The sequence below is a fragment of the Sphingomonas sorbitolis genome, from assembly GCF_036663875.1.
Lineage (GTDB): Bacteria > Pseudomonadota > Alphaproteobacteria > Sphingomonadales > Sphingomonadaceae > Sphingomonas.
The window spans coordinates 453,450-509,057 of the sequence record NZ_JAXOJS010000005.1; the positions used below are offsets into that span (position 1 = coordinate 453,450).

Sequence of the window (55,608 nt, forward strand, 5' to 3'; positions counted from 1 at the left end):
CGTGGTCATCTGGCGGCGCTGCACCTCGGAGATTCGGCCGACCGGGTGAAGCATGAAGATGTCGATCCCCTCGCGCCCCGCGACCGCGTCGATCGCCGCCGAGCCGGTGTCGCCGCTGGTCGCGCCGACGATCGTCAGGCGCTTGTCCGTGCCGGCGAGGAAGCGTTCGAAGAACAGGCCGAGCAGCTGGAGCGCGACGTCCTTGAACGCGAGCGTCGGGCCGTGGAACAGTTCCAGCAGCCACTGGTCGTGGTCGAGCTGTACGAGTGGTGTCACGGCTGCGTGCGAGAAGCGGCCATAGGCCTGTTCGCAGAGTGCCTTCAGTTCCTCGCGCGTCATCGCGCCGCCGACGAACGGAGCCATCACGGCGACCGCGGTGTCGACATAGGACAGCCCGGCGAGCGCGGCGATCTCGTCGCGGGTCATCGTCGGCCACGCCTCGGGGAGGTAGAGGCCGCCATCGGAGGCGAGGCCGGCGAGCGTCGCCGCTTCGAAATCGAGGATCGGCGCCGAGCCGCGGGTGCTTATGTAACGCATGGTCAAGCCGGTTAGCGGTTGGGGGGAGAGGGGACAAGCTTTCGGGCGAGTACGGTGGGCGATCCCGTCAGTTCCCGGTTCCCGGTCCCCAGTCCCCGGTTCCTAGTCGCCAATCCCAGTCCCGTACCTCAGCCGGCAGTCCGTTGCCCCTAGCCCCACTCCGTCACCCCAGCGAAAGCTGGGGTATCCCACGAGGCAGATGACGCGTGCCACACGGGGATATCCCAGCTTTCGCTGGGATGACGGTGTTTGGTTTATCGTGCGTCTGAGACCGGTCGTGGCCGGCGGCGGAGCGCGAGGGTGTAGATGATCGCGGCGATGGCGGCGAAGAAGAACCACTGGCCTGCATAGGCGAGGTGGTTGTTCGGGACCGACGCGATGTCGGGCTTGCCGTTGGGGTTGAGCCCCGCCTGCGGCGTGTCAGAGACCAGCATCAGGCGTTGCGGCGTGTGATCGAACAGTGATCCGATCAGCGAACGGCCGTCGGGTGCGTGGCTGATAAAGCCGGAGACTTCGCCGCCAGCCCAGTTCACCTTGGCCATCGGATTGCGGGTGGTGCCGAGTTGGACGATCATGCCGGGGCCCTCCGCGCCGGTCCGGCACTCGGCGATCGCGCGGAAGCCCGACTTGCCGGCGCCGGCGAGTTTGATCTCGGTCGGCTGGAGGCAGAGGCCGGAGGCGCGGCGGAAGAGGAGCGTCTCGTCGGGGAAGCGCGGGAAGGCCATGGGCGGCTTGGCAGGGTTGGCGGCGAGCTGGGCGAGGAACGCTTCCTTTTTCGGGAGGCGGTCGAGGAGTTGCCACAGACCGAGGCCGATCATCGCCGCAATTGCGAGCGTGACGAGGATGGTGGGGATGATCGGGATGCGTCTCGTCACGGGTCGATTCGGCCTTCGCGGGCTGCGTTGCGGTATTCGGCGGACATGAGGGCGCCCTTTGCCGCTCTTAGGGACAACACGACTCCGCCGGCGGTAAAGGGGATCCAGATCAGCATGTGCAGCCAGAGCGGAGGGTGGACCTTGAGTTCGAGCGTGATTGCGAGGGCCACGACGACGGCGCCGAGAATCAGCGTCAGGAACGCGGCGGGGCCGTCGCCGACGTTGAACTTGCTGAAGTCGAGCCCGCAATTCGGGCAGCGGTCGGCGAAGTTGGACCATTTCGCGAAGAGCGTGGGCTTGCCGCAGCGAGGGCACAAGCCTTTGAGCGCGACCTGGGCGATCGTGGGGGCGTTGGCGAGCGGGTATGGATCGTCGGTCATGCGGTCAGCGCTCCCCATCCTTGTTTCGCCACGAAGGCAGGGATCCAGACTGGGCTCCCGCCTTCGCGGGAGAACAAGGGGAGGGAGTAGGCCTGGATCAGTGCCGTGCCATTCGCCACCACCCCGGCGGAGGCCGGGGCCCAATTGGGGGACGTTGCCAACGGAGGACCGCGCTTCGTTACCGCAACCTCACCAATTGGGCCCCGGCCTTCGCCGGGGTGGTAATTAGTAACCCTCAACCCCCGTGGACGGGTGCGCCCCAGCCGCCCCAGACGTAGACGGTGACGAACAGAAACAACCACACGACGTCGACGAAGTGCCAGTACCAGGCCGCCGCTTCGAAGCCGAAGTGCTGGCGCGGGGTGAAGTCGCCCTTGTACGCGCGGACGAGGCAGACGATCAGGAAGATCGTGCCGATCAGGACGTGGAAGCCGTGGAAGCCGGTCGCCATGAAGAACGACGCGCCGTAGTTGATGCCCTTGAACGGGAACGGCGCGTGGGCATATTCGTACGCCTGGATCGAGCTGAACAGTACGCCGAGGATCACGGTCAGCCACAGGCCCTTGAGCACGCCGTCGCGGTTGCCGACGCCGATTAGGCCCCATGCACCGGTCTTCTCGCCGCCGCGCTGGTTGTGGATCAGCGCGTGGTGCGCCCAGGTCACCGTCGTGCCCGAGGTCAGCAGGATCAGCGTGTTGAGCAGCGGCAGTTCGAACGGGTTGATGACCGTCAGGCCCTTTGGCGGCCACTGTGCGACGATCGCCGCGCCGCCTTCGACCGCCCGCGTGACGGTGCCGTCGGCAAACGTCATCGCGGTCGGGAACAGCGAGAAGTCGAAGAACGCCCAGAACCAGCCGACGAAGAACATCACTTCGGAGGCGATGAACAGGATCATCCCGTAGCGGAAATGAAGCTGCACGACGGGGGTATGGTCGCCCGCGTGCGCTTCCTTGATGACCTGCGCCCACCAGCTGTAGAAGGTGAAAAGCAGCCCGGTCAGGCCGATGAAGAAGATCCAGCCGCCGCCATTGGGCTTGTCGATATGGCCGCCGTGCATCCACATGATGCCGCCGACCGCCATGATCAGCGCCGAAAACGATCCGACCAGCGGCCAGATGCTCGGCGGCAGGATGTGGTAATCATGGTTCTTGGCGCCGGCCATCGGTACTCCCCTATTTTCTTTGGCGTCGTTCTAGCTGGCTGTTTTCGCAGAATCCACCGGGTAAAACGTATAGCTGAGCGTGATCGTCTGGATATCGGCCGCGTCGGGGTCCGTCAGGATCTTCGGATCGACGAAGAAGATCACCGGCATCCGCGCGGTCTCGCCGGGTTTCAGCGTCTGCTGCGTGAAGCAGAAGCACTGGATCTTGGTGAAATACTTGCCGGCCTGCGCGGGCTGGACGTTGAACGTCGCGGTGCCGGTGAGCGGCTTGTTCGACGTGTTGGTCGCGGTGAAGAACGCCATGTCGCGCGCGCCGACGTCGATCGTGTCCGAACGATTCTCGGGCACGAACTTCCACGGGAGTTTCGGGCTGACGTTGGTGTCGAAGTCGACCGTGATCTTGTGATCGACCGCGCCGGGGGCGACGAGCCCGCGCTGGGTCGTCCCGTTGAGCCCGGTGACCGAGCAGAACAGCCGATAGAGCGGGACGCTGGCCCAGGCGAGGCCGGTCATGAAACAGATGAAGAGCACCGCGAGCGCCGCAGTACGGTTGGTGCGCGACATAGCCTTCCAGCCGGCCATCAGTGCGGCATGCCGGCGCGGATCTTGGCGATCGAGATCGCGAAGACGAGGATTACGAATGCGCCCAGCAGGATAGCCATTACGCGCGCGCGACCGCGTTGACGGCTGCGGATCAGGTCGGGATCGGGCAGGCTCATGCGAACCACCGGTCGACGACCAGCGCGCCGAACATCACGAACAGGTACAGGATCGAGTATTTGAACAAGGCCTTCTCCGGTTTCATCGCATCGTCGGCATGCGTGGTGCGCTTGGCGACGCGGACGGCTAGCAACGCGAACCAGCCGGTGAGCAGGACCGCCGCAATGCCGTAGATCGCACCCGTTAGGCCGAGCGGCCAAGGCAGGATCGCAACCGCCGCCATCGGGATCGTGTAGAGCCCGATCTGCGTCCGCGTGGTGCGCTCGCCCGAGACGACGGGGAGCATCGGCACGCCCGCGGCGGCGTAATCGCTCTTCATGAACAGCGCGAGCGCCCAGAAATGCGGCGGCGTCCAGAGGAATACGAACAGGAACAGCAGGACGGGGAGCAACGCGACATCACCGCTCGCCGCGGCCCAGCCGATCAGCGGCGGGAACGCGCCCGCGGCACCACCGATCACGATGTTCTGCGGCGTGCGGCGCTTCAGCCAGACGGTGTAGACCAGCACGTAGAACAGGATCGAAACCGTGAGGATCGCGGCCGCGACGAGGTTGACCGCGATGCCCATGAACAGGACTGAGAACGCGCCGAGCCCGACGCCGAAATGGAGTGCCGCCTGACGGTCCATCCGGCCATCGGGCAGCGGGCGCTTCTGCGTGCGGCGCATGACCGCGTCGATGTCCGACTCGTACCATTGGTTCAGTGCTCCCGCAGCGCCCGCGCCGAGCGCGATGCAGAGGATCGCGGTGAAGCCGATCACAGGGTGCACGCCGACGGGGGCTGCGAGCATGCCGCAGAGCCCGGTGAAGACGACGAGCGTCATCACGCGCGGCTTGGTCAGCGCCAGGAAATCGCGCCAATGCGCCGGTGGCAGGAGGGGAGTTGCGGGAGTCATGGTTCGGGTACGCTATACGCGTTGAAAGGCTTGGGGGAAAGCGGCGTGGCTTGGTGGCGCGAGGAGCGGCCGCTTTCTACGACCGTCACCCCAGCGAAAGCTGGGGTCTCCCGCGTTGTGCGTGACGGGAATCTCAAGATGAGACCCCAGCTTTCGCTCGGGTGACGGGATCAAGGCAGGGGTGCTGGCTTTTTCGCGCGCTAGCTCATGAGCTCGCTCGCTGCTTTTTAACCCGATAGCCCACTAGCACGACCCTGCCAGATCGGCGAGCGGTCGACCCATTCCCACCGTCATCCTGACGAAAGTCAGGACCCAGAGCCATGGAGGGAGACGCTTTTGACCCTGGGTCCTGACTTTCGTCAGAATGACGTGGCGCGGCGGGGGAGCGTTCGAGTGTCGACGCCAGCGGGTACTGCCTTATCCAACGAGAAACGCCCCGGGTTTCCCCGAGGCGTTCTCTTGCTTGGCTGGCCCGACACGGGAGTTAATCCCGTGTCGTCGGACGCGGCATTGCCGCGCCGGCCGGTCGGATGCGTGCGGCTGGGCCGCACCGGCGCGTAGCTGTCGCTACGCTGCCTCGCATCCTAATCGATCCGCGGCAGCGTCTCGAACTGATGGTACGGCGGCGGCGAGGAGATCGTCCACTCCAGCGTCGTCGCGCCGTCGCCCCAGGGGTTGTCGCCCGCCTTCTTGCCGGCCGCCAGCGACCAGATCAGGTTGACGAAGAACACCACCATGCCCGCGGCCATGATCATGTAGCCGACCGACGCCACCGTGTTCCAATGCTCGTACTCCGGCGTGTAGTCCGGGATGCGGCGCGGCATGCCCTGGAGACCCAGGAAGTGCATCGGGAAGAACATCACGTTCACGCCGACAAAGAACACCCAGAAGTGCAGCTGGCCGAGGAACTCGTTGTACATCTTGCCGGTCATCTTCGGGAACCAGTAATAGAACCCGGCGAACAGCGAGAAGACCGCACCCAGCGACAGCACGTAGTGGAAATGCGCCACCACATAGTAGGTGTCCTGCATATAGTCGTCGATGCCGCCGTTCGCGAGCACGACGCCGGTCACGCCGCCGACGGTGAACATGAAGATGAAGCCGATCGACCACACCATCGGCGTCTTGAAGGTGAGCGAGCCGCCCCACATCGTCGCGATCCACGAGAATATCTTGATGCCGGTCGGGACCGCGATGACCATCGTCGCCGCGGTGAAGTACATCTTGGTGTTCACGCTGAGGCCGGTGGTGAACATGTGGTGCGCCCACACGACGAACCCGACCACGCCGATCGCGACCATCGCATACGCCATGCCGAGATAGCCGAAGACCGGCTTGCGGCTGAACGTCGAGATGATCTGGCTGACGATGCCGAAGCCCGGCAGGATCATGATGTAGACTTCGGGATGGCCGAAGAACCAGAACAGATGCTGATACAGGACGGGATCACCGCCGCCGGCCGGATCGAAGAAGGTCGTGCCGAAGTTGCGATCGGTCAGCAGCATCGTGATCGCAGCGGCGAGCACCGGCAGCGCCAGCAGCAGCAGGAACGCGGTGACGAGCATCGACCACACAAACAGCGGCATCTTGTGCAGCGTCATGCCCGGCGCGCGCATGTTGAAGATCGTCGTGATGAAGTTGATCGCGCCGAGGATCGACGACGCACCCGCGAGATGGAGCGCGAGGATCGCCATGTCGGTCGACGGCCCGGGCTCGCCGTAGGTCGAGAGCGGCGCGTAGAGCGTCCAGCCGTTACCCGCACCACCGAAGAACGGCGAGGCCAGCAACAGCGTGAAGGCGGGGATCAGCAGCCAGAACGACACGTTGTTCATGCGTGGGAACGCCATATCGGGCGCACCGATCATGATCGGCACGAACCAGTTGCCGAAGCCGCCGACCATCGCCGGCATGACCATGAAGAACACCATGATCAGGCCGTGCGCGGTGATCAGCACGTTCCAGAGATGGAGCGATTCGTCGAGGCTGGCGGGGCCGCCATGGAGCATGCTCGCCCAGCCCTGGAGATACTGGATGCCGGGATGCGCGAGTTCGGCGCGCATGAGCCCCGATACCGAGCCGCCGATGATCCCCGCGACGATCGCGAAGATCAGGTACAGCGTGCCGATGTCCTTGTGGTTGGTCGACATGAACCAACGCGCGAAGAAGCCCGGCTTGTGATCGGTATCGTGATGATGGTCGTGCGCTTCGTGGGACACGAAGGCCGACGGGGTGAGAGCGGTGTCGGTCATCTTACTGTCCCGCGTTGCCGGCGCCGGCCGGGTTTGAGGTGGCGCCCTGCGTCGTCGCAGGGGCTGCGGTGGTCACATTTTCCACGGGGCCGGTGGCGTTCGCCGTCTCGGCGGCTTCCTCGACCTTCGCCGCGGAGCCGTCGGCGCCGGGCTGCGGGATGACCTTGTCGGACGCCTTGCCGGGGGTCGGCATCGTGCCGCCCTTGGCCTTGACCCACGCTGCGTATTCGGCGGGCGGAACGGCCTCGACCGCGATCGGCATATAGCCGTGGCGTGCGCCGCACAGTTCGGAGCACTGGCCGAAATAGAGGCCGGGCTTGTCGATCGTGAAGCTGGTCTCGTTCAGGCGGCCGGGGATCGCATCGAGCTTGATCCAGAACGCCGGGACGGCCCAGCTGTGGATCACGTCGTTCGAGGTGGTGATCAGGCGGATCGGCACGCCAACGGGGAGGACGATGCGGTTGTCGGTGGCGAGCAGCTTGGGACCGTCGGCATCGGTGCGCGGGCGCTCGCCGGCGGCGACGTCAGCCTTTTCCTTGAGCATGTTGGCGGTGATCTCGAAGCCGCCATTGTCCGGATACTGGTAGGTCCAATACCATTGGTTGCCGATCGCCTTCAGCGTCACCGCACCGGAGGGTGCCGGCTTGAACTGGGCTTGCAGCAGACCGATCGATGGGACCGCGATCAGGACGAGGATCACGACTGGTGCGAGTGTCCAGATGATCTCGATGAAAGTGTTGTGGCTGGTCTTCGACGCGACCGGGTTGCGCGCCTTGCGATAGCGGAACGAGACCCAGAAGAGCAGCGCGAGAACGAACAGCGAGATGATCGTGATCGTCGGCACCAGGATCGAATTGTGCATCCAGTGCGCGAACTGGCCGTTCTTGGTCACCTGCGGCTGGAGCCCGAACAGGCCATCGGTCGGCTGGCCGATCATCGGCTTGACCGTCATCGCGGGCGCACCGTCCATCGCGAGCTCGGGGCTGGATGGGTTGGCGGTGGGCATCGCTGCGGCGGTCGTCGGCGCAGTGTTCGACACGCCTCCGGGTGCGGCAGCGGCTTGCGGTGCGGGTGCTGCTGACGTCGGCGTGGCAGCCGGCTGGGCCGCGTGCCCGGCACCACCGAGACTCGCCAGTGCGAGCCCCACTGCCATCGCAAATCCTCTCATCCCCATCTTGCGCATCGTTTTTATTGACCCCGGTTTATAGCGAACCCGATTCCGGACGCGCGGATGTCTGCTTATGATTTGGGAAGAGCTATACCCAGCGGGGGGGCTTGCCTCAAGCCTTGTCTGGCGTTGGCCCTTCAGGCGCCCGCACTAACCCTCCGTCATCCTGACGAAAGTCAGGACCTAGGATCACGAACGCCTTCCCTTGTGGCTCTGGATCCTGACTTTCGTCAGGATGACGAAGGAGAGGCGGGGCGCAATGAAACGCAGGATGGCGGTGAGCCGCCGGTTCTCGTTGCACGTGGTTTCCCGCGCTCGTATCAGCGCGGGCAGACCATTTGGAGCGATGACCCGCGATGACCGAAGACGACGTGCTCGCCGAATTCCGCGCTGCCGAAGCGTTGCTCGAAGGGCATTTCATCCTGTCCTCGGGCTTGCGCAGTTCGCGCTACCTGCAATGCGCGCGGGTTTTGATGGATCCGGCGCGAGGCGCTCGGTTGTCGGAGGCGCTCGTCGCGTCGATCCCCGAAGAACTGCGGGCGCAGATCGATATCGTGGTCTCGCCAGCGATGGGCGGCGTCATCGCCGGCCACGAAATGGGCCGCGCGCTTGGCGTCGAGGCGGTATTCCTCGAGCGGCCCGACGGCGTGTTCGAACTGCGTCGCGGGTTCCGGCTCGCGCCCGGCCAGCGCGTGCTGATGATGGAGGATGTCGTCACCACCGGGCTGTCGTCGCGCGAGGCGATCGCGGCGATCGGGCGGGCTGGCGGCGTGACGGTCGCGGCGGCGGCGTTGGTCGATCGCTCGAACGGGACGGCGGATCTGGGCGTGCCGTTCTTCCCGCTGATCCGGCTCGACGTGCCGACTTATCCGGCGGATGCCTTGCCGCGCGAACTGGCCGCGATCCCTGCGATCAAGCCCGGGAGCCGGGCGGCGGCATGATCCTCGCGCTGGCTCTTGCTGCTGCGAGCGTGTCGGCCAGGGTCGATGCGGTGGCCGCGCAGGCGAAGCTGGCGGGCGTCGTGCTGGTCGGGAAGGGTGACCGGGTGCTGGTGGAGCGGGGCTATGGTACGGTCGATCCGGCGGGCGGGAAGCGGCATGACCCGCGTGCGCGGTGGCGGCTCGCGTCGATCACCAAGCAGGTGGCGGCGGCGATGGTCGTGCGACGGCATCCTGGCGATCTCGACCGGCCACTTGGGACTCAAGGCTTTGCCCCGCTGGGCGGCTTGACGCTGCGCCAGTTGCTGACGCACCACACCGGACTGGCCAATCCCGACGACACTCCCCTGCGTGATGGCGTGCCATCCTTCTATCGTGCGCCTGCGCCGGATAGGTCCTATTGCCTCACCACTCCTCCAAAACCCGGCGCGCCGTTCGCCTATAATAATTGCGACTATCTGATGGCCGTCGTCGGCATGTACGGGTCGGGCGCGCTGGCTTGGCCTGCCGGGATGGCGATGGCGAGAACCGGCGAGATGGGTGTTCCCGGTTTTGTCGCGGGCAAGGCCGAACCGCGGTACGAACTGGCGAGTTTCGGCGCGGCCGGCGGGTTGATCGGGACGGCGCGCGCCGTGTTCCGGTTCGATCGATCGCTGATGACCGGCAAGCTGATGACTCCCGCCGCGCGCGCCGAACTGTGGAAGCCCGAGGGCGGACGCAGCTATCAGGCGCTGGGCCAGTGGGTGTTCCCCGGCCAGCTGAAAGGGTGCGCAGCGCCGAAGCGGATCGTTCAGCGCGACGGCGAGATCGGCGGCGTCCAGACCCGCAACTATATCCTGCCCGACGACGACATCGCGGTCGTGGTCTTCACCAACCGGAGTTCGGACGATTTTGCGTTCGGCGAGATCTGGCAGAAATCCGGTTTCGCCTATGACCTCCTCTCGACGGTAGCATGCCCATGACACTCCGGACCGATTCGAACTCCGCCTTGCGCCTTGGCGTCAACATCGATCACGTCGCGACGGTGCGGAATGCGCGCGGGGCGGGGTATCCCGATCCGGTGCGCGCGGCTTTGGTCGCAGCGGCGGCGGGGGCGGACGGGATCACCGCGCATCTGCGCGAGGATCGCCGGCACATCACCGACGACGACATCGCGCGTCTGTCGGCCGAGCTGACGATCCCGCTCAACCTGGAGATGGCGGCGACCGACGAGATGCTCGGCATCGCGCTGCGTCACAAGCCGCACGCGGCGTGCATCGTGCCGGAGAAGCGCGAGGAGCTGACGACCGAGGGCGGGCTCGACGTCGCCGGGCATTACGACCGGATGGCGAAGCTGGTCGATGCGCTGGCGGGGGCGGGGATCCGCGTGTCGCTGTTCATCGAACCGGATGCGCGCCAGATCGAGGCGGCGGTGCGGCTCAAAGTGCCGGTGATCGAACTGCACACCGGGTTGTATGCGGAACTGTCGGGCGAGGCGCGGGTGGTGGAGCTGCGGCGTCTGAACGATGCGGCGGCGCTGGCGGCGAAGAACGGCATCGAGGTGCATGCGGGGCACGGGCTGACCTACGACAACGTCGCACCGATCGCGGCTATCCGGCAGGTTCGGGAGCTGAACATCGGGCATTTCCTGGTGGGCGAGGCGCTGTTCGTCGGGCTTGGCGAAGCGGTTCGGCTGATGCGCGAGGCTATGGATGCGGCGCGCTAGCTTTCAGAATTTGTTCACGCGAAGGCGCAAAGGCGCGAAGAGAAAGGAGAGAGCCCATAGCTCGCTTTCCTTCTTGTTCTCTTCGCGCCTTAGCGCCTTCGCGAGAACCAAATCTGTCTTCCGCCTTCAGGCAGTGTCGTGATCATCGGGCTCGGATCCGACCTGTGTAACATCGAGCGGATCGCGGCGTCGGTCGAGCGGTTCGGGGAGCGGTTCGAGCAGCGGGTGTTTACCGATGTCGAGCGGGCGAAGGCGGCGCGGCGGCCTTTCACGAAAGCCGGGACGCTGGCGAAGCGGTTCGCGGCCAAGGAGGCGTTTTCGAAGGCGGTCGGGACCGGGTTTCGCGCGGGCGTGTTCATGCGCGATATCGGCGTCGTGAACGCTCCGAGTGGCGCGCCGACACTGGCGTTGACCGGGGGCGCCAAAGCGAGGCTTGACGCGTTGACCCCCGAAGGCCACGCCACGCGCGTGCATTTGACGATGACCGATGATCATCCGTGGGCGCAGGCCTTTGTGATCATCGAAGCTATACCTCTGATATCCCCGGACATGCGCCAGGATACGAATCGATGAAGGACGCGGCGTTGGACGGCAACGAGTTCCAGGAAAAGCCCCTCGCGCAGACCTCGGCGGTCGATCCCGCGCCCTCGGTCACCACGACCCCCGAAACGACCCGCCGCCGCGGCACCGATTGGTGGGGCGAGGTGAAGGGCATATTCTGGCTGATCCTGGTCGTGCTCGGCTTCCACAGCTTCATCGCCAAGCCCTTCTATATCCCCAGCGAATCGATGCTGCCGGGCCTCCGCATCGGCGACCGGCTAGTGGTGACCAAGTTCGCCTATGGCTGGTCGTTCGTGTCGCCGACGATTCCCGACCCGATCGCGATCTTCAAGGGCGTCGTGCTGCGTCAGCAGGAAGAGAGTTGGAGCGTGTCGCTGCCGTTCATGCATGGTCGGTTGTTCGGATCGCTGCCGACGCGCGGCGACGTGGTGATCGTGACGCCGCCGGGTACGCACAACGACTATATCAAGCGCGTCATCGGCCTGCCTGGCGACAAGCTGGCCGTGCGCGGCGGGATCGTGTTCCTCAACGGCGTCGCGGTGAAGCGGGGCCCCTTGCACGACACGCTGATCCCGGTCGACACCAACAGCCCGTGCAGCGAGATCGACTATCCCGGCGCGCGCGAGACGTTGCCCGACGGTCGCGAGATGTGCCGCCTGCCGACCTATACCGAAACGCTGCCCAACGGGCGCCGTTACGAGACGATCGATCTCGAATCGGACAGCCAGGGCGACAATTTCGCGGAGATCACGATTCCCGCGAACCACGTCTTCCTGATGGGCGACAACCGCGATCGCTCCGCCGACAGCCGCTTCGCGCTGAGCCAGCTCGGGCTCGGCGGACCGGTGCCGTACGAGAATCTCGGTGGCCGGGCGGAGTTCATCACCTTCAGCCTCGACGGCGATGCGACGTTCAATCCGCTGAGCTGGTGGAGTTCGCTGCGCCCGGATCGCGCGGGCACCTCGCTGCATCCCGCCAAGGTGAACTGAGATGGCCGATACTAAGACCGTCGACGAGCTCAGCCCGGTCGAGATGCGCGATCCGTTCCTGCGCAAGGAACTGAAGCGTGCGATGATCTGGCTCGGGCTCGCTTGCGTGATCGCGCTGCTGATCGTGCTGGTCCAGCCGTTGCTGATCATCTTTGCCGGCGTCGTGTTCGCAGCCTTGCTCGATGGTGGCGTGCGGTTGCTCGGGCGGGTGCTGCCGATCGGGCGCGGCTGGCGGTTGCTGATCGTCGTGCTGCTGACGTTCGCGTTCCTGGTCGGGACGTTCATCCTTACGGGCGTGCAGGTGACCGAGCAGGTTATGCAGCTCCGCTCGACGCTCGAATCGCAGGCCAATCGCTTCACCAGCTATCTGACGTCGCAGGGGTTGATGCCGGGGGCGTCTGACGTCAACGGAATCGTCAAGCAGGCGCTGGGCTCGGTCGGGCGGGTGACGTCGTGGGTCGGCAGCGCGATCGGTGCGATCACGAGCATGTTCATGATCCTGATCCTCGGGCTGTTTATCGCGATGGACCCGGGAACGTATTCGCGCGGGCTCCAGTGGATGGTGCCGGTTGACCTGCGTCCAGAGTTCGCCAGGACCTTGCTCAAGATGGGGGCGACGTTGCGGCGGCTGCTCGCGGGGCGTCTGCTCGGGATGGCGGTCGAGGGGGTCGCGAGCGGCATTGCGCTGGCGATCGGCGGCGTGCCGATGGCGATGCTGCTCGGCATCATCGCGGGTATCCTCGCGTTCATCCCGAACGTCGGCGCGATCGTGACCGGCGTGCTGATGGTCGCGGTCGGGTTCAGCGCGGGCGTGGACACGGGGTATTGGGCGATCGGGACGTATTTGATCGTGCAGACGATCGACGGCTATGTGATCGTGCCGATGGTCGCCAAGCGCACGGTGGACCTGCCGCCGGCGCTGACTTTGGGCGCGCAGATCATGGCGAGCGCGCTGTTCGGGATTCTTGGGTTGGCGCTGGCCGATCCGATGACCGCGATGATCAAGACCGCGCTCGAGCGGCGGTCGGAGCGGGAAGAGGAGAAGGCTGAGGCGGGTGAGGGTGAGGCTACGGCCTGATCCAGTTTAGCGCCGCCTCCTACGTAATGCGGGTCCAAGCTCACCCCCCGTCATCCCCGCGGACGCGGGGACCCATACTGGCAAACCTCGGAGGATATGGGTCCCCGCTTCCGCGGGGATGACGGTAGGTGGGGGCGGAGACCTATAATGGGGCGGGGGCAAGAAAGGCTAGGACGCTAGCGCCTCACCAATCGATCGAAGAGCGCGAGGTAGCGATCGGCCGAGTCCGCACCGGGCTGCGGGACCGCCTCCGGCCGCTGCGCAGATGGCGCTAGCCATGCATCCAACGCTGCGATCAGCCCGGCCGCATCGTCCCGCGCAACGATCGTACCGCGATCCGCGCGGTCGATGATCTCCGCCACCGCAGCGCTCGAATCAGTCGAAACCACCGGCGTTCCAACCGACAGCGCCTCGCGCAACACGCCGGGCACACCTTCATAATCCGAGGTCAGCACGACCACCTGCGCGCGCGCCATCACCGGCAGCGGATCGGTGCTGTGCCCGAGCAAGCGAACACGGTCCCCCAAACCAAGCGCGCGAATCTGCGTTTCGATCGCCCCCCGCTCGTCGCCTTCGCCGAGGATCACCAGCGGAATGGTCCGGTCCACCAGCAGCGGAAGCGCGGCGATCAGGCGGTCCCAGCGTTTCTGCGGTTCGAGCCGCCCCACGCCGAGGATGTAGCGCGCGGGCAAATCCGGCGTCTCCCCCGGGATCGGCACCGCCGGCGGGTTCGGGATGATGCTCGTGCGGCCGACCATGCGCGTCGCCCGCGCCGCCTCGTCCGCCGTTGCCGGAGTCATCGCGACGAGGTGATCGAGGAAGCTGCCATGGCGCGCGAGCCAGAGCTGGTGCGCCGCGTGCATCAGCCGGCCGTGATCGGCGCGCGCGGGGGCATTGGACATCTTGGCGACGATCGGCGGGCACGCCTTGCCGAGCCGAAGCCGGGTCCACGCCGCGATGCCGGTATAGAAATTGCCCGGACAGAAGATCACGTCCGGGACGAGCTGTCGCACGACCTTCGGGAACGCAAGCAGCCGCGAGGGTGAAACGATCTCAAGCCCCTCCGGCAGTTCCGCCGCCAGCGGCCCGGCAATATCCTCGATCGCCAGCGTCACGCGTCGCCCCGCCGCCAGCCAGCCGCGCGCGAGACGGAGTTGCGCGCGCTCGACCCCGCCGCCGCGCAAATCCTCGGCATAGGTCAGGATGTGTCGGGCGAGCGGTGGCGGGGACGTCACTGAAATATGGCGGTCATCATAATGCGCGATTGGTAGAGCGGAGATCGCGACCGAATGAAACCGACTTTGCGTGCACGCGTGCCGACGGGCGGCTATTGGGCCGATCGAGGGGCGACGGAATGGCTTGAGGACCGGCGATTGAACACGCGTGCGAACACTGCCGACACCGAGGGCTATGCCGACATCGCCCGTGCCGGCCTGGAGCCGCTGAAGACGATCGGCAGTCGTTGGCCGGCGATCATCGGCGCGGTGCTGACGCTGGCGATGATCGCTGGGCTGGGGCGCGAACTGCTCGGGCATGGGCTGGCGGGACTCACGCGGTCGGTGCCAAGCGATCCGCGCTTCTATCTGTGCTTCGGCCTGCTCTACATGTCGCCGCCGACCGGGGATTATGTGATCTTCCGGCGGCTGTGGGGCATCCCGCTTGGCGGCCTCGTCGCGCTGATCAAGAAGCGGATCGCGAACGAGGTCGTGTTCGGATACTCGGGCGACGCGTATTTCTATGCCTGGGCGCGAGCCAAGGCGCGGATGGTGGCGTCGCCGTTCGGCGCGGTGAAGGACGTCACGATCCTGTCGGCGATCGCGGGCAATGCGATCACGCTGCTGCTGGTGGCGATCGCGTTGCCGCTTGGCCGGCATCTGCTAACGCACGACCAGTTCCGGACCGTTCTGGCATCGGCGGGGGTGACGTTGGCGATCTCGCTGCCGTTCCTGATCTTTTCGCGCCGCGTGTTCTCGTTGCCTCGCGCGAAGCTGTGGTGGGTGTTCGGGATCCACTGCATCCGGCTGCTGTGCGGATCGGTGCTGATCGCGTTCGCGTGGCATTTCGCGCTGCCGGGCGTGCCGATGGGGATGTGGCTGTTCCTCGCCGCCGGACGCCTGCTCGTGTCGCGCCTGCCGCTGGTGCCGAACAAGGACCTGCTGTTCGCCAATATCGCGATCCTGTTGATCGGGCAGGATCAGGCGCTGTCGGAATTGATCGCGTTTACGGCAGCGGCGACCTTGCTCGTGCATGTCGGACTGATCGTGCTGTTCGGCATCCACGCGGCACTCGACAGGATTCGTGCATGATTCGCTTTGGGTTGGCTCTGGTCGCTGCGGTCGTCTTGATGGGACCGGCGGGCGCGCAGGTTCTGGGCAGCGATGCGGCGGCGTGCCGGCCGGGGGAAGGCCCGGCGATCGCGGTCGAGATCACCGGGCTGAAGGATCGCACCGGCGAGCTGAAGCTCGAACTCTACCCGGGCGAGGAAGCGGATTTTCTCAAGGACGACCGCGTGCTGATCGCGGCGGGCAAGACGTTTCGGCGGGTCGTGGTGCCGACGCCGCCAACCGGGTCGCCGATCCTGTGCATCCGGGCGCCGCGGCCGGGCCGCTATGCGCTGTTGCTGACGCATAATCGCGACGGGAAGAACAAGTTCAGCGTCTGGACCGACGGCGCCGGGTTCGCGAGTAACGTGAAGCTCGGTCGGTCGCGCCCGAAGGTCGAGCAGGCGCTGGTCGAGGTCGGCGCGGGGGTGACGAGTGTGCGGATCACCGCGCAATATCTGCGCGGGCTCGGCGGGTTCGGGCCTGTCACGCCATGAGGGCCGAGAGGTGAGAATCGTCCCATGAGAATCGTCGACGTCAACGAGTTCTACTCGCCGACTGGTGGCGGCGTGCGGACCTATGTCGATCGGAAGATGGGGATCATGGCCGACATGGGCCATGAACTGATCGTCGTCGCGCCCGGCAGGGAGGACCGCGTCGAGGAACGGCCGGGCGGCGGGCGGATCCTCTACCTCAAGTCGCCGGGCATGCCGTTCGATCGCAACTACGGGTTGTTCTGGGATCGGGCGGCGATCCACCGCGTGCTCGACGATCTCGATCCGGACGTGGTCGAATGCTGCTCGCCGTGGCGGCCGGCGTGGTTCGTCGGCGACTGGGAGGGACGCGCGGTAAAGTCCTTCTTCATGCACAACGACAATATCGCGGCGTATGCGCAGCGCTGGTTCGCGGGCGTCGCGAGCCATGACCAGATCGAGCGCGGGTTCGCCTGGTATTCTCGGTACATGAACCGCTTCCTCGAGAAATACGACGTCGTCGTCACCAATGGTCCGGCGCTGGAGAAGCGATTGTGCGCGCGTGGCGTCCGGATCGATGCGGCGATGCCGCTGGGGATCGAGCGCGGGCATTTCTCGCCGGAGCTGCGCGATACGCGGTTGCGCGGGGCGTTGCTGCAGCAGTGCGGGTTGCCGGAGGACGGCATGCTGCTGCTCGGGCTTGGTCGGCATCACGGCGAGAAACGCTGGCCCTTGGTGGTCGATGCAGTGGCGCGGGCGGGAGCGACTTTGCCGGTCGGGCTGGTCCTGATCGGTGCGGGTGCGCAGACCAAGGCGATTCAGCGGCGGATCGGCGGGTCGCCGCATATCCGGATGTTCGCGCCGGTCTATGATCGCGAGCGGCTCGCGCGGATCATGGCGAGCTGCGACGCGCTGATCCACGGGTCGGAGGCGGAGCCGTTCGGCCTGGTCGCGTCGGAGGCGATGGCATCGGGCCTGCCGCTGATCGTGCCGGATACGGGTGGCTGCGCGGAAGTCGCCGACCGCCACGCCAGCGAGCTCTACGCGGCGCGTGATGCGGAGAGCGCGGCGGCGGCGATCGGGCGGTTGTTCGCGCGCGACCCCGCGTTGCTGCGGCGCGCGGCGGCGGTGGCGGCGCGGCACGTCCGCAGCGACCGCGAGCATGCGGTCGAGCTCATGGACTATTATGCGGGGCTGGTCGCGGCGAAGCAGGGGTGTGGGCTGGCGGCGTGAACGCGGTGAAGCGCGTGCCGGGGATCGGGATCGGCTCGTAACCGGCGTCGCGTGCGGCGGTGGCGAGGGCTTGGTCGAGGCTGGCATCGCCGCTTGTCGCGGGGCCTTCGCCTCCGGTTAGGATCGTCGATCCGTCGAGTTTCATGCGCGCTCGCGAGATCAGGTGGAGCGCGTGTTCTTGAGTTGCGTCGAGCAGCTTGGTGCTGCGGAAATAGAAGGGGCCGGTCGCGAAGGCGGGATCGGGCTGGCGGTTCGCTGCAGGGAGGATTTGTGGTGATAGCGTCGCGATCGGTCCTGCGAGTCCGTGTTGGTCGAGGACGCGGCCGACCGCTCGGCCTTCGCGGAGGGCCTGTGTGAGCGACAGGCCATCCGAATCTGCCAGCGCTGCGATGGAGGGGGCGATGCCGGCGGCCGCGAATACGGCGAACGCGATTCGCCACGCGCGGCTTGGGGGCGGGATCAGCGATAGGCGGACGAACAGGGCTGGCAAGGCTGGGAGGAGATATTGCCGCCAGGTTGGAAACGGCAGGAGTGCGGCGATCAGGCCGGCGAGGATCAGCCAGTCGAGCAGGTCTACCGTGCGGCGTCGCCATGCGTCGCGCGCGACCAGCGCGAGCGCGGGCAGGGCTGCGCCTAGTGCGAGGAACTTGAGCGTGTCGATCGCCTTGGCGGGGAGCGACATCTTCCACGGGCGGAGCGCGTAATATTCGGCGGGGCCGCGCGCCGGGAAGGTGAAAGTGCCGAACACGAAACCGGCCGGGCTGGCGGCATAGGTCCAGGCGACGAAGGCGACCACCGGGAGTGTGCCGAGCAGGACCGCGGCGGGGCGATGGCGGCGGTCGACCAGCGCGTAGAGGCCGTAGGCGAGCGCGGGAAACGCATAGGAGATCTTCGCGGCGGCGGCGCTGGCGAGGAGGAGGCCGGCGAGCGCGGCGGCTTTGCGCGTGATGGCGGGGCGGACGATCAGGGGGAGGGCTGCGGCGAGCAGCGCGGCGGGGAGTGCGTCGTTGCGGGCTGTGCCGATGCTGAAGAGGAGGATGTCGCAGGTGGCGAACACGGCTGCGCAGGTGAGGGCGGCTTTGGGTTTGGCGCCGAGGGTTCGGGCTGCGGTGTGGACGCAGGCGATCGTCACGACGCCGAGCAGGGCGTTGAGGATGCGAAGCGCTGGCAAGGTCCAACTGCCGGCTAGAAGTGCGACGGGCGCGAAGAGATAGGGTTGGAGAGGGGTCTGTAGGTACGCGAAGTCCCGGTAGGGGAGGAGGCCGTGGGCGGTCAGCGCGGCGGCGGCGACGTATTGGCTCTCGTCGTGGTCCACCGAGCGTAGGAGCGCGAGGGTGGTGAAGAGGATCGTCAGCGCTGCGAGCATCAGAAGTATGTTCACCCGCGAAGGCGGGTGCCCAGACTGGGCACCCGCCTTCGCGGGTGAACAATTTTGGGGAGTGCTTCGGCTCGTCATTCGGCCCCACCCCGGCGGAGGCCGGGGCCCAGTTGGGGGACGGTGATGATTAGCGATCGCGCTTCGTTACCCTGGCGTTCCCAACTGGGCCTCGGCCTTCGCCGGGGAGGTGGCGTGTGGGCCACGAGTCAGGCTTTTACCGCGGTCAGGAAGTAATCGAGGCTCGTCGAGTCACTCAGCGTGAAGCCAGTCGCGGGCGAGAAGCTCAGCCCCCGCGTATCCGTCACGCGGAGACCCGCGTCTTTCAGCAGTGCGGTCAGTTCCTCGGGCGTCAGGAACTTGTTCCAGTCATGCGTACCCTTTGGAATAACCCCAGCACCCTCCGCCACCGTGATCATCGCGAGCCGCGACAACGGCGTCCGGTTGGGCGTCGAAAGAATCAGCAACCCGCCCTCCGCCAACGTCCGCGCGAGACCGCGCACGAAGCCGGCAGGGTCACTGACATGCTCGATCACCTCAAGGCTGGTGACGAGGTCGAACTGCCCGACCAGTCCCTCGACGCCCCCCGCGCGGTAGTCGATCGCCAAGCCGCTCTGCGCCGCGTGGATCTCCGCGACCGCGATATTCTCGGGTGCCGCATCGATCCCCGTAACCTCTGCACCGAGCCGGGCGAGCGGTTCACACAGCAACCCCGCGCCGCAACCGACATCGAGCGCGGTCTTCCCCTCCAGCGGCGTGAAGGTCGAACCATCGCCACCCCAATGCGCGTCCACCTGCTCGCGAATATAGCGTAACCGCGGCGGGTTGAGCTTGTGGAGCGGGGCCGACGAGCCCTTCGGGTCCCACCAGTCCTTCGCCATCGTGCCGAAATGCGCGGCCTCGCGCGGATCGATTGTTGCGTTATTGTGCGTGTCGCTTGCCAGTATCATGCGCGCTACCTATCAGGGCCGCCGCTTCGACCCAAAGGGATTTGCGCTGCCAATGGCCCGTATCGTGATGAAATTCGGCGGGACGTCGATGGCTGGGATCGAGCGTATCCGCAACGTCGCCGCGCGCGTGAAGCGCGAAGTCGACGCCGGCAACCAGGTCGCCGTCGTCGTTTCCGCGATGGCGGGCGAGACCGATCGGCTGGTCGGTTTCTGCCGCGAGGCGTCGTCGCTGTACGACGCGAAGGAATATGACGTCGTCGTCTCGGCCGGCGAGCAGATCACGAGCGGCTTGCTCGCGATCGCTCTGCAGGCGGCCGGGTGCAAGGCGCGGTCCTGGCTTGGTTGGCAGTTGCCGATCAACACCTCGGACGCGCACGGATCGGCGCGCATCGGCGAGATCGACACGGCCGCGCTCGACGCGAGCCTCGCGGACGGCGTCGTCGCCGTGATCCCGGGTTTCCAGGGCGTCGCGGACGGGCAGCGCGTCACGACGTTAGGTCGCGGCGGGTCGGATACGTCGGCGGTGGCGATGGCGGCGGCGATGAAGGCCGATCGCTGCGACATCTATACCGACGTCGACGGCGTCTACACGACCGACCCCAGGATCGTGCCCCGCGCGCGGAAACTGAGCAAGGTCACGTATGAAGAGATGCTGGAACTCGCCAGCGTCGGTGCCAAGGTGTTGCAGACGCGGTCTGTCGGCCTGGCGATGAAGGAAAACGTGCGCGTGCGCGTGCTGTCCTCGTTCGAGGACGGCGATACCAATGATGGTCACCGCGGCACGTTGATCGTGGGCGAAGAGGAAATCGACGATATGGAACGCCAGCTCATCACCGGCATCGCGCACGACAAGAACGAGGCGAAGATCACCCTGACGCAGGTCAGCGATCGGCCCGGCTCGGTCGCGGCGATCTTCGCGCCGCTCGCGGACGCGGGGATCAACGTCGACATGATCGTGCAGAACGTCGCGCATTCGACCGGCTCGACCGACGTGACGTTCACGGTACCGGCAGCCGATCTCGCGCGCTCGCTCGACGTGCTCGACAAGGCGAAGGACGCGATCGGCTATGCGACGATCGTCCACGACACGCGCGTCGCCAAGGTGTCGGTCGTTGGTGTCGGCATGCGCAGCCATGCGGGTGTCGCGGCGACGATGTTCACGACGCTCGGCGAGCGCGGGATCAACATCCAGGCGATCGCGACGTCGGAAATCAAGGTCAGCGTGCTGATCGAAGAGGATTATACCGAGCTGGCGGTGCGCGTGCTGCACACCGCGTATGGCCTCGATGCCGAGGATGCGGCTTGAGCTTGATACATAACGACATGATCCCGGCAGGCGCCGGGACGACGGGGATGGATGCATGACGATCGGTACTGAGCGGCTGCAACGCCGGATGGCGCGCGGCGCCGCGTTCCTCGGGTCGGAGGTCGCGATTCTCGGCGGCGCGATGTCCTGGGTGAGCGAGCGGCACCTCGTGTCGGCGATCTCGAACGCGGGCGGGTTCGGCGTGATCGCGTGCGGGGCGATGACGCCCGCGCTGCTTGATACCGAGATCGCCGCGACCAAGGCGATGACGGACAAGCCGTTCGGCGTGAACCTGATCACGATGCACCCCGACCTGTTCGAGCTGATCGCGGTCTGCGCCAAGCATCAGGTCGGCCACGTCGTCCTCGCCGGTGGCCTGCCGCCCAAGGGCAGCATCGAGGCGATCAAGGAAACCGGCGCGAAACTGATCGCATTCTCGCCCGCGTTGGCGCTAGCGAAGAAGTTGATTCGCAGCGGTGTCGATGCGCTGGTGATCGAGGGGATGGAGGCCGGCGGCCATATAGGCCCGGTCTCGACCAGCGTCCTCGCGCAGGAGATGCTGCCCGAGATCGCTGAGCAGGTGCCGGTGTTCGTCGCGGGCGGGATCGGTCGCGGCGAGGCGATCGCGGGGTATCTCGACATGGGTGCGGCGGGCGTCCAGCTCGGCACGCTGTTCGTCTGCGCAACCGAATCGATCGCGCATGCCAATTTCAAGAAGGCCTTCATCCGCGCCTCGGCACGCGACGCGATCGCCAGCGTGCAGATCGATGCGCGGCTTCCGGTTATCCCGGTGCGTGCGCTGAAGAACGCGTCTAGCGAGTTGTTTACGGCGAAGCAGCGTGAGGTTGCCGGGCATCTTGACGGTGGCCGCGTGGAAATGGCCGAGGCGCAGTTGCAGATCGAGCATTACTGGGCGGGTGCGCTGCGTCGTGCGGTGATCGACGGCGACGTCGAGCATGGCTCGGTGATGGCGGGCCAGTCGGTCGGCATGGTAAAGCGCGAGGAGCCGGTGGCGGACATCATCGGCGGCCTGATGGCGCAGGCGGCAGCGGCGCTCGATGCACGCGCGGTTTGACACACTTCTGATTCTCCCCCGGCGGGGGAGGTGGCAGCCCGCTTGGGCTGACGGAGGGGTGATCCGCTATCGAGAGGGCATCACCCCTCCGTCTGGCAAGCGCCAGCCACCTCCCCAACAGGGGAGGATTGCAGAGCACGCGTGTAATACGCTTGGTCATGCCTCGCTCCTAGACATTCATCAGCACCACCCCGGCGAAGGCCGGGGCCCAATTGGGGGACGTTGCTGATCCTCGTGGCGTTCCGTTACTGCTACCTTTCCAATTGGGCCCCGGCCTCCGCCGGGGTGGACTAGTCGAGCGCCACCACCCCCAACCCCGCCCCCTCTCCACTCGCCGCAAAGCGCGTACGGCTTACGTCTCGTTAACCTAATCCCGGCAAGAGTGTCCCGTCGGGGGACGTTACGAGGTGTTGTGATGAGTCGTCGGTTTGCTTTGCTGTCCGTTACCGCGCTGGGCCTGCTGGCCGGCTGCACGTCGAAGCCGCGGACCGTGGCGCAGGTCGCGCCGCCCGTCATCATGGTGCCGGTGCCTGCGCCGACGATGCCAAAGGGCGCGTCGCCTACGATCGTCATTCCGGTCGCCCTCGCCGACGGCACCTATCCGACGCCCAATCGCAACCTGACGACGTCCGCCAAGGTCTGGCATCTCCGCGCCGCGCTCAACGTCGCCGCGCTGGCGTGCCGCGGGCCGCAGGAAGTGGTGATCGTCGCGGGCTACAACGCTCTGCTGTCGGCGCAGAAGCCGATGCTCGCCAAGGCCGAGGCGACCTATGCCAGCGAATACAAGTCGGGCGGCGGCGACTGGCAGGATCGCTACGACGATTCGATGACGCGGCTGTACAACTTCTTCTCGCAGTCGCCAGCGCGCGACGAATTCTGCGCCGCGGCGGGCGCCGTCCTAGCGCAGAGCGCAGGTCTGACGGCCGAGGCATTGCCCGCCTTCGCCGCCCAGAACCTGCCCGTGCTCGAGCGCCCGTTCACCGATTTCTACCGCGCGGTCGACGCGTGGCGCGGCCGCACCGTGCGTCCGGTCCAGCCTCAGCTGGCCGTCTCGCGCCAATATGCGTCGAACATGCCCGTGCAGACGATCACGCAGGCGCGTCTCCAGCCGATCTCGCAGCCGGTGCCACCCGCGCAGCCTCGTCTGAAGCTCGACGCCAGCGTCTTTCAGTAAGCGAGGCGTCTTCCAGTAGTCAGGCCTTGATGGGCGTTCCGATCGACCAGCTATGGCCGAACGGATCGCGCACCTGGCCGTAGCGATCGCCCCAGAACTGGTCGGCGACCGGCATCGTCAGGACGGCTCCTGCTGCTACTGCGCGATCCACCCAGGCATCGGTGTCGTCGACCTGCAGGTGCAGCGTGATACCGGCGGGTTCGGGTTCGTCATGACCACGCCATTCGGGAAACTCGTCGGATAGCATCAGCCAGGCGTCGTTGATCCGCAGACTCGCCTGCATCAGCTGGACGCCGTCGTCCGCGAAGTTCGTCTCGACGAGCGTTGCGGCGAACGCGGTTTCGTAGAAGGCGAGGGCCTCGCGTCCGCGTTGTCCGCGAATGACGAGGAACGGTGTGATTCCGCTGGTGGGACGATCGGCCATGCGAGTCTCCTGCGTTGGATGTCGCCAGGCTAGGCGCATCGCGAAGCGCCGCCCAGCGCGATCTTGCAGGCAATGGTTGGCTTCCCTGCAAAGACTGGGTTAACAGCCGCGGGAATGGCTGAGGTTTCAGATCGTCCGGCGGAAGGCCGCTTCGAAGGGCGCGAGCACCGGTTTCCGGTGCGCGTCTATTTCGAGGACACCGATCTGTCGGGTGCGGTCTACCACGCCAATTACCTGCGCTACATGGAGCGCGCGCGGTCGGACATGCTGCGGGTCGGCGGGATCGACCAGCGCGCGACGTTCGAGGCGGGCGAGGGCTCCTACGCAATTGCGAGCGTCGCCATCCGCTATGCCGCGCCGGCGAAGCTCGACGACGCCTTGCTGGTCGTCTCGCGGATACGCCGTGTCCGCTCGGCCGGGGTCACCATTCATCAAAGGGTCATGCGCGACGGGCTTGTCTTGGCCGAGGCGGACGTGGTGGCGGCATTGGTCGCTTCTAACGGCCGCCCACGCCGCCAGCCGCGTGCCTGGATCGATATCTACGAACGCCTTGTCTGGCAGGGGGAAGCATGAATCCGGTGTTGACTATGGATAGCGCGACGCTGTCGCCGATCCACTTGTTCCTCCAGGCCGACTGGGTGGTGAAGGGCGTGATGATCGGGCTGCTGCTCGCCAGCATCTGGACCTGGGCGCTGATCGTCGCGTTCTGGCGGCGGATCGGCAAGACGCGGAAAGGCATGACGCGGTTCGAGCGCGATTTCTGGAAGGCCGAGGATATCGACGTCTTCTACAAGGCGGAGGGCGAGAACGACCTGCCGTCGGCGCGCGTGTTCGCCGCCGGGGTGACCGAGTGGCGGCGCTCGACCGCAGGCGGCACGATCGACAAGAGCGGCACGCGCGAGCGGCTCGCGACGACGATGGGCTCAGCGGTCGCGGGCGAGATCGACAAGCTGTCGGACCGGCTCAACGTACTGGCGACGGTCGGCTCGGTCGCGCCGTTCGTCGGGCTGTTCGGCACGGTGTGGGGAATCATGCGAAGCTTCACCAGCATCGCGGCGGCGCAGAACACGTCCCTCGCGGTGGTCGCGCCGGGGATCGCGGAGGCACTGTTCGCAACCGCGATCGGCCTGTTCGCGGCCATTCCCGCGGTGATCGCGTACAACCGGTTTTCGCACGGTATCAACCGGATCGAGGCGAGCCTGAACCGCTTTGCCGACGGTTTCCACACGACCCTGTCGCGCCAACTGGACGGCTCGCGATGATGGGGCCGGAAAATCCTCCCCTGCAAGGGGAGGTGGCTGGCGCAGCCAGACGGAGGGGTGACACCCTCTCGATAGCACGTCACCCCTCCGTCAGCCCTGCGGGCTGCCACCTCCCCTTGCAGGGGAGGATTTGAGATGGCGATGAACCTTCCCTCTTCCCGCGGCCGCGGTCGCCGCGCGCCGATGGCGGATATCAACGTCACGCCGCTGGTCGACGTGATGCTGGTGCTGCTGATCATCTTCATGGTGACCGCGCCGTTGATGACCGCGGGCGTACCAGTGAACCTGCCCGACGCGCGCGCGAAAGCGCTCGACCAGGAGCAGAAGCCCGTCGAGATCTCGATGGACGGCACCGGCGCGCTGTTCATCGACAAGGATCAGGTGACCGATGACGCGCTGCCGATCCGGCTCGCGTCGATCGCCGCCAGTCGTGCGGTGGGGGACGAACCCCAGGTGTTGCTGCGCGCGGATCGGAAGCTCGATTACGGCCGCGTGATGCGCGTGATGGGCGAACTCAACCGCGCCGGGTTGAACCGCGTTGCGCTGGTGACCGTCGAGGGTAATCAGAACTGATGGCGCTGGCCTGATGGATCGCTCGGAGAAGATCGGCTTAGGCGTTGCCGTCGTCGGGCATGTCGTGCTGTTCGGCCTGCTGTCGCTCGGCTTTCTCAGCACGCCCGAACCGCCGAAGATCCAGCAGCAGCCGATCGACGTGAGCCTGGTACCCGACGTCGCCCTGGAGGCGACCGCGCCGCAATCGACCGAAGCGCCCGCGCAATCGATCGCGCCGGACGAGGGCGCGCCCGAGGATGCAGCGCCGCGCGCTCCGCAAGAGGCCGAACCCGAGCCGAAGCCCGATCCGACACCGCCTGCGCCGCAGCCCAAGCCCGCGCCGCCGAAACCGGCGCCCAAGCCGCAGCCCAAACCCAAGCCCGCGCCACCAAAGCCCGCCGCCAAGCCGGCCCCGGTCGCGAAGCCTGTCGTGAAGCCGCAGCCCAAGCCCGAAAAGGCGCCGCCGACCAAGTCTGCTCCGGCGAAGGCAGCGCCGGCAAAGGCCGCGCCGAGCAAGGCTACGGCCAAGCCGAGCACTGCGCCGGCGAAGACGTCGTCCACTACTGGCAAGACGTCGTCCGCGTCGTCGGCCAAGCCTGCGAAACCGTCCTCGACCAAGGGCAGCGGCTCGACCGCGGAGGCAAAGACCTCGCGTCCGCGTGGCTCGCGGCTCGGCGACAATTTCCTGAAGGGGCTGTCGGCCGATCCGTCGCCGAGCAAGTCGGAAGCCCCCAAGGCGGCCAAGCTCGGCGCGCAGGCGGCGGCCAACATCGGTTCGGCGATCCTGCGGCAGGTACAGCCTTGCGCCAACCGGCAGGTCACGCCTGGACCCGGCGCGGAGCGGATCCGCGTGACGATCAACCTGAAGCTCAACCGCGACGGCACGCTGAAGTCGCGGCCGACGATCAGCGGTCATGCCGGGGTCGACGACGACAACCGGCGCTATGTCGACCGCGTCGACGATCTGGCGATCGCGACCTTCGTCGGGTGTTCGCCGCTACGCGGTTTGCCCGACGACCTGTATGACGTGCAGAACGGCTGGAGCAATTTCAGCCTGCGCTACAAACTTCCCGGCTGAGGATGTCCGTTATGACTCGATCGATCCTGGGGTTTTTCCCTTCGCGCCAGCTGCTTCCAGTTGAGAAACACCACCCCGGCGAAGGCCGGGGCCCAATTGGGAAGGTCGATGTAACGATGCGCAACGGTCCCTCAGCGGCGTCCCTCAATTGGGCCCCGGCCTCCGCCGGGGTGGTGTTAGGTGGGCGTATGACTCGATCGATTCTTGCATCGGTTGGGCTGCTCGCGTTCGTCTCCGGCAGTGCAGCGTATGCGCAAGACGCACCAGCGCCGGCACCGCAACAGGCTCCCGCCGATCCTGCAGCGCAGGCAGCGGCCGGCGATCAGTCCGGCGGGCTCGTGGTCGACGTCACCGGCGGTATCTCCGCGCCGATGCCGATCGCGATTCCCGTCATGCCGACGTCCGCGGTCGTCTCCACGCCAGCAGGCTCGACCGACGTGCTCGGCCGCCAGCTCGCCGATATCGTCACCAACGATCTCCGCAATTCCGGTCTGTTCACGCCGCTCTCCCCCGGCCAGCTCCGCCCAATCACTTTCCCCGAAGTCACCGCACCCGGGTTCGAGTACTGGGGCAGCACCGGCGCGCAGGCACTCGTGCAGGGCTTCATCCGCGCGAACGGCGACGGCAACCTGACCGTCGGCTGCTACCTCTACGACGTGTCGTCCAAGGCGGAGCTGACGCGCACCGGCTTCGTCGTGCCGCCGTCGGACTGGCGTCGCGCAGGGCATAAATGCGCCGACATGGTCTACACCCGCCTCACCGGCGAGGGCGCGTATTTCGACAGCCGCGTCGTCTATGTGTCCGAGACCGGCCCCAAGGGCCGCCGCATCAAGCGGCTCGCAATCATGGATCAGGACGGTGCCAACCACCGCTTCCTGACGAACGGCCAGTCGATCGTCCTGACGCCACGGTTCGCGCCGAACCAGCAGTCGATCGTCTATATGAGCTATCTCAACAATCGCCCGGCGATCTATGTCTACGACATCGGTTCGGGCAAGCAGCGCCTGGTAGTCGCGAACGCGAACCTGACGTTTGCGCCGCGCTTTTCGCCGGACGGGCGCAACATCCTGTTCTCGATGGCGCAGGGCGGCAACACCGACGTCTACCGCGTGTCGTCGCAGGGGGGGACCCCGCAACGCCTGACCAATTCGCCGGGGATCGACACCGGCGGCAGCTATTCTCCGGACGGCTCGAAGATCGTGTTCGAGAGCGACCGTTCGGGCGGACAGCAGATCTACGTGATGAACGCCGATGGCTCGAACCAGCAGCGGATCAGCTTCGGCGGTGGTCGCTATGCGACGCCGGTGTGGAGCCCCCGCGGCGACCTGATCGCGTTCACCAAGCTCGGCGGCGGCTTCCGGATCGGCATCATGAGCCCGAGCGGCGGCGGCGAGAAACTGCTGACCAACGACTGGCAGGACGAGGGGCCGAGCTGGTCGCCGAACGGTCGCGTGATCAACTTCTATCGCTCGGGACGCGGCAGTGGCGGCAAGGCGGACCTCTGGTCGGTCGACCTGACCGGCGTCAACGAGCGGAAGATCCCGACGCCGCTCGACGGCTCGGATCCGGCCTGGGGCCCGCTTCGCCCGTAAACCTGCTATGGGGGCATAACGGGGAACGTGATTTTCTACGGGAGACTATCTATGTCGAAGCTTTCCAACATCTTGCTGGCGTGTACCGCGCTGATCGCGGTTTCGGGCTGTGCGAAGAAGCGTCCCGCCGTGTTGCCGCCGGCACCGGTCGACAACAACGCTGCCGTCGATCCCAATGCTGGCATGAACAACGGCAATGTCGGCGGCGCGATCGTGCCGGGGTCGGATGCCGACTTCCAGCGCTCGGTCAGCTCGAACACGGTGAATTTCGGGCTCGACATGTACGACATCGATCCGACCGCACGCGCGATCCTCGACAGCCAGGCGCAGTGGCTGGCCAAGTTCCCGAACCAGCGCATCACGATCGAAGGCCATGCCGATGAGCGTGGCACGCGTGAGTATAATCTGGCGCTTGGCGATCGTCGTGCGAACGCGACGAAGAATTATCTCGCGGCAAAGGGCGTGTCGTCGTCGCGGATGACGACGATCAGCTATGGCAAGGAGCGCCCGGTGGCGATGGGGTCGGACGACCAGAGCTGGGCGGCGAACCGTCGCGCGGTAACGGTGGTGCTGAACTAGGGTTTGTCGTGGCGTGTGCTGGCAAGACGATCGGACGCCAGCACCTGCCACACATGCTCCGTCATCCTGACGAAAGTCAGGATCCAGAGTAACACACGGTGAGGTTCTTGGCTCTGGATCCTGACTTTCGTCAGGATGACGAGGCTTGAGCATTCATGTCGCGAGCCTCACGCCCCTACCCTCCCACGTGCAAGAGCCCGCGGGCCCCTCCCTCTCCCCGGCGGAGAGAGGGGTTTTACCCCAGCGCCTTGTCGAGCAGTTTTGCCAGGCGGATACCCCCGCGGCGGATTTCCTCGCGCGACACCGGAACCATCTTGGCAATTGTCGCGTCGTCCATTTTCACGCGCGCCGGCACCGGACCACACGCATCTCCGCCGAGCGCCGCCGCATACGCCTTGTGCGAGGCTTCCCACGACTCACGACTCCAGTCGACGACCGTCCCGGCCCCGATCTTAGCCCGCTCCGCTGCCGGATAGCGCCGCACCAGCGACGGCGGCGTCGAGATCGCGCGCTCGGCGAGCGGCCCGTCCCAGATCGAATGCAGGTTGAACCGCGCCGGGCCGTAGATGCCGTAGTCCGCCTTCACGTCGTTGCCGCCCTTGTCGTTACGATCGCCCGCGTGGAGCGGCTGGTGCAAATCGCCGACAAAGTGGATCAGGAACGCCAACGCCTGCACTCGGTCCTTCGGCGACGTCGCGCGATCCCTCAGCATCTTCACGTCGCGATCGATCTGGACCGAGACGCAATTGCCGTCCTTGCACGCGGGCGTCAGGTCGAACGGCGCGCAGACGTCGGCATCCTGGAAATGCCACGTGTACGCGAACCCGAAACGCGACTTGCCGTCGGCGGTCTTGAGCGGCTTGATGCAATCCGCCCAGACGCTCGCCTGCTCGATCGTGCTGGCGGGACATTCCGGCGTGTCGAGCAGCGCCTGTTTCGCGAGCAGTTTGCGGATCGCGGCCTTGGTCTTGGGCGTGACGTTGGCATAGGCGATCTGTGCGACGGTCTGGTGGCCGTACTCCCAGAACGCGGTGGCGGGGGAGGCGAGGCCGAGCGAGGTGATCGCAGCGAGGAGAAAGCGCTTCATGCCGGCTCGTTAGCGTAGATCGCGACCGTCCGGCTACCCTCGGACGACGCACGTCCGCGGTACATGCCGACGGTGTTGAAACCCCACGCCATGTCGCCGTCCGGTCCCGCGACGATGACGCCGCCGGTGCCGCCTAGTGCCTTCACTTCGGCAAGGACGGCGTCGGCAGCGACTTGCAACGATTCGCCCGACAGCCGGACGCGCGCGGCGATTTCGTGGCCGACGCCGATGCGGAGGAAGAACTCGCCCGAGCCGGTGCACGACACGGCACAGGCGCGGTCGTCAGCGAAGGTGCCCGCGCCGATCACGGGCGTATCGCCGATCCGGCCCCAGCGCTTGCCGGTGACGCCGCCGGTCGAGGTGGCGGCGGCGACGTGGCCGTGCGTGTCGCAGGCGACCGCGCCGACGGTGCCATATTTCATGTCGACGTCGAACCCGCCGCCATCGGCCTGGAACTCGGCGAATTGTCGGCGGCGTTCGTCGGTGGCGAACCACGCGGCATCGGCTTGGGGAAGATCGCGTTCGAGCGAGAACGCATCCGCGCCTTTGCCGGCCAGGAAGACGTGCCGCCCGTCGTCGAGGATCGCGCGGGCCAGGCCGACGGGGTTGCGCGTGGCGGTCGCTGCGGCGACCGCGCCGGCTGCCCGCGTGCGGCCGTCCATGATCGCGGCGTCGAGTTCCAGCGTGCCGTCATGCGTGAAGACCGCGCCGCGCCCCGAATTGAAGTGCGGGTCGTCCTCCAGCACACGCACCGCCGCTTCGACCGCATCCAGCGCGCTGCCGCCGTCCGCCAGCACCTTCGAGCCCGTGTCGAGCGCGCGCGACAGGCCGGCTCTCGCGCCCGCGTCCTGCTCCGGCGAGACCATTTCGCTGTCGAGTTTGCCGGCGCCGCCGTGGATGACGAGGGTCCAGGTCATGCTGAGTCTTTCGAGGGTAGGGCGCGAAGGCCGATGAGGGGACGTAAGGGCGCGATGCTGCGGCCGATCCAGTAGAAGGCGATGCAGCCGATCGTCGTCGCGGCGAGCAGGCACGCGAACTCCGCCCAGCCCGGCAGGCCGGCGGGAAGCAGCGCGTACATCACGATGACGATGATCGTCTGGTGGATCAGGTAGAACGGGAACACCGCTTCAGTCAGTACGCGGCGCCAGCGATGATCGCGGTTCCAGTGGCGCTCGGCGATTCCGATCAGCGCGACGATCGCGCCCCATTGCTCGAGCGCGTGGGCGACGCCGTAGCCGGGGTAGATCCAGCGCGGCGCGACGATGTCGCCGGGCCATTCGAGTTCGACGCCGATGATCGCGCCATAGCCGAGCACCGCGGCGGCCGCGCCGACCTTCCACCAGCGCGGGATCGCCGCCATTGCGGGCTCGGAACGGGCGAGGCCGAAGCCGAACAGGAAGGCAGGGAAATAGGTGACGTGCGCGACCCAGTCGCCGAACAGGGCTTGCGATTCCGCGGCCATCTGGAACCACCAGGCGTGGACGAACACGAGCCACGCGACGGGGAGGACAAGCACCGCCCAGCTGCCGAAGACCCGGTCGAACGCGCGCTGAAGCCAGTCGCCGCGGACGACGGCCAGCCCCAGCGTCAAAACGCTCGTGTAGACCCAGAGGTAGACGACGAACCAGAGGTGGTTCCAGGTCGGCAACGACAGCCCGGCGAGCTTGCCGAAGCGGAAATAGTCATGGCTCCAGAACGTCAGATAGCTGCCGGCATAGGCGTGCTTGGTGACCAGCTCGACCCAGGGTTGCGGCGGCACGATCACCGCCATGCCGAACAGCAGCGGCACTAGCAGGCGGTAACAGCGGTTGGCAAAGAACCCGGCCGTGCCGCTCGACCGGGCAAGCAGCGCGCGGCTGGCATAGCCCGAGACGACGAACAGCAGCGTCAGCCGCCAAGCATTGCTCGCCAGCATCGGCAGCCGCACCCAGTCCTCGACATGGAGCGACTTCACATGGAAGTTCCACGGCACGAAGACCATGCCGATATGGTAGAGGATCAGCAGCGCGAACGCACCGATCCGCAGCCAGTCCATGCCGTAATGCCGGGTCATCGCGCGGCCCTACGGGGCGGGGAGCGGTGCCGCAAGCGCGCTAGGGGTGGTGTGGTGTTCAGGACGGACAGGCATCCCCCCCGAAATCCTCCCCCGCAAGGGGGAGGTGTCTGGCGCTTGCCAGACGGAGGGGGCGGACACGGAACAGCGGTTACCCTTACCGCCCCCTCCGTCACCTTCGGTGCCACCTCCCCCTGGCGGGGGAGGATCGTTTAATCCGGGTATCTGCGTTCCAGTTGGCTTACGCCTTCATGCGCGGCGTGCCCATGAAGTCGCGCTTGCCGATCGGCACGCCCTGCGCGCGGAGGATCGCGTATGCGGTGCTGGCGTGGAAGTAGAAGTTGGGCTGCGAGAACGAGAGCAGGAAGTTCGCGCCGGTGAACGGCATGAAGAACGTGCCGAACTCGAAGGTCGTGTCGTTGTCGGCGAGCGCGTCGAACGTCTCCCGGTCGATCCCCTCCAGCTTGGCGATCGCATCGCGTATCACGCTGTGGAGACCCGCGAAGTCGGTCGGCCAAGCCGATCGATCGGGCGAGAAGGTGCCGCAGCGGACACCCTCGATCCCGCCGACCGAATGCGCGGCGCACGACTTCACCTGATAGCCGAACGGCAGCATGTCGTCGGCGAGCTTCGCATCGATCAGCGTCGCGGGTTCGATACCCTTCTCGGCCGCGAACGCTTCCGCCTTGTCGAGCAGCGCGTCGACCGCACGCAGAATCTGGAGGTTCGAGGGAATCGTCGCATCGTACAGGGACAGGGTCATCGCGTTCGCTCCTAAAGCCGTGCGCCGCTATGGCCGACGTTCGCTACTCCGGCCAGCGATGTTCCGTTCCAGCGCGCAAGTCGCTATATAGGCCTCGAACTCCCGAGGAATCCCCATGTCCCTTCGTCCCTGGCGCGATATCACCCGCCGCAAGAGCCGCCAGATCATGGTCGGCAACGTCCCCGTCGGTGGCGACGCGCCGGTCACCGTGCAGACGATGACCAACACGCCGACCGACGACGTCCGCGCGACGGTCGACCAGATCCGGCGCTGCGAAGACGCGGGCGTCGACATCATCCGCGTCAGCTGCCCCGACGTCGAATCGACCGCCGCGCTGAAGCAGATCGTCCGCGCGAGCCGCGTGCCGATCGTCGCGGACATCCATTTCCACTATAAGCGCGCGCTCGAAGCGGCGGATGCGGGTGCGGCCTGCCTGCGGATCAATCCGGGTAATATCGGCTCGGCGTCGCGCGTGAAGGAGGTCGTCGATGCGGCCAAGTCCAATGGCTGCGCGATCCGGATCGGCGTCAATGGCGGCTCGCTCGAGCGGCACCTGCTCGAGAAATACGGCGAGCCTTGCCCCGATGCGCTGGTCGAGTCGGCGATGGATCACATCAAGCTGCTGCAGGACCACGACTTTCACGAGTTCAAGGTCGCGGTGAAGGCGTCCGACCTGTTTCTCGCGGTCGCGGCGTATCAGCAGCTCGCGGAGCAGGTCGATTGCCCGCTGCATCTCGGCATCACCGAGGCGGGCGGGTTCGTCGGCGGCACGGTGAAGTCGGCGATCGGGATGGGCAGCCTGCTCTGGTACGGGATCGGCGACACCATCCGCGTGTCGCTCTCCGCCGAGCCAGAGGAGGAAGTCCGCGTCGGCTTCGAGATCCTCAAGTCGCTCGGCATCCGCAACCGCGGTGTCCGCGTCGTGTCGTGCCCGTCGTGTGCACGGCAGGGCTTCGACGTGATCCGCACCGTGCAGGCGCTGGAGGAGCGGTTGCAGCACATCCGCACGCCGATGTCGTTGTCGGTGCTCGGCTGCGTGGTGAACGGCCCGGGCGAGGCGCGCGAGACCGACATCGGCATCACCGGCGGCGGCAACGGCAAGCACATGGTGTATCTGTCGGGCGTCACCGACCACCACGTCCAGGACGCCGACATGGTCGACCACATCGTCCGGTTGGTCGAAGCGAAAGCCGCCGAGATCGAAGCGGCCGACGAGGCGATGGCTGCACTGGTGCCGGTGGCGGCGGAATAAGCGGCGTGGTAGGGTCACACCTCGCTGGAGGTGATCATGACCTATCACGCTAAAGTCGTCAGTGGGCAGATCGCCCTGCCTCTCGAACTGCGTCGCGATGCGGGGATCGAAGATGGCGATTCGCTGGTCATCGAACTCAACCCGGACGGCGGCCTGACGATGAAGACCTACGCGCAGGTCGTGCGCGAGGTGCAGTCCGAATTCCGATCGATGGCAAAGCCTGCCGATCGTAATCTGGTGGACGAATTGTTGGCGGAACGTCGCGCCGATGCGGTCCGCGAAAACGCCGAGATCGAGGACTGGCGGACGCGGCACACCGCGTGACCGTCGTTTTCGACGCGTCGACCATATTGGCTATCCTGAAGAACGAGCCCGGCGCCGACGTCGCGATCGAGCATGCGCGTGGAGCTATGCTGTCGAGCGTCAATCTGGTCGAGGTTCGCAGCAAGCTGTTCGAGATCGTGTCCGACGTCGATGCGGTGATCGCGAACCTCGATCGTCTCGAGATCGTGATCATGCCCTTCACCACAACGCAGGCGAAGATCGCCGCAGATCTGTGGCCCGTCGTCAAAGGCAAGAACGTGTCGATTGCCGACCGGGTCTGCCTGGCCTTGGCGATCGATCAGGCCGCGACCTTGTGGACTGCGGACAAGGATTGGGTGACGCTCGGTCTTGATCTGGATATCCACCTGTTCCGATGACCTCGCGCACCGTTTCGCCCGCCCTGGCCTTCGCGGTCGCCGCGCTCGGCATCGGCCTGTTTTCCATGATGGATGCGGTGATGAAGTCGCTCGTGCTGGCGATCGGCGTCTATAACGCGCTGCTGTGGCGGCAGATGATCAGCGTCGGTCTCGGCGCGGTCGCGTGGAAGCTGGGGAATAGCGGTCGACCGAGCGGGCGCGCGCTCAAGCTGCATCTCGCGCGCGGACTGGTGACGACCGCGATGGCGGTGCTGTTCTTCTGGGGGCTGGCACGCGTACCGATGGCGCAGGCGATTTCGTTGACCTACATCGCGCCGATCCTCGCCTTGCTGCTCGCGGCCGCCACGCTGGGCGAGCGGGTCGGGTGGAAGACGTTGGTCGCATCGATCGCGGCACTTGGCGGCGTGCTGGTGGTAATGATCGGGCAGGGGCGCGAGGTGCCGGGGCCAGAGACGTTTCATGGCACGCTCGCGATCCTCGGCTCGGCGGTGCTGTATGCGGTCAACCTCGTGATCGCGCGGCTGCAGAGCCAGGCGGCGCGGCCGGGTGAGATCGCGTTCTTCCAGGCGCTCGTGATCACCGCGACATTGGCGCTCGCGGCGCCCTGGCTCGCGGTGGTCCCCGAGGCGGTGCAATGGCCCAAGCTCGTGCTGGCCGCGGGGCTCGCGACCGCGTCGCTGTGGCTGCTCGGCTGGGCGTATGCGCACGGCGATACCGGGTTCCTCGCGACCACCGAATACACCTCGTTCGTCTATGCCGCAGTGCTGGGTTTTCTCGTGTTCGGCGAGCGGGTATCGGCGTTCACGCTGGCTGGCGCGGCGATCATCGTCGTCGCGTGCCTGTACGCGGCGCGGCGGCGTGACATCGCGCAGACATCGATCGAGGCTAGTGCATGACCCATATCCGTTCCGCGACTCCGGCCGATGTCGGCACGATCCTGCGCTTCGTCCGCGAACTCGCCGCGTTCGAGCGCGAGCCGGATGCGGTCGAGGCTACCGAGCCGATGCTAGAAGAAGCCCTGTTCGGGGAGCGGCCTGCCGCGGAGGCTCTGATCGCGGAGAATGCCGATGGCCCGCTCGGGTTCGCGCTGTTCTTCCACAATTTCTCGACCTGGACGGGCAAGCGCGGGCTGTATCTCGAGGATCTGTACGTGACGCCGGAAGCGCGCGGGCAGGGGGTCGGCGGTGCGCTGCTGTCGCATCTCGCAGGCGTGGCGCTCGATCGCGGGTGCGCGCGGTTCGAATGGTCGGTGCTCGACTGGAATGCCGATGCGATCGCGTTCTACCGGAAGGTTGGCGCGGTCGGGATGGAGGACTGGACGATCCAGCGGATGACCGGGGATGCGCTGGTGAAGCTGGCCGGGCGGTAGGACTAGGGCGGATCGCGGGTTAATCTGCCTGCTATCTCACCCTGTCACGTCGATGTTCATCGCGATCGAGATGCGGTCGCGGGTGCCGAGATGCGGGCGGACGCCGTGGCGGAGCCAGGCGGGGAACAGGACCAGATCACCCGCCTCGGTCGGCAGGCGGCGCTCGACCGGTTGCGGCTGGCCGTCGATGCCGAGCAGCCGAAAGCCGGGCAGGCGCATGAACGGCACCGGAAAGCGCGGGTCCTCGAAGAACAGCTCGCCGCCCGCTTCGCCTTCCGAGGGCGGGACTCCCATGTCGATATAATAGACCGCGGCCCACAGCACGCCGGGATGCGCGTGGCTCATGTTGAGCGCGCCGGGCGGGGAGACGTTCGCCCACATCTTGACGGTCCATTCGACCGTCGCCGCATCGCGCCCATCGAAATGCGACGCGCGCTTCGCCATCTTCACCGCGGTATCGGCGAGCGCCGCTGCTGCCGGTCCACCCCAGTCGAGCATGTCGGTGGCGGAATGCCAGCCACCGACATTGGACCGTGCGAGGCTGGGCGCGGCGGAGTGACGATCGAGGATCGCCGACCGGAGCGCGGCGTTCAGCGCATCCGCATCGGCCAGCCGCCCGTGCAGTATCGGCGTCTCGTATAGTCCGATCTGCGCCGCGCGGACGCGGATGCCATCGAACGCACGAGACGCCGTTGTCATGCGATCAGCGCCCTGCGGTGTCGTCCGCGTTCATCGGCTCTTCGCCCTTGGCCTTCTCGGCGTTGTAGCGCTCGATCGCCTCGATCGTGACGCGCTTGGCTTCGTCGGCATCGCCCCACTTGCCGACCCGGACCCACTTCGTCTTTTCCAGGTCCTTATAGTGCGTGAAGAAGTGCTCGATCTGCTCGAACACGATTTCCGGCATGTCGCCGCGCTCGCCGATGTTGGCGTAATACGGGAACACCGCGTCGACGGGCACGCAAACCAGCTTCTCGTCGCCGCCGGCTTCGTCCTCGAGGTTCAGCACCGCGATCGGACGCGCACGGACGACGCAGCCTGGGATGAACGGCGAGCGTGCGATCACCAGCGCGTCGAGCGGATCGCCATCGGGGCTCAGCGTGTGCGGCACGAAACCGTAGTTCGCAGGATAGCGCATCGGCGTGTGCAGGATGCGATCGACGAACAGCGCGCCGCTGGCCTTGTCGAACTCGTACTTCACGGGCTCGCCGCCGGTCGGGACTTCGATGATGACGTTGAGGTCTTCGGGCGGGTTCTTGCCGGTCGGGATGAGATCGATACGCATGGCGGTCCTTTCAGAATATGACGGTGCCGGCGCTCCTCGTCTGGGGAGCGACCGGCACCGGTAAGTCAGTGGCTGGTCAGCGCGGCGTCAGCAGCTTGTCGAGCCCACCGTCACCTGTACCGACCTTCTGAAGCCGCGGATAGCGCGGGCCGTCGTGGTAATCGAGCGAGATGTCACGGAATCGGTCATTGTTCTTTACAGTGAGACGAATCGGTAGCTTCGTTCCCTGCGCGGCGACGATCGCCGCCTTGATCCGGTCCGCCGAATAGGCCTCGCTGTTGACCGCTTCGATCTCGGTGCCGACGTCGAGGCCCGCCTTGAACGCGGGGCTGTCCCAGATCGACGAGGTGACCACGCCGTCCTTGTTGATCACCATGCCCAGCGAATAGCTGACATCGGTGCCGCGCGTCTTCTCCGCCTGCTTCAGATACGGGCTCTGCTCGGGGCCGTAGACCAGCTTGTAGCCGTTCATCGCAAAGCCGTTGATCGGCGCCGGCTTGCCCGTCTCGGTCAGCCGCGTGTTCAGGAACGTCGCCCAGTCATAGGGGACGATCCCGTTCAACGTCTTCGCAACATCGGCGAAGGTATAGGTCAGCTCGCCATAGTCGCCGTCACGAACGCCGAAGAAGGCACGCGCGAAATCGTCGATCGACTTGGTGCCGTTCGACTTCTGGCGGAGCATCGCGTCGACCTCCATCCAGACCATCAGGCCCTCGTTGTAGTAATCCTCCGACCGCTGCCAGCTCGTCCACCCCTTGGGCTTGCGCGCCGAGATGACGGGATCATTCGTCGTGTCGATCAGCGGACGCCACTGGCGGCCCGGCGCGGTGTCGTAAATACCGAGGATCGAGGCATAGCCGTCGAGCGTGTCCTGCTTGCTGACCAGCCCCGAGCGCGCCTGGAGCACATAGCCCCAGAACTGCGTCTGGCCCTCGTAGACCCACAACAGCGAATCGCGCATCGGCGTGCGGAAATCGGGCGTCCACAGGTCGGCGCCGCGGCGGAACTTGCCGTCCCAGCTATGCGTGTATTCATGCGGCAACAGGTTCCGCGCGGCGGCCCCCGTCTCCCATTCGGTGAAATAGCCGGGACGGACGCCGTTCTCGGAACTGCGATGATGCTCCAAGCCGATCCCGCCGAGCTGATCGGTGATCGACAGCAGAAATTCGTAATGATCGTAATGCTGCGCGCCGAACGTCTTCACCGCCTGGTCGACGAGGCGCTTGTGCGCATCGATCTGCTCGGGCTTGGCGGCGAGCTGGTCGGGGCTGTCGGCGAAGACGTTGAGATCGACGCGGGGGGAGAGCGGCCAGACCTTGCCGTATTTGCCCGCCAGCGTCGGCGAATCGACGAGAATCTCGTAGTTGGTCGTGTCGTAGCTGTAGGTCGAGCCCGATACCTTCGCCGGCACCGCGCCCGCCGCGGTCCAGCCGGTCGGGTAGGTGACGGTCATCTTGATCGGGATCTGGCGGGTGAAATAGCCGGCCGGATAGAGGCTGACGAGATTCGGCTCGAGGCTGATCATCGTCGGGGTCATCACCACGCGGCCCTGGTCGCTCTTGGTCGCGGAGATGAACTGGAACTCGGCAACGACGCTCTTCGCGCCCGTCGGCACGTCGATATGGAACGCGAAGACGTCGACCGGATCGCGCGTCCAGGGGAGGATCTTGCCGTTCGCACGGATCACGAGGCCGGCGAGCTTCTCGATCTCGCCGCGGGGGGAATGCGCGCCGGGGAGCCATTTCGGATACAGCAGCGCCATCGGCCCGGACTTGGCGACCGGGATCGTCTGCTTGACGCGGAAGATGCCGCGCTCGGTATCGGTCGCATCGACGTCGAGCAGCAGCGTGCCCGGATAGGGCGTGTCGACCGCGTCGGGGATCGTGTCGACGAACGGTACCGGCTGTGGCGCAGTATTGCCGGCGGGAACCTGCGCCACCGCAGGAACAGCGGACGCGAGCAGGGATGCGACGAGAAGCTTGCGGATCAAAGGAAGGGCCTTCCGGCTGAGAGACGATGACACGAGGTGTAATCGCGATAAAGGGCAGCCGTCCAGTCCTTTACCGAGATGGGAAGGTGCGCCCCATCACGACACGGTCCGCAGCGATCGGCACTCCGTCCTTCAGTGTGCCTTGGGCTTTTTCACCGCATGCAGACCCAGCGCGATCGCACCACCCAGGATCAGTCCGACGATCCCCGAGAAGAACGCGTTCATCGCCCAGTTCACGGGGCCCTTGGCGAACGGCACCGCATGCGAAGCAGCCTCCGCGGTGTCGTGGATCCAGTGCGGGAGCGTCGTGAACCCGAACTCCTCGATCCCGTGGACGATGATCTGGCCGCCGACCCATACCATTGCTGCCGTGCCGATCACCGACAGCGCCGACATCACCAGCGGCATGCCCTTCACCAGCCCGCGGCCGATCGCCTGCACCGCCGCGCTGCTGCGCTGCGCCAGATGCAGGCCGATATCGTCCATCTTCACGATCAGCGCGACCACGCCGTAGACGCCGATCGTGATGACGATCCCGACCAGCGCCAGGACGATCGCCTGTTCCCAGATCGGCTTGGTCGCCACGTCGGACAGCGCGATCACCATGATCTCGGCCGACAGGATGAAGTCGGTGCGGATCGCGCCCGAGACCTTCTGCGCTTCGAGCGTCGCCGCATCGACCGGCGCCTCGACGACCTCTTCGGCATGACCGCCGCCGAACGCCTCGAGGATCTTCTCCGCGCCCTCGAAGCACAGATAGGTGCCGCCGATCATCAGCAACGGCGTCAGCAGCCACGGTGCGAACGCGCTCAACGCCAGCGCCGCGGGGAGGATGAAGACCAGCTTGTTGCGGAACGACCCTAGCGCGATCTTCCCGATCATCGGCAGTTCGCGCTTGGGTTCGAACCCGACCATGTAGCGCGGCGTCACCGCGGCATCGTCGACCACCACGCCGATCGCCTTGCTGCCTGCCTTGCCGGTGGTTGCAGCGATATCGTCGAGGCTGGCGGCAGCGAGCTTGGTGATCCCGGCGATGTCGTCGAGCAGTGCGACCAGTCCTGTGGGCATCGATGGTGTCCTTAGCGTAGGTTTACGCGCTCGGTAACGTGACAGGATTGTCATGCAACGGCTTTCGCACTTGCGGTAGTGCGCGGCGGGCGGAATGGTTGCAGCCGACGCGACCCAAGCGACAGGACGGATCATGCCAGACGACTTCATCACGAACCTGCCAAAGGCCGAACTCCACCTCCATATCGAGGGCAGCCTGGAACCCGAACTCATGTTCGCGCTGGCCGAACGCAACAAGGTCGCAATCCCGTTCAAGAGCGTAGAAGACGTCCGCGCCGCGTACAGCTTCACCAATCTCCAGACCTTCCTCGACATTTATTACGCGGGGGCCGCGGTGCTCCAGACCGAAGAGGATTTCCGCGATCTGGCGGTCGCCTATTTCGACCGCGTCGCGCAGGACGGCGTGGTGCATGCCGAGATCTTCTTCGACCCGCAGACGCACACGCATCGCGGGATACCGTTCGACGTCGTCGCGCGCGGGCTGTTCGCGGGGATCGACGAAGCGCAGGCGAAGCACGGCATGTCTGTGGGGCTGATCATGAGCTTCCTGCGACATCTCGACGAGGAGGACGCGTTCAAGACGTTCGCGCAGGCGGAGCCGTGGCTCGACCAGTTCATCGGCGTCGGGCTCGATTCGTCCGAAGTCGGCCATCCGCCATCGAAATTCGCGCGCGTGTTCGCGGCGTCGGCTGATGCCGGGCTGATGCTGTGCGCGCACGCTGGCGAGGAGGGCCCGCCCGCGTACATCCACGAGGCGCTCGACATCCTCCAGGTGGACAGGATCGACCACGGCAATCGCGCACTGGAGGATCCGGCACTGGTCGCTCGCCTCGCACGCGATGCGATGACGCTCACCGTGTGCCCGTTGTCGAACGTCGCGCTGCGCAACGTCGACAAGCTGGAGAACCATCCGATCGACCGGATGCTCGATCTCGGGCTGCGCGCGACGATCCATTCGGACGATCCGGCCTATTTCGGCGGCTATATCGGCGAGAATTTCCGTCAGACCGCGCGCGCCAAGAATTTGTCGCGCGAGCAGGTCGTGACGCTCGCGCGCAACAGCTTCCTCGGCAGCTTCCTCGACGACGACGCGCTCAGCGGCCATCTCGCGACGCTCGACGCCTATGTGAAGGCGCACCCGTGATCGGGCGGTTCCTCGCGGTCTTCGAGCCGTTCATCCTGATGCTGCTCGGCACCGTGGTACTGGCGAGCCTGCTGCCGGCACGCGGCGAGATGGCGACGATCGTCGGCTACGCCGCCGATATCGGCATCGTCCTGCTGTTCTTCCTCCACGGCGCCAAGCTGTCGCGCGATGCGATTCTGTCGGGCCTGCGCAACTGGAAGCTGCATCTGGCGGTGCTCGCCATCACCTTCGTCGCATTCCCGCTGTTCGGGCTGGGGTTGACCGCGTTGCCGTTCGTGACGGGGCCGCTCGCCGCCGGGCTGTTGTTCCTGACGCTGCTCCCCTCGACCGTGCAGTCGTCGATCGCCTTTACCGCGATTGCGCGCGGCAATGTCGCGGCGGCGGTGTGCAGTGCGTCGTTCTCCAACCTGCTCGGCATCCTCGTGACGCCCGCGCTGGTCGCGCTGCTGATGAACACTTCGGGCAGCGGGGGGATCTCGATCGAGAGTATCGAGGCGATCGTGCTGCAACTGCTGGTGCCGTTCGTCGCAGGACATCTGTTGCGGCCGTGGATCGGCATTTGGGTGACGCGCAACAAGGGCCTGCTGACGGTGGTCGATCGCGGTTCGATCCTGCTGGTCGTCTACAGCGCGTTCGGTGCCGCGGTGGTGGAAGGCCTCTGGACCAAATTGTCGCTCGGCGACCTGATCTTGATCGGACTGCTGTGCGCCGCGCTGCTCGCCTTCGTGCTCGGGCTGACGTTTGCCGTTGCCCGCCTGATGAAGCTGCCCCGCGAGGATGCGATCGTGCTGCAATTCTGCGGGTCGAAGAAGAGCCTTGCATCGGGCGTGCCGATGGCGGGCGTGCTGTTCCCGCCCGCGCAGGTCGGCGTGATCCTGCTGCCGGTCATGCTGTTCCACCAATTGCAGCTGATCGCCTGTGCCATAATCGCGCGGCGCTATGCCGAGTCCGCGCCGCCGTCCTGATCCTGATCAATAGGCTCACTGCGAGGGTATTTGCTTTGTTCCGCAATGACCGCCACAGCGGTTTTGCTGACAAGGGGGCCTTGGCCGATGACTGCGCAGAACGATGTAGACGCTACTGCGCTCGATCAGGCGCAGACCCAGGACAGCGGGCTGGACCTGACCGCGTGCGACCGCGAGCTGATCCACATTCCGGGGTCGATCCAGCCGCACGGGCTGCTGCTGGTCGCTGATCCGGCGTCGCTGAAGATCGTCGCGGGGGCGGGTAATATCGAGGGTCGGCTGGCGGTAGAGTGGCTCGGCGCAGACCTCTCCCAACTCCTCGCGCAGGCCGTGCCGACGGACGACGTGGGACCGGGGGGGCTGGTCGGCGATCCGGTGATGGGATCCACCGAACGTTTCGAGGTCACGATCCACCGCAGCGGCGACTATCTGCTGGCCGAGCTCGAGCCGGTCGAGGCCGCACCGATGACCGCCACGCAGATGCTCGGTCGTCTCAATCCTATGATCACGATGTTCGAGCGCGCGACCGATCTAAGCACGCTGTGCGACCGCGCCGCGATCGCGTTTCGCCAGCTTACCTGGTTCGACCGCGTCATGATCTATCGCTTCCTCGACGACGACGCGGGGCGCGTCGTGGCGGAGGACAAGGCGGTCGGTCTCGGCACGTTCCTCAATCATCATTTCCCGGCATCGGATATCCCGCGGCAGGCGCGCGCGCTGTACGTTCGCAACCGCACGCGGACTATCCCGACGATCGCCTATACGCCCGCGGTGCTGCGTCCTGCCGGGTTCGAGACGCTCGACCTCAGCGACGTGACGGTGCGCAGCGTGTCGCCGATCCACCTGCGCTATCTCGCCAACATGGAGGTCGCGGCGTCGGCGTCGATTTCGATCGTCAAGGATGGGCTGCTGTGGGGCCTGATCGCCTGCCATCATGCTACGCCGCGGGGATTGAGCCCCGACATCCGCGCCGCGTCGGCAACGCTGGCCAGCGGTCTCGCGCGTCAGATCCGTGCGAAGGAAGAGGCCGAGATCTACCGCGAACGCCTGCGTTTACGCGGTGCCGAGGATGCGGTGATCGCCAAGCTCGCCACCGAACCGGCGCCGCGCAGCATCGTCGTGGCGCTGCGCGACGACCTGCGGCGGATGCTCGACGCCGACGGGTTCGCGTTCGTGCAGGGGACGATCGTCGACACCGACGGGGTCTGCCCGGCGCATGACGAGATTCGCGACCTCGCCGCCTGGGTCTGCGCGCGCAGCGGGATCGAGCCGCTGGCGACGCACGAACTCCCCGCGTTGCTGCCGCGTGCGGAGGCCTATCGCGCCTGCGCCAGCGGGGTGCTCGCGATGCCGCTGATCGACGATGGTGCGATGCTGTTCTGGTTCCGCGCCGAACAGGCCGAGGAGGTCGAATGGGCGGGCAATCCGCACAAGGCGGTCTCGCTCGATCCGACTGCGGTGCTGACTCCGCGCACCTCGTTCGAGTCCTGGACGCAGATCGTGTCCGGACGGTCGCGGCGCTGGACGCTTGAGGAGATCGAGGCCGCGCATCGCCTGCGCCGCGCGTTTCACGACGCGCATATCAACCAGCGGCTCCGCCTGCTCAATGCCGATATGCAGCGCACGCTGGCCGACAAGGACGTGCTGATCGCGCAGAAGGACGTCCTGATGAAGGAGGTCAATCACCGCGTCCAGAACAGCCTCCAGCTGGTCGCCGCGTTCCTGTCGCTCCAGGCCAAGGCGTCCGACGATGCCAAGGTGAAGGAGCATCTCGCCGAAGCGCAGGCGCGGCTTTCCGCGGTCGCGCTGGTGCACCGCCGGCTGTACCGCGACGACCAGGTCGAGTCGGTCGATCTGTCGCGCTATCTCGAGGAGCTGGCCGGCGACATGAAGACCTCGCTCGGCGCGGACTGGGCGGCGCACATGCGGCTCGATCTCGCGCCGATCCTGGTGCCGACCGATCGCGCCGTGAACATCGGGCTGGTACTGACCGAGCTCGTCATAAACGCCAGCAAATATGCCTATGGCGGGCGTCCGGGCCCGATCCTGATCGCGCTCGAACAGCATCGCAACCGTCTTCGCCTGATCGTCGCGGACGAGGGGTCGGGCAAGGTCGGCACGCGGGAGGGCTTCGGCAGCCGGATGATGAATGCGATCGTCGCCGGTCTCTCGGGCACGATCGAGCATGACGACAACATGCCCGGGCTGCGGGTGATCATGACCGCGCCGATCGAGGGCGCGGTCTGACCAAGCCGGGTGTCGGCGAACATGGGCTAGGGTGCGGCTGACATTTGATCGGGTGTCCGCGGGTTGAAGCTTTATGCTGCACCTGCGAAATAAACCGGATGATCGATACCGACCAAACCACCTCGTCTGCGCCGCCTGTCAACGCGCGGTTGGCGCTGCTTGCGCTTGCAGTGGGTGGCTTCGCGATCGGGACCACCGAGTTCGCCGCGATGAGCCTGCTACCGCAGTTCGCGCGGGGACTTGGGATCGACGAGCCGACCGCGGGGCACGTCATCAGCGCCTATGCGCTTGGCGTGGTCGTCGGTGCGCCGACGATCGCGGTGCTGGCGGCGAAGATCGAGCGGCGGGTGTTGCTGATCGGGTTGATGACGTTTCTCGGGATCGCCAACGGGCTGTCCGCACTCGCGCCGACCTATCATCTGATGCTGCTGGCGCGGTTCCTGAGCGGGCTGCCGCACGGCGCGTATTTCGGGGTCGGATCGCTGGTCGCGGCGTCGATGGTGCCGCGCGAGAAGCGGTCGCGCGCGGTATCGCGGATGATGCTGGGGCTGACGATCGCGACGATCGCGGGCGTGCCGTTGGCGAACGGGATTGGCCAGTGGTTCGGCTGGCGCTGGGGCTTCGGGATCGTCGCGATTATCGCCGCGACGACGGTGGTGATGCTGCTGAAATTCGCGCCCGTGCTGCGCCCGGCGAAGGATGCGAGTCCGCTCGGTGAACTGGCGGCGCTGCGTAACGGGCAGGTGTGGCTGACGCTGGCGATCGGCGCGGTCGGATTTGGCGGGATCTTCTGCGTCTATACCTACCTCGCCTCGACGCTGACCGAAGTGACAGGCGTGTCGTCCGCGTTCACGCCGGTCGCGTTCGCGCTGTTCGGGGTGGGGATGACGATCGGGACGCTGGTCTGCGCAAAGGCGGCGGACGTGGCGTTGATGCCGGCGGCGGGGATCACGTTGCTGTTCGGGGCAGGCGCGCTCGCGCTCTACGCGCCGGCGACGCCGCATCTCTGGGCGATGTTGCCGGTAGTGGTGCTGATCGGGTGCGGCGGCGGGTTGTCGACGATCCTCCAGACCCGGCTGATGGATGTTGCTGAGGAGGCGCAGACGTTGGCGGCCGCACTCAATCACTCCGCATTCAATACGGCCAATGCGCTTGGGCCTTGGCTTGGCGGGCTGGCGATTGCGAGCGGGTATGGGTTGCCGTCGACCGGCTGGGTCGGGACGGCGTTGGCGCTTGGCGGGTTTGCGATCTGGGCGCTGTCGTGGGGACTCGATCGCCGACGGGTCTGACTGCCCTCACCGTCATTCCAGCGTTCGCCGGCTGACCGTCTCTCCCACCGTCATCCCAGCGAAAGCTGGGATCTCCCCGTTCCGGGTCGGAGCGTCCGCCAACGACGATACCCCAGCTTTCGCTGGGGTGACGGTTTTGGAGGGGCGATGGTTTTGGAGGGGCGATGGTTTTGGAGGGGCTCAGAGATATCCCAATCACTACCACCCCGGCGAAGGCCGGGGCCCAGTTGGGGGACGGTGCTAACTACGGACGGCGCGCCGTTACTGCGGCCTTGCCAATTGGGCCCCGGCCTACGCCGGGGTGGTGTCGGTAAGGGGGAGAGGCCCCCCAAACCTCAACGCGCGATGTTGCGCTTCGCCAGTTCCTTGTTCAGCCCCAGCGCGATCAGCGTGAATACCGCGCCCGAGAACAGATACGCGCCACTGGCCGCGAGCCCCAGCTTGCTCGTCAGCAGCAACGCCGCCAGCGGCGCGAACCCTGCACCGAACAGCCACGCCAGATCGGTCGTCAGCGCCGAACCCGTATACCGATGCTGCGGCGACAGGCTCGAGGCGATCGCGCCCGAGGACTGACCGAACGACAGCCCGAACAGCAGGAAGCCGATTCCCATGAACATCCGCTCGCCGACGTCGCCGCCATCGAGCAGCGACGGTGCGGCGATCGCGAACAGCGCGATCAGCACCGCGATCGTGCCGAGCATCGTGCGACGCCCGAACCGGTCCGCGAGCAGACCCGACACCAGCATCGCGCCGATCCCGATGATGGCGCCGATCACCTCGACCACCAGGAAGCGCGCAGGGGCCTCACGCGTGAACAATACGACCCACGACAGCGGGAACACGGTAACCATGTGGAACAGCGCGAAGCTCGCGAGCGGCACGAACGAGCCGAGCCAGATAGCCTTCCACTGCGACTGCACGGTCTCGACCACCGGTGCCGGCTCGAGCTCGCGCTTTGCGTACATCTCTTCGAACTCGGGCGTCACCACTAGGCGAAGGCGCGCGAACAGCGCGACGACGTTGATCGCGAACGCCACGAAGAACGGATAGCGCCAGCCCCAGGCGAAGAAATCCTCGGTCGGCAGCGCAGCGACGAAGAATGCGAACAACCCGCTCGCGACCAGCAGGCCGATCGGCGCACCAAGCTGCGGCAGCATCGCGTACCAGCCGCGGTGCTTCTCGGGCGAATTGAGCGAGAGGAGCGACGCCAGACCGTCCCAGGCACCGCCGAGCGCGATGCCCTGGCCGATGCGGAGCAACGCGAGGATCGCGACCGACCAGTTGCCGACCGAATCATAGCCGGGGATAAACCCCATCGCGACAGTCGAGGTACCAAGCAGGAACAGCGAGATCGTCAGCTTGACGCTGCGGCCATAGGCACGATCGACCGCGATGAAGATGATCGAGCCGATCGGGCGGGCGATGAACGCCAGCGCGAATACCGCGAATGAATAGAGCGTGCCCTGCAACCGGTCGACATACGGGAAGACGAGGGTCGGGAACACGAGCACCGAGGCGATCGCGTAGACGAAGAAGTCGAAAAATTCCGAGGTGCGGCCGATCACCACGCCGATCGCGATCACGCCGGGCGTGACGTGCTCGCCGTCGCTGTGGATACTGCGAGCATCGGCTTCGAAGCTCGTCTCGGGGATCGTGTTAGCACTCATTCTTCAACTCGCTCTGCAGGGCGCTGGCCCATCATACGCTGTTCGGGCGGATGCGGGCAGGGGCAATCTATGCTACCCTTCGTGATGATAAAGCCATGCCGATGTTGCAGTGCAGCGCCCATTGGACAAATTGTCCACTGTAGTGCGGCGCAACCGAGGCGTAGGGGACCAGCATGATCGTTGAGAAAACCGTTTCCCGCGCAAAAAAATGGCTGGCCGTGCTGCCGCTTGCGCTGCTCACCAGCGGCTGCGACTGGGTCGTGATGTCGCCGTCCGGCGATATCGCAGTGCAGCAGCGCGACCTCGTGCTGATCTCGACCGGGCTGATGCTGCTGATCATCGTTCCGGTGATCTGCCTGACGCTGTTCTTCGCGTTCCGCTATCGCCAGTCGAACAAGGCCGCCAAGTATGAGCCCAACTGGGATCACTCGGTTGGCCTCGAGTTGTTGATCTGGGGCATCCCGCTGCTGATCATCATCGCGCTCGGCGCGTTGACGTGGACCAGCACGCATCTGCTCGATCCGTACCGTCCCCTCGGCCGGATCAAGCCCGACGCGCCGACGCTCGCGAACAACGTGCCGGTCGGCAATCTGGTCGACAAGCAGCAGCTGGCGAACGGCGTCGGCAAGCCGCTCGAGGTGCAGGTCGTCGCGCTCGATTGGAAGTGGCTGTTCATCTATCCGGAATACGGCATCGCCACGGTCAACGAACTGGCTGCACCGGTCGATCGCCCGATCCGCTTCCAGATGACCTCGTCATCGGTGATGAATGCGTTCTACATCCCTGCGCTGGCCGGCATGATCTATACGATGCCCGGCATGCAGACGACGCTGAACGCGGTCATCAACAAGCCCGGCAATTACGAGGGCTTCTCGTCGCACTATAGCGGCGCGGGTTTCTCGGGGATGCGCTTCCGCTTCCACGGCGTCAGCGACGCGGGCTTCGATGCCTGGGTCAACCGGGTCCGGCAGAGCGGTGGCGCGATCGGGGCGGGCGGTCTGAACCGCGCCAGCTATCTCCAGCTGGAGAAGCCGAGCGAGAAGGTCCCGGTCCGCTATTACAATGCGGTCGAGCCGAAGATCTTCACGGCGATCGTCGAGCAGTGCGTCCAGCCGGGCAAAATCTGCATGTCGCAGATGATGCATGGCGGCAAAGGCGGGGGGGACTCGCATGCCGGCATGGCGATGCCGGGCGTCAACGGCGGCAAGGGCCCGCAAGAGGCCTCCGAGCGCGTCAAGGGCGCGTTGCTGAAGGACGCCGATGAAAAGGGCAGCGGCGAACATTGGACCGCACCCGCCGATATAAAACGGGACGGCGCCAACAGCGCGCCCGGATCGGTATCGAACCGTAATCACACCATGCTGACCCCCTCCACACAGCCGGGCACGCGCCCCGTCGCGAACGGCTAGAGAAACCATCATGAACGACACTCTGTTGAAGACAATCTTCGGCCGCCTGACCCTGGAGTCGCTGCCGCTGCACGAACCGATCGTCGTCGCCACCTTTGGTATGGTGGCGATCGGCGGGCTCGGGCTCGTCGCCGCGCTGACCTACTTCAAGGTCTGGGGCTATCTGTGGAACCAGTGGTTCACCAGCGTCGATCACAAGAAGATCGGCATCATGTACATCATCCTGGCGATCGTCATGCTGCTGCGCGGGTTCTCCGACGCGATCATGATGCGCGCGCAGCAGGCGATGGCGTTCAACGGGTCCGAAGGGTACCTGACCGCGCATCACTATGACCAGGTCTTCACCGCGCACGGCGTGATCATGATCTTCTTCGTGGCGATGCCGCTGGTCACGGGCCTGATGAACTATGTCGTCCCGCTCCAGATCGGTGCGCGCGACGTGTCGTTCCCGTTCCTCAACAATTTCAGCTTCTGGATGACCGCGGCGGGTGCCGTGATCGTCATGATGTCGCTGTTCATCGGTGAGTTCGCGCGGACCGGTTGGCTCGCGATGCCGCCCCTCTCGGGACTGGCGTATTCGCCAGACGTCGGTGTCGATTACTATATCTGGGCCTTGCAGATCGCCGGCATCGGAACCTTGCTGTCCGGCGTCAATCTGATCGCGACCATCGTCAAGATGCGCGCGCCCGGCATGACCATGATGAAGATGCCGATCTTCACCTGGACCGCCTTGTGCACGAACGTCCTCGTCGTTGCCGCCTTCCCGGTGCTGACCGCAGTGCTCGCGATGCTGTCGCTCGACCGCTATATCGGTACCGCATTCTTCACGAACGACTCGGGCGGCAACCCGATGATGTACGTCAACCTGATCTGGATCTGGGGTCACCCCGAGGTCTACATCCTGATCCTGCCGGCATTCGGCGTGTTTTCGGAAGTCACCTCGACCTTCTCGGGCAAGCGCCTCTTCGGCTACAGCTCGATGGTCTACGCGACGCTCGTCATCACGATCCTCGCCTATCTCGTCTGGCTGCACCACTTCTTCACGATGGGGTCGGGCGCGAGCGTGAACTCGTTCTTCGGCATCACCACGATGATCATCTCGATCCCGACAGGGGCCAAGATCTTCAACTGGCTGTTCACGATGTACAAGGGCCGGATCCGGTTCGAACTGCCGATGATGTGGACGATCGCCTTCATGGTGACCTTCACGATCGGCGGCATGACCGGCGTGCTTCTTGCCGTGCCGCCAGCCGACTTCGTGCTGCACAACTCGCTGTTCCTGGTCGCGCATTTCCATAACGTGATCATCGGCGGGACGCTGTTCGGCATGTTCGCCGGCATCAACTACTGGTTCCCGAAGGCGTTCGGCTTCAAGCTGGATGAGACCTGGGGCAAGATCTCGTTCTGGTGCTGGGTCCCCGGCTTCTACTTCGCCTTCATGCCGCTCTACGTGCTCGGCCTGATGGGCGTGACCCGCCGGATGCGCTATTTCGACGATCCGAACCTGCAGATCTGGTTCATCATCGCCGCTTTCGGTGCAGCCATGATCGCCGCCGGTATCGGTGCCTTCCTGATGCAGATCTTCGTCAGCATCCGGAACCGCGAGAAGCTTGCCGATCTGACCGGCGATCCGTGGAACGGCCGCACGCTGGAGTGGTCGACCTCGTCGCCGCCGCCGGAGTACAACTTCGCGTTCACGCCGATCGTCCACGACCTGGACGCCTGGTACGACATGAAGGAGCGCAAGGCGGTCCGTCCGGTCTCCGGCTTCAAGGCGATCCACATGCCGAGCGGCACCGGCACGGGCGTCGTGCTCGCCGGTCTCAGCGTGGCGTTCGGGTTCGCGATGATCTGGTACATCTGGTGGCTCGCAGGCCTCACCTTGGTCGGCATCTTCGCGACGACGATCTTCCACACCTTCAACTACAAGCGCGACTTCCACATCCCGGTCGAGGACGTGATCGCCAGCGAGGACGCGCGCACCCGCCAGCTCGCGACCCAGGGAGCCTGACGCGATGTCCGCAATACCCATGAAGGATGGCCTGAACGAGACCCGCCAAGGCTCAACCGGGCCGGTCTCGTTCTACGACATCGACGAGCACGAACATCCGGAAGGCGGCAGCACGATGCTGGGCTTCTGGATGTACCTGATGAGCGATTGCCTCATCTTCGCGGTGCTGTTCGCGGCTTATGCCGTGCTCGGCAACAGCTATGCCGGCGGCCCCAGCCCGAAGGAGATCTTCGAGCTGCCGCTGGTGGCGGTGAACACCGCCATGCTGCTGTTCTCGTCGATCACCTACGGCTTCGCGATGCTGTCGATGGAGGAAGGTCGCCAGCGCGTCATGCAGATGTGGCTGGTCTTCACCGGCCTGTTCGGCCTCGCGTTCCTGTCGATCGAAATGTACGAGTTTGCCACCCTCATCCATGAGGGTGCGGGCCCGACCCGCAGCGCGTTCCTGTCGTCGTTCTTCACGCTCGTCGGCACCCACGGCCTCCACGTCACGATGGGCCTGATCTGGCTCGTTACGCTGATGGTCCAGGTCCAGAAGCACGGGCTTATCGCGGCGAACAAGCGCCGCCTGATGTGCCTCAGCATGTTCTGGCATTTCCTCGACGTCATCTGGATCGGCGTCTTCACCTTCGTCTATCTGATGGGCACCCTACGATGAGCGACCCCCACGCCAACACGCATGACGCGCATGCGGATCACGACCACGCTGCTCACGGCACGCGCGGCAGCTACCTGAAGGGGTTCTTCCTCTCGGTCATCCTGACCGCGATCCCGTTCTGGGCCGTCATGACCGGCGCGTTCAAGGATCCGTCGACCGCAGCCCTCGTCGTGATGGTGTTCGCGGTCGCGCAGATCGTCGTCCACATGATCTACTTCCTGCACATGAGCGGCAAGTCGGAGGGCGGCTGGACGATGATGGCGCTGATCTTCACGATCATCCTCGTCGTCATCACGCTCAGCGGATCGATCTGGGTGATGTACCACATGAACACGAACATGATGCCGATGCAGGCCGCGGCGGACATGTGAGCACGCGGGGTGCGCGACCGAGTCCTGCCGTCTATGTCGCAGGCCTGGTCGCGCTGCTGCTGTTCGCCGGGTTCATGGCGCTCGGCATCTGGCAGGTCGAGCGTCGTGCCTGGAAGCTCAACCTGATCGAACAGGTCGCGGCGCGCTCTCACGCCGCGCCGGTCGCCCCGCCGGGGCCAGCCTCCTGGAACGCGATCACCGCCACCACGGACGCCTATCGCCGCATCCGCCTCGACGGCACCCTCGATAATTCGCGGGAGACGCTCGTGCGCGCCGCCACCGCACTCGGCAGCGGCTATTGGGTCGTGACCCCCCTGCGGACTGCCCGAGGCTTCACCGTCCTCGTCAACCGCGGCTACGTCTCGCCCGAGCAGCGCGTCGCGCATACCAAGCCGACCGGCCCGGTCACGATCACCGGCTATCTCCGCATCACCGAGCCCGGTGGCGGCTTCCTGCGCCACAACGACCCCGCCGCCGGCAAATGGTATTCGCGCGACGTCGCCGCGATCGCCAAGGCGCGCGGCCTGTCGAACGTCGCTCCCTATTTTGTCGACGCGAACAAGTCCGGCACCGCCGCACCGGTCGGCGGCCTGACGATCATCGCCTTCCCCAACAACCACCTCGTCTACATGCTGACCTGGTTCGCGCTCGCCGCGATGACGATCGGCGCGTTCGTCGTGTTCGTGCGGCAGGATGCCCGCAAGCGGCGGGGGGCGATAGACACATGACGTCGTCAATGGCGGGGCAGGGGGTTGCACGACAGAGCTGGCAGCGCTGGCTCGCGCTCGCCACAGCCCGCACCGATGCGACCGGCAACGCCAACATGCGCCAGCTCGTCACGCTGCGCTGGATCGCCGTCGCCGGCCAGTTCGTCACGATATTGTTCGCCCGGTTCGCGCTCGGCTTTGACCTGCCGATGGTGCCGATGCTCGCGGCGCTGGCGGCGGGTGTCGGCCTCAACCTCGTCAGCATGCCGCTCTACGGCTGGCGCAAGGGCGCGAACATCCAGCTCCTGCTCGCGCTGCTGTTCGACGTCGGCCTGCTCACCACGCAGCTCTATCTCGCCGGCGGCGCGACCAACCCGTTCATCTCGCTCTATCTGCTCCACGTCGTGCTCGGCGCGGTGCTGCTCGATCGCTGGTCCAGCTGGGCGATCGTCGCCGTCACGGCGGCGTGTTTCGGCGTGCTCACGCTCTATTACCGCCCGCTGATCCTGCCCCCCGATTACAGCGGCGAATATTTCCTGCTCTACACGATAGGCTCGCTGCTCTGCTTCATGCTGATCGCGACGCTGCTCATGCTCTTCATGAACCGCATCACCGGGAACCTGCGCGCGCGCGACACGCGCCTAGCCGACCTTCGCCAACAGGCCGCGGAGGAGGATCACATCGTCCGCATGGGCCTGCTCGCGTCCGGCGCCGCGCACGAACTCGGCACGCCCTTGGCATCGATCGCGGTCATCCTCGCCGACTGGCGCCGCATGCCGACGCTCGCACAGGACGCCGACCTCCAGGCCGAGATCGTCGAGATGCAATCAGAGGTCCAGCGCTGCAAGGCGATCGTCACCGGCATCCTCCTGTCAGCCGGCGAAGCGCGCGGCGAGGCCCCCGAGATCATGCCGCTCCACCAGCTCCTCGACGGGATCGTCGACGAGTGGCGCGCGGTGCACCCGTCGGTCGATTTCGACTATACCACGCGAGTCGGCGACGATCCCCAGGTCGTGTCCGACCCCGCGCTCAAACAGGTGATCGCCAACGTGCTCGACAATGCCGCCGAAGCCTCGCCGCACTGGGTCGCCTTCCGCGGCGAACGCACCGACGGCGACCTCGCGCTGATCGTCCGCGACCGCGGCCCCGGCTTCAGCGACGAACGCCTCGCCAGCTTCGGCAAACCCTATCAGTCGAGCAAGCGCGAACCTGGCCACGGCCTCGGCCTGTTCCTCGCGGTCAACGTCATGCGCAAGCTCGGTGGTGGCGTATCCGTCGTAAACTGCGAAGGCGGCGGCGCCGAAGTCACGATCCGCATGCCCCTCTCCGCGATCGCCCTGTCATGACAAACACCGTGACGGACGCCATGACCGAGCCGAAACTTCTCGCCATCGTCGAGGACGACGAGACCTTCGCCCGCACGCTCCGCCGCTCGTTCGAACGCCGCGGCTACGAGGTGATGCAGGCCGCCAGCCACGAGGAACTCGTCGAGCAACTTGCCGAACGCACGCCCCGTTATGCCGTTGTCGACCTGAAGCTGGGCGGCGCCTCAGGCCTGGTCTGCGTCCAGACCCTCCACGCGCACGACCCCGAGATCCTCGTCGTCGTCCTCACCGGCTTCGCCAGCATCGCCACCGCGGTCGAGGCGATCAAGCTCGGTGCCTCGCACTACCTCGTCAAACCCTCGAACACCGACGACATCGAAGCCGCGTTCGACCGCACCGAGGGCAGCGTCGACACCGAACTCTCCGAGCGCCCGACCTCGATCAAGACGCTCGAATGGGAGCGTATCCACACGACGTTGGCCGAAACCGACTTCAACATCTCCGAGACCGCCCGTCGCCTCGGCATGCACCGCCGCACGCTAGCGCGTAAGCTTGAGAAACGCCCCGTCAAATAGCGGCAACGCATCGGTGATGGCCGGCGTTGTCCCCCGATGCGCTCCCAAAAACTCTGGCAACCCCGCCGCCTGCTGGCGACCCCGTCCGCGTTGACTTGGGAACACGGTGCCGAGATTGCCGCCCGGGCTACCGCACTCGGCGTACCCGTCACGACGCTGCCGAGCGACCGCCTCAAACTCGACTTCCCCGACGACTCCCGCCGCGCCTACGCGGAAGCCAAGGCGACGCTCGCCCTGGTCGTCGCGCCACCCTCGAAGCGCAAGCTCCAGCCGATCGCCCCCAGCGCGGACTGGCGGATCGATCTCGCCGAGGGCTGCCCCGCGCATTGCGGCTATTGCTACCTCGCCGGCTCGCTCAAAGGCCCGCCGATCACGCGCGTCTACGCGAACCTGCCCGAGATCCTCGCCGAACTCCCCGCGCATCTCGGCCAGGGCACCATAACCTCGCGCTCGACCGCCCGCGCGCATGAGGGCACGACGTTCGAGGCCTCCTGCTATACCGACCCGCTCGGCATCGAGCACGTCACCGGATCTCTGTCGGCGCTGATCGCACATTTCGGCGCGTGGGAGGCGGACGTGCAGTTGCGCTTCACCACCAAGTTCGACGCGGTCGAGCCATTGCTGACGCTTGACCACCGCGGCCGCACCCGCATGCGCGCCTCGATCAACCCCGCCGCCTATGCGCGCTTCGAAGGCGGCACGAGCACCGTCGCCGCGCGGCTGGTGGCGCTGCGCAGAATGGCGGACGCCGGCTACAAGATCGGCCTGACGATCGCCCCGATCATCGCCGCCGAAGGCTGGCGCGAAGCGTATGGCGACTTGCTGACGGAGGCGGGCAGGGTGCTCGCCGACATACCCGACGTGACGATCGAGCTGATCACCCACCGCTACACTCCCGGATCGAAGGCAGTACTTGAAACCTGGTACCCAGGCTCGTCGCTCGACCTCAGCATGGCCAACCGCACCGAGAAACGCACAAAGTTCGGCTCTGTGAAATACGTCTACGACGCCGAAACGATGCGCG

Annotated in this window: 57 protein-coding genes (2 of these 57 running past the window's edge); 35 read left to right on the forward strand and 22 right to left on the reverse strand. The window is 66.0% G+C overall.

All coding sequences use genetic code 11. From position 1 onward, the window contains the following. From thrC to coxB, 9 genes are all read right to left on the reverse strand, one after another. Positions 1–537: the start of a threonine synthase gene (thrC, locus tag U1763_RS17040; protein ID WP_332756125.1), read on the reverse strand. It extends 864 nt beyond the left edge of the window; only the first 537 of its 1,401 coding nucleotides appear in the window; its start codon is at positions 535–537; the stop codon falls past the left edge of the window. Between the two features lie 254 nt (positions 538–791). After that, the gene (locus tag U1763_RS17045) at positions 792–1,412 is read right to left on the reverse strand and encodes an SURF1 family cytochrome oxidase biogenesis protein (protein ID WP_332756126.1); all 621 of its coding nucleotides are present in this window, start codon (positions 1,410–1,412) and stop codon (positions 792–794) included. Continuing rightward, positions 1,409–1,792 (reverse strand): DUF983 domain-containing protein, encoded by a 384-nt coding sequence (locus U1763_RS17050; RefSeq protein WP_332756127.1) that lies wholly within the window; start codon positions 1,790–1,792, stop codon positions 1,409–1,411. Before U1763_RS17050 ends, U1763_RS17045 begins: the two co-directional genes overlap by 4 nt. Before the next feature lie 235 nt (positions 1,793–2,027). Next, positions 2,028–2,954 (reverse strand): cytochrome c oxidase subunit 3, encoded by a 927-nt coding sequence (locus tag U1763_RS17055; RefSeq protein WP_332756128.1) that lies wholly within the window; start codon positions 2,952–2,954, stop codon positions 2,028–2,030. A 30-nt stretch (positions 2,955–2,984) separates the two neighbouring features. Then, positions 2,985–3,536: a cytochrome c oxidase assembly protein gene (locus U1763_RS17060; RefSeq protein ID WP_132734637.1), complete on the reverse strand. Its 552-nt coding sequence runs from the start codon at positions 3,534–3,536 to the stop codon at positions 2,985–2,987. Further along, positions 3,536–3,673, reverse strand: coding sequence for a cytochrome c oxidase system small membrane protein (locus U1763_RS17065; RefSeq protein WP_165911349.1), 138 nt, complete (start codon positions 3,671–3,673; stop codon positions 3,536–3,538). The genes U1763_RS17060 and U1763_RS17065 overlap by 1 nt, the downstream gene beginning before the upstream one ends. Next, positions 3,670–4,569, reverse strand: coding sequence for a heme o synthase (locus tag U1763_RS17070; RefSeq protein WP_332756129.1), 900 nt, complete (start codon positions 4,567–4,569; stop codon positions 3,670–3,672). The genes U1763_RS17065 and U1763_RS17070 overlap by 4 nt, the downstream gene beginning before the upstream one ends. A gap of 584 nt (positions 4,570–5,153) precedes the next feature. Then, entirely contained in the window at positions 5,154–6,818 is a 1,665-nt protein-coding gene (gene ctaD / locus U1763_RS17075; RefSeq protein WP_332756130.1) for a cytochrome c oxidase subunit I, read from the reverse strand. A gap of 1 nt (position 6,819) precedes the next feature. Then, positions 6,820–7,971 (reverse strand): cytochrome c oxidase subunit II, encoded by a 1,152-nt coding sequence (gene coxB, locus U1763_RS17080; protein ID WP_332756131.1) that lies wholly within the window; start codon positions 7,969–7,971, stop codon positions 6,820–6,822. Positions 7,972–8,342: 371 nt separating this feature from the next. Here coxB and pyrE point away from each other — a divergent pair, with 371 nt between their 5' ends. The 6 genes from pyrE (at position 8,343) to U1763_RS17110 (ending at position 13,257) form a co-directional block, all read left to right on the forward strand. Further along, a complete protein-coding gene (gene pyrE, locus U1763_RS17085; RefSeq protein WP_132895705.1) occupies positions 8,343–8,927 on the forward strand; it encodes an orotate phosphoribosyltransferase in 585 nt (194 codons plus the stop codon). Next, complete coding sequence (locus U1763_RS17090; RefSeq protein ID WP_332756132.1) at positions 8,924–9,886, forward strand: serine hydrolase domain-containing protein; 963 nt, start codon at positions 8,924–8,926, stop codon at positions 9,884–9,886. The genes pyrE and U1763_RS17090 overlap by 4 nt, the downstream gene beginning before the upstream one ends. Further along, on the forward strand, positions 9,877–10,629 hold the full coding sequence (locus U1763_RS17095) for a pyridoxine 5'-phosphate synthase (RefSeq protein ID WP_332756133.1): 753 nt from the start codon (positions 9,877–9,879) through the stop codon (positions 10,627–10,629). Before U1763_RS17090 ends, U1763_RS17095 begins: the two co-directional genes overlap by 10 nt. Positions 10,630–10,767: 138 nt before the next feature. After that, on the forward strand, positions 10,768–11,202 hold the full coding sequence (gene acpS, locus U1763_RS17100) for a holo-ACP synthase (RefSeq protein ID WP_332756134.1): 435 nt from the start codon (positions 10,768–10,770) through the stop codon (positions 11,200–11,202). Further along, positions 11,199–12,179 carry a signal peptidase I gene (lepB, locus tag U1763_RS17105; RefSeq protein ID WP_332756135.1) on the forward strand — a complete coding sequence of 327 codons (981 nt, stop codon included), beginning with the start codon at positions 11,199–11,201 and terminating at the stop codon, positions 12,177–12,179. Before acpS ends, lepB begins: the two co-directional genes overlap by 4 nt. Position 12,180: 1 nt before the next feature. Continuing rightward, positions 12,181–13,257 carry an AI-2E family transporter gene (locus U1763_RS17110; protein ID WP_332756136.1) on the forward strand — a complete coding sequence of 359 codons (1,077 nt, stop codon included), beginning with the start codon at positions 12,181–12,183 and terminating at the stop codon, positions 13,255–13,257. A 176-nt stretch (positions 13,258–13,433) separates the two neighbouring features. Here U1763_RS17110 and U1763_RS17115 read toward each other — a convergent pair whose 3' ends face one another. Further along, positions 13,434–14,492: a glycosyltransferase gene (locus tag U1763_RS17115; protein WP_332756137.1), complete on the reverse strand. Its 1,059-nt coding sequence runs from the start codon at positions 14,490–14,492 to the stop codon at positions 13,434–13,436. 54 nt (positions 14,493–14,546) lie between these two features. On the opposite strand from U1763_RS17115, the gene U1763_RS17120 reads away from it, so the two are divergent. The 3 genes from U1763_RS17120 to U1763_RS17130 are packed head-to-tail and all read left to right on the forward strand — an operon-like array spanning position 14,547 to position 17,284. Continuing rightward, positions 14,547–15,563, forward strand: a complete 1,017-nt coding sequence (locus tag U1763_RS17120; RefSeq protein WP_332756138.1) for a hypothetical protein — start codon at positions 14,547–14,549, stop codon at positions 15,561–15,563. Continuing rightward, positions 15,560–16,075, forward strand: a complete 516-nt coding sequence (locus U1763_RS17125; protein WP_332756139.1) for a DUF2141 domain-containing protein — start codon at positions 15,560–15,562, stop codon at positions 16,073–16,075. The genes U1763_RS17120 and U1763_RS17125 overlap by 4 nt, the downstream gene beginning before the upstream one ends. 24 nt (positions 16,076–16,099) lie before the next feature. Beyond that, the gene (locus tag U1763_RS17130; protein ID WP_332756140.1) at positions 16,100–17,284 is read left to right on the forward strand and encodes a glycosyltransferase; all 1,185 of its coding nucleotides are present in this window, start codon (positions 16,100–16,102) and stop codon (positions 17,282–17,284) included. Here U1763_RS17130 and U1763_RS17135 read toward each other — a convergent pair. Next, complete coding sequence (locus U1763_RS17135) at positions 17,226–18,650, reverse strand: DUF2029 domain-containing protein (RefSeq protein WP_332756141.1); 1,425 nt, start codon at positions 18,648–18,650, stop codon at positions 17,226–17,228. The genes U1763_RS17130 and U1763_RS17135 overlap by 59 nt on opposite strands. Positions 18,651–18,868: 218 nt before the next feature. After that, complete coding sequence (gene ubiG, locus U1763_RS17140) at positions 18,869–19,609, reverse strand: bifunctional 2-polyprenyl-6-hydroxyphenol methylase/3-demethylubiquinol 3-O-methyltransferase UbiG (protein WP_332756142.1); 741 nt, start codon at positions 19,607–19,609, stop codon at positions 18,869–18,871. A gap of 52 nt (positions 19,610–19,661) precedes the next feature. On the opposite strand from ubiG, the gene U1763_RS17145 reads away from it, so the two are divergent. The 3 genes from U1763_RS17145 (at position 19,662) to U1763_RS17155 (ending at position 23,164) form a co-directional block, all read left to right on the forward strand. Continuing rightward, complete coding sequence (locus U1763_RS17145) at positions 19,662–20,915, forward strand: aspartate kinase (RefSeq protein WP_120301595.1); 1,254 nt, start codon at positions 19,662–19,664, stop codon at positions 20,913–20,915. A 55-nt stretch (positions 20,916–20,970) separates the two neighbouring features. Further along, positions 20,971–21,990, forward strand: coding sequence for an NAD(P)H-dependent flavin oxidoreductase (locus tag U1763_RS17150; RefSeq protein ID WP_332756143.1), 1,020 nt, complete (start codon positions 20,971–20,973; stop codon positions 21,988–21,990). A 415-nt stretch (positions 21,991–22,405) separates the two neighbouring features. Next, on the forward strand, positions 22,406–23,164 hold the full coding sequence (locus U1763_RS17155) for a hypothetical protein (protein WP_332756144.1): 759 nt from the start codon (positions 22,406–22,408) through the stop codon (positions 23,162–23,164). Positions 23,165–23,183: 19 nt separating this feature from the next. Here U1763_RS17155 and U1763_RS17160 read toward each other — a convergent pair whose 3' ends face one another. After that, positions 23,184–23,588 carry a VOC family protein gene (locus U1763_RS17160; RefSeq protein WP_332756145.1) on the reverse strand — a complete coding sequence of 135 codons (405 nt, stop codon included), beginning with the start codon at positions 23,586–23,588 and terminating at the stop codon, positions 23,184–23,186. 114 nt (positions 23,589–23,702) lie between these two features. On the opposite strand from U1763_RS17160, the gene U1763_RS17165 reads away from it, so the two are divergent. The 6 genes from U1763_RS17165 to pal all read left to right on the forward strand — a co-directional run bounded on the left by U1763_RS17165 (position 23,703) and on the right by pal (position 28,651). After that, positions 23,703–24,161, forward strand: coding sequence for a YbgC/FadM family acyl-CoA thioesterase (locus tag U1763_RS17165; protein ID WP_332756146.1), 459 nt, complete (start codon positions 23,703–23,705; stop codon positions 24,159–24,161). Then, the gene (gene tolQ, locus U1763_RS17170; RefSeq protein WP_332756147.1) at positions 24,158–24,850 is read left to right on the forward strand and encodes a protein TolQ; all 693 of its coding nucleotides are present in this window, start codon (positions 24,158–24,160) and stop codon (positions 24,848–24,850) included. Before U1763_RS17165 ends, tolQ begins: the two co-directional genes overlap by 4 nt. A 135-nt stretch (positions 24,851–24,985) precedes the next feature. Beyond that, complete coding sequence (gene tolR / locus U1763_RS17175; protein ID WP_307087538.1) at positions 24,986–25,423, forward strand: protein TolR; 438 nt, start codon at positions 24,986–24,988, stop codon at positions 25,421–25,423. 13 nt (positions 25,424–25,436) lie between these two features. Then, positions 25,437–26,480: a cell envelope integrity protein TolA gene (gene tolA, locus U1763_RS17180; RefSeq protein ID WP_332756148.1), complete on the forward strand. Its 1,044-nt coding sequence runs from the start codon at positions 25,437–25,439 to the stop codon at positions 26,478–26,480. 188 nt (positions 26,481–26,668) lie between these two features. Beyond that, on the forward strand, positions 26,669–28,072 hold the full coding sequence (gene tolB, locus U1763_RS17185) for a Tol-Pal system beta propeller repeat protein TolB (protein ID WP_332756149.1): 1,404 nt from the start codon (positions 26,669–26,671) through the stop codon (positions 28,070–28,072). Between the two features lie 51 nt (positions 28,073–28,123). Then, positions 28,124–28,651 carry a peptidoglycan-associated lipoprotein Pal gene (gene pal, locus U1763_RS17190; protein WP_132734603.1) on the forward strand — a complete coding sequence of 176 codons (528 nt, stop codon included), beginning with the start codon at positions 28,124–28,126 and terminating at the stop codon, positions 28,649–28,651. Between the two features lie 235 nt (positions 28,652–28,886). Here pal and U1763_RS17195 read toward each other — a convergent pair whose 3' ends face one another. The 4 genes from U1763_RS17195 to U1763_RS17210 form a co-directional block, all read right to left on the reverse strand. Beyond that, a complete protein-coding gene (locus U1763_RS17195) occupies positions 28,887–29,738 on the reverse strand; it encodes a S1/P1 nuclease (protein WP_332756150.1) in 852 nt (283 codons plus the stop codon). After that, the gene (locus U1763_RS17200) at positions 29,735–30,655 is read right to left on the reverse strand and encodes an isoaspartyl peptidase/L-asparaginase family protein (protein ID WP_132734598.1); all 921 of its coding nucleotides are present in this window, start codon (positions 30,653–30,655) and stop codon (positions 29,735–29,737) included. Before U1763_RS17200 ends, U1763_RS17195 begins: the two co-directional genes overlap by 4 nt. Continuing rightward, positions 30,652–31,791, reverse strand: coding sequence for an acyltransferase family protein (locus U1763_RS17205; protein ID WP_332756151.1), 1,140 nt, complete (start codon positions 31,789–31,791; stop codon positions 30,652–30,654). Before U1763_RS17205 ends, U1763_RS17200 begins: the two co-directional genes overlap by 4 nt. 241 nt (positions 31,792–32,032) lie before the next feature. Then, complete coding sequence (locus U1763_RS17210) at positions 32,033–32,554, reverse strand: DUF1993 domain-containing protein (protein ID WP_332756152.1); 522 nt, start codon at positions 32,552–32,554, stop codon at positions 32,033–32,035. A 115-nt stretch (positions 32,555–32,669) separates the two neighbouring features. Between U1763_RS17210 and ispG the strand changes: the two genes are divergently transcribed. From ispG to U1763_RS17235, 5 genes are read left to right on the forward strand one after another with little or no spacing between them, the layout of a single operon-like run. After that, the gene (ispG, locus tag U1763_RS17215) at positions 32,670–33,806 is read left to right on the forward strand and encodes a flavodoxin-dependent (E)-4-hydroxy-3-methylbut-2-enyl-diphosphate synthase (RefSeq protein WP_332756153.1); all 1,137 of its coding nucleotides are present in this window, start codon (positions 32,670–32,672) and stop codon (positions 33,804–33,806) included. A 36-nt stretch (positions 33,807–33,842) separates the two neighbouring features. Then, a complete protein-coding gene (locus tag U1763_RS17220; RefSeq protein ID WP_332756154.1) occupies positions 33,843–34,130 on the forward strand; it encodes an AbrB/MazE/SpoVT family DNA-binding domain-containing protein in 288 nt (95 codons plus the stop codon). Beyond that, entirely contained in the window at positions 34,127–34,507 is a 381-nt protein-coding gene (locus U1763_RS17225) for a type II toxin-antitoxin system VapC family toxin (protein ID WP_332756155.1), read from the forward strand. Before U1763_RS17220 ends, U1763_RS17225 begins: the two co-directional genes overlap by 4 nt. Further along, positions 34,504–35,403: a DMT family transporter gene (locus U1763_RS17230; protein ID WP_332756156.1), complete on the forward strand. Its 900-nt coding sequence runs from the start codon at positions 34,504–34,506 to the stop codon at positions 35,401–35,403. Before U1763_RS17225 ends, U1763_RS17230 begins: the two co-directional genes overlap by 4 nt. Continuing rightward, positions 35,400–35,876, forward strand: coding sequence for a GNAT family N-acetyltransferase (locus U1763_RS17235; protein ID WP_332756157.1), 477 nt, complete (start codon positions 35,400–35,402; stop codon positions 35,874–35,876). Before U1763_RS17230 ends, U1763_RS17235 begins: the two co-directional genes overlap by 4 nt. A 36-nt stretch (positions 35,877–35,912) precedes the next feature. Here U1763_RS17235 and U1763_RS17240 read toward each other — a convergent pair whose 3' ends face one another. The 4 genes from U1763_RS17240 to U1763_RS17255 form a co-directional block, all read right to left on the reverse strand. Next, a complete protein-coding gene (locus U1763_RS17240) occupies positions 35,913–36,575 on the reverse strand; it encodes a TIGR02466 family protein (protein WP_332756158.1) in 663 nt (220 codons plus the stop codon). Positions 36,576–36,579: 4 nt separating this feature from the next. Continuing rightward, positions 36,580–37,158 (reverse strand): inorganic diphosphatase, encoded by a 579-nt coding sequence (gene ppa / locus U1763_RS17245; RefSeq protein ID WP_132895682.1) that lies wholly within the window; start codon positions 37,156–37,158, stop codon positions 36,580–36,582. Positions 37,159–37,234: 76 nt separating this feature from the next. Beyond that, positions 37,235–39,148: a M61 family metallopeptidase gene (locus U1763_RS17250; RefSeq protein ID WP_332756159.1), complete on the reverse strand. Its 1,914-nt coding sequence runs from the start codon at positions 39,146–39,148 to the stop codon at positions 37,235–37,237. A 132-nt stretch (positions 39,149–39,280) separates the two neighbouring features. Then, positions 39,281–40,216 (reverse strand): DUF808 domain-containing protein, encoded by a 936-nt coding sequence (locus tag U1763_RS17255; RefSeq protein ID WP_277983117.1) that lies wholly within the window; start codon positions 40,214–40,216, stop codon positions 39,281–39,283. Between the two features lie 133 nt (positions 40,217–40,349). On the opposite strand from U1763_RS17255, the gene U1763_RS17260 reads away from it, so the two are divergent. From U1763_RS17260 to U1763_RS17275, 4 genes are all read left to right on the forward strand, one after another. After that, entirely contained in the window at positions 40,350–41,360 is a 1,011-nt protein-coding gene (locus U1763_RS17260) for an adenosine deaminase (protein WP_332756160.1), read from the forward strand. Further along, positions 41,360–42,325, forward strand: a complete 966-nt coding sequence (locus U1763_RS17265; protein ID WP_443026938.1) for a bile acid:sodium symporter family protein — start codon at positions 41,360–41,362, stop codon at positions 42,323–42,325. The genes U1763_RS17260 and U1763_RS17265 overlap by 1 nt, the downstream gene beginning before the upstream one ends. 87 nt (positions 42,326–42,412) lie before the next feature. Then, a complete protein-coding gene (locus tag U1763_RS17270; RefSeq protein ID WP_332756162.1) occupies positions 42,413–44,572 on the forward strand; it encodes a histidine kinase dimerization/phosphoacceptor domain -containing protein in 2,160 nt (719 codons plus the stop codon). A gap of 98 nt (positions 44,573–44,670) precedes the next feature. Continuing rightward, a complete protein-coding gene (locus tag U1763_RS17275; RefSeq protein WP_332756163.1) occupies positions 44,671–45,861 on the forward strand; it encodes an MFS transporter in 1,191 nt (396 codons plus the stop codon). A 335-nt stretch (positions 45,862–46,196) separates the two neighbouring features. On the opposite strand, the gene U1763_RS17280 is transcribed toward U1763_RS17275, so the two are convergent. After that, positions 46,197–47,528 (reverse strand): MFS transporter, encoded by a 1,332-nt coding sequence (locus U1763_RS17280; RefSeq protein ID WP_132734566.1) that lies wholly within the window; start codon positions 47,526–47,528, stop codon positions 46,197–46,199. 173 nt (positions 47,529–47,701) lie between these two features. Here U1763_RS17280 and U1763_RS17285 point away from each other — a divergent pair, with 173 nt between their 5' ends. The 8 genes in view from U1763_RS17285 to U1763_RS17320 are tightly spaced (at most 36 nt apart) and all read left to right on the forward strand, a layout consistent with a single transcriptional unit that may run on beyond the window. Beyond that, on the forward strand, positions 47,702–48,937 hold the full coding sequence (locus U1763_RS17285) for a ubiquinol oxidase subunit II (protein WP_332756164.1): 1,236 nt from the start codon (positions 47,702–47,704) through the stop codon (positions 48,935–48,937). Positions 48,938–48,947: 10 nt separating this feature from the next. Then, the gene (gene cyoB / locus U1763_RS17290; protein ID WP_132734562.1) at positions 48,948–50,948 is read left to right on the forward strand and encodes a cytochrome o ubiquinol oxidase subunit I; all 2,001 of its coding nucleotides are present in this window, start codon (positions 48,948–48,950) and stop codon (positions 50,946–50,948) included. Between the two features lie 19 nt (positions 50,949–50,967). Beyond that, the gene (gene cyoC, locus U1763_RS17295; RefSeq protein WP_332756255.1) at positions 50,968–51,606 is read left to right on the forward strand and encodes a cytochrome o ubiquinol oxidase subunit III; all 639 of its coding nucleotides are present in this window, start codon (positions 50,968–50,970) and stop codon (positions 51,604–51,606) included. After that, positions 51,603–51,977 carry a cytochrome o ubiquinol oxidase subunit IV gene (gene cyoD / locus U1763_RS17300; protein ID WP_332756165.1) on the forward strand — a complete coding sequence of 125 codons (375 nt, stop codon included), beginning with the start codon at positions 51,603–51,605 and terminating at the stop codon, positions 51,975–51,977. Before cyoC ends, cyoD begins: the two co-directional genes overlap by 4 nt. Then, positions 51,974–52,705 carry an SURF1 family protein gene (locus U1763_RS17305; protein ID WP_332756166.1) on the forward strand — a complete coding sequence of 244 codons (732 nt, stop codon included), beginning with the start codon at positions 51,974–51,976 and terminating at the stop codon, positions 52,703–52,705. Before cyoD ends, U1763_RS17305 begins: the two co-directional genes overlap by 4 nt. Then, positions 52,702–54,030 carry an ATP-binding protein gene (locus U1763_RS17310; protein WP_443026932.1) on the forward strand — a complete coding sequence of 443 codons (1,329 nt, stop codon included), beginning with the start codon at positions 52,702–52,704 and terminating at the stop codon, positions 54,028–54,030. The genes U1763_RS17305 and U1763_RS17310 overlap by 4 nt, the downstream gene beginning before the upstream one ends. 20 nt (positions 54,031–54,050) lie before the next feature. Further along, positions 54,051–54,584, forward strand: coding sequence for a response regulator transcription factor (locus U1763_RS17315; protein WP_056490014.1), 534 nt, complete (start codon positions 54,051–54,053; stop codon positions 54,582–54,584). Positions 54,585–54,620: 36 nt separating this feature from the next. Continuing rightward, positions 54,621–55,608 carry the 5' portion of a spore photoproduct lyase family protein gene (locus U1763_RS17320; protein WP_332756167.1) on the forward strand. It continues 71 nt past the right edge of the window, so 988 of the gene's 1,059 nt are visible here — the first part of the coding sequence; it begins with the start codon at positions 54,621–54,623; the stop codon falls past the right edge of the window.

Bases quoted from the DNA above. Each gene is read 5' to 3' on its own strand.
- tolB (WP_332756149.1), top strand. From the start codon at position 26,669: ATGACTCGATCGATTCTTGCATCGGTTGGGCTGCTCGCGTTCGTCTCC.
- U1763_RS17165 (WP_332756146.1), top strand. From the start codon at position 23,703: ATGGCTGAGGTTTCAGATCGTCCGGCGGAAGGCCGCTTCGAAGGGCGC.
- U1763_RS17220 (WP_332756154.1), top strand. From the start codon at position 33,843: ATGACCTATCACGCTAAAGTCGTCAGTGGGCAGATCGCCCTGCCTCTC.
- U1763_RS17060 (WP_132734637.1), bottom strand. From the start codon at position 3,536: ATGGCCGGCTGGAAGGCTATGTCGCGCACCAACCGTACTGCGGCGCTC.
- pal (WP_132734603.1), top strand. From the start codon at position 28,124: ATGTCGAAGCTTTCCAACATCTTGCTGGCGTGTACCGCGCTGATCGCG.
- U1763_RS17150 (WP_332756143.1), top strand. From the start codon at position 20,971: ATGACGATCGGTACTGAGCGGCTGCAACGCCGGATGGCGCGCGGCGCC.
- U1763_RS17130 (WP_332756140.1), top strand. From the start codon at position 16,100: ATGAGAATCGTCGACGTCAACGAGTTCTACTCGCCGACTGGTGGCGGC.
- U1763_RS17090 (WP_332756132.1), top strand. From the start codon at position 8,924: ATGATCCTCGCGCTGGCTCTTGCTGCTGCGAGCGTGTCGGCCAGGGTC.
- U1763_RS17260 (WP_332756160.1), top strand. From the start codon at position 40,350: ATGCCAGACGACTTCATCACGAACCTGCCAAAGGCCGAACTCCACCTC.
- U1763_RS17070 (WP_332756129.1), bottom strand. From the start codon at position 4,569: ATGACTCCCGCAACTCCCCTCCTGCCACCGGCGCATTGGCGCGATTTC.
- U1763_RS17270 (WP_332756162.1), top strand. From the start codon at position 42,413: ATGACTGCGCAGAACGATGTAGACGCTACTGCGCTCGATCAGGCGCAG.
- ppa (WP_132895682.1), bottom strand. From the start codon at position 37,158: ATGCGTATCGATCTCATCCCGACCGGCAAGAACCCGCCCGAAGACCTC.
- U1763_RS17255 (WP_277983117.1), bottom strand. From the start codon at position 40,216: ATGCCCACAGGACTGGTCGCACTGCTCGACGACATCGCCGGGATCACC.
- U1763_RS17280 (WP_132734566.1), bottom strand. From the start codon at position 47,528: ATGAGTGCTAACACGATCCCCGAGACGAGCTTCGAAGCCGATGCTCGC.
- coxB (WP_332756131.1), bottom strand. From the start codon at position 7,971: ATGGCAGTGGGGCTCGCACTGGCGAGTCTCGGTGGTGCCGGGCACGCG.
- U1763_RS17155 (WP_332756144.1), top strand. From the start codon at position 22,406: ATGAGTCGTCGGTTTGCTTTGCTGTCCGTTACCGCGCTGGGCCTGCTG.
- U1763_RS17210 (WP_332756152.1), bottom strand. From the start codon at position 32,554: ATGACCCTGTCCCTGTACGATGCGACGATTCCCTCGAACCTCCAGATT.
- U1763_RS17235 (WP_332756157.1), top strand. From the start codon at position 35,400: ATGACCCATATCCGTTCCGCGACTCCGGCCGATGTCGGCACGATCCTG.
- tolQ (WP_332756147.1), top strand. From the start codon at position 24,158: ATGAATCCGGTGTTGACTATGGATAGCGCGACGCTGTCGCCGATCCAC.
- cyoC (WP_332756255.1), top strand. From the start codon at position 50,968: ATGAAGGATGGCCTGAACGAGACCCGCCAAGGCTCAACCGGGCCGGTC.
- U1763_RS17200 (WP_132734598.1), bottom strand. From the start codon at position 30,655: ATGACCTGGACCCTCGTCATCCACGGCGGCGCCGGCAAACTCGACAGC.
- tolA (WP_332756148.1), top strand. From the start codon at position 25,437: ATGGATCGCTCGGAGAAGATCGGCTTAGGCGTTGCCGTCGTCGGGCAT.
- U1763_RS17110 (WP_332756136.1), top strand. From the start codon at position 12,181: ATGGCCGATACTAAGACCGTCGACGAGCTCAGCCCGGTCGAGATGCGC.
- U1763_RS17145 (WP_120301595.1), top strand. From the start codon at position 19,662: ATGGCCCGTATCGTGATGAAATTCGGCGGGACGTCGATGGCTGGGATC.
- U1763_RS17120 (WP_332756138.1), top strand. From the start codon at position 14,547: ATGAAACCGACTTTGCGTGCACGCGTGCCGACGGGCGGCTATTGGGCC.
- U1763_RS17275 (WP_332756163.1), top strand. From the start codon at position 44,671: ATGATCGATACCGACCAAACCACCTCGTCTGCGCCGCCTGTCAACGCG.
- U1763_RS17160 (WP_332756145.1), bottom strand. From the start codon at position 23,588: ATGGCCGATCGTCCCACCAGCGGAATCACACCGTTCCTCGTCATTCGC.
- U1763_RS17205 (WP_332756151.1), bottom strand. From the start codon at position 31,791: ATGACCCGGCATTACGGCATGGACTGGCTGCGGATCGGTGCGTTCGCG.
- lepB (WP_332756135.1), top strand. From the start codon at position 11,199: ATGAAGGACGCGGCGTTGGACGGCAACGAGTTCCAGGAAAAGCCCCTC.
- tolR (WP_307087538.1), top strand. From the start codon at position 24,986: ATGGCGATGAACCTTCCCTCTTCCCGCGGCCGCGGTCGCCGCGCGCCG.
- U1763_RS17195 (WP_332756150.1), bottom strand. From the start codon at position 29,738: ATGAAGCGCTTTCTCCTCGCTGCGATCACCTCGCTCGGCCTCGCCTCC.
- U1763_RS17240 (WP_332756158.1), bottom strand. From the start codon at position 36,575: ATGACAACGGCGTCTCGTGCGTTCGATGGCATCCGCGTCCGCGCGGCG.
- U1763_RS17310 (WP_443026932.1), top strand. From the start codon at position 52,702: ATGACGTCGTCAATGGCGGGGCAGGGGGTTGCACGACAGAGCTGGCAG.
- U1763_RS17315 (WP_056490014.1), top strand. From the start codon at position 54,051: ATGACCGAGCCGAAACTTCTCGCCATCGTCGAGGACGACGAGACCTTC.
- U1763_RS17230 (WP_332756156.1), top strand. From the start codon at position 34,504: ATGACCTCGCGCACCGTTTCGCCCGCCCTGGCCTTCGCGGTCGCCGCG.
- ubiG (WP_332756142.1), bottom strand. From the start codon at position 19,609: ATGATACTGGCAAGCGACACGCACAATAACGCAACAATCGATCCGCGC.
- U1763_RS17055 (WP_332756128.1), bottom strand. From the start codon at position 2,954: ATGGCCGGCGCCAAGAACCATGATTACCACATCCTGCCGCCGAGCATC.
- cyoD (WP_332756165.1), top strand. From the start codon at position 51,603: ATGAGCGACCCCCACGCCAACACGCATGACGCGCATGCGGATCACGAC.
- U1763_RS17095 (WP_332756133.1), top strand. From the start codon at position 9,877: ATGCCCATGACACTCCGGACCGATTCGAACTCCGCCTTGCGCCTTGGC.
- U1763_RS17125 (WP_332756139.1), top strand. From the start codon at position 15,560: ATGATTCGCTTTGGGTTGGCTCTGGTCGCTGCGGTCGTCTTGATGGGA.
- U1763_RS17135 (WP_332756141.1), bottom strand. From the start codon at position 18,650: ATGCTCGCAGCGCTGACGATCCTCTTCACCACCCTCGCGCTCCTACGC.
- cyoB (WP_132734562.1), top strand. From the start codon at position 48,948: ATGAACGACACTCTGTTGAAGACAATCTTCGGCCGCCTGACCCTGGAG.
- U1763_RS17065 (WP_165911349.1), bottom strand. From the start codon at position 3,673: ATGAGCCTGCCCGATCCCGACCTGATCCGCAGCCGTCAACGCGGTCGC.
- U1763_RS17285 (WP_332756164.1), top strand. From the start codon at position 47,702: ATGATCGTTGAGAAAACCGTTTCCCGCGCAAAAAAATGGCTGGCCGTG.
- ctaD (WP_332756130.1), bottom strand. From the start codon at position 6,818: ATGACCGACACCGCTCTCACCCCGTCGGCCTTCGTGTCCCACGAAGCG.
- pyrE (WP_132895705.1), top strand. From the start codon at position 8,343: ATGACCGAAGACGACGTGCTCGCCGAATTCCGCGCTGCCGAAGCGTTG.
- U1763_RS17050 (WP_332756127.1), bottom strand. From the start codon at position 1,792: ATGACCGACGATCCATACCCGCTCGCCAACGCCCCCACGATCGCCCAG.
- ispG (WP_332756153.1), top strand. From the start codon at position 32,670: ATGTCCCTTCGTCCCTGGCGCGATATCACCCGCCGCAAGAGCCGCCAG.